This window comes from Cryobacterium sp. TMT1-19, from assembly GCF_004403055.1.
In the GTDB taxonomy this organism is placed as follows: domain Bacteria; phylum Actinomycetota; class Actinomycetes; order Actinomycetales; family Microbacteriaceae; genus Cryobacterium; species Cryobacterium sandaracinum.
The window spans coordinates 56,478-109,410 of the sequence record NZ_SOHB01000034.1; the positions used below are offsets into that span (position 1 = coordinate 56,478).

At 69.0% G+C, this 52,933-nt stretch carries 53 protein-coding genes and 3 pseudogenes (1 of these 56 running past the window's edge); 29 read left to right on the forward strand and 27 right to left on the reverse strand.

Annotated features, from left to right (window positions below; genetic code table 11):
- A protein-coding gene (locus tag E3T40_RS09485; RefSeq protein ID WP_233194206.1) for a fumarylacetoacetate hydrolase family protein crosses the window boundary here: on the reverse strand, positions 1-373 show its beginning. Its footprint begins 503 nt before the window's first position; 373 of the gene's 876 nt are visible here — the first part of the coding sequence; its start codon is at positions 371-373; the stop codon falls past the left edge of the window.
- The gene (locus E3T40_RS09490) at positions 370-2,046 is read right to left on the reverse strand and encodes a DNA-3-methyladenine glycosylase 2 family protein (RefSeq protein WP_255453815.1); all 1,677 of its coding nucleotides are present in this window, start codon (positions 2,044-2,046) and stop codon (positions 370-372) included. The genes E3T40_RS09485 and E3T40_RS09490 overlap by 4 nt, the downstream gene beginning before the upstream one ends.
- 135 nt (positions 2,047-2,181) lie before the next feature.
- Here E3T40_RS09490 and E3T40_RS09495 point away from each other — a divergent pair, with 135 nt between their 5' ends.
- The 3 genes from E3T40_RS09495 (at position 2,182) to E3T40_RS09505 (ending at position 5,361) form a co-directional block, all read left to right on the forward strand.
- Entirely contained in the window at positions 2,182-3,573 is a 1,392-nt protein-coding gene (locus E3T40_RS09495) for an FAD-binding oxidoreductase (RefSeq protein ID WP_104169948.1), read from the forward strand.
- Between the two features lie 22 nt (positions 3,574-3,595).
- Entirely contained in the window at positions 3,596-4,825 is a 1,230-nt protein-coding gene (locus tag E3T40_RS09500) for a PrsW family intramembrane metalloprotease (RefSeq protein WP_134543233.1), read from the forward strand.
- Between the two features lie 164 nt (positions 4,826-4,989).
- A complete protein-coding gene (locus tag E3T40_RS09505) occupies positions 4,990-5,361 on the forward strand; it encodes an FKBP-type peptidyl-prolyl cis-trans isomerase (protein ID WP_104101078.1) in 372 nt (123 codons plus the stop codon).
- Between the two features lie 51 nt (positions 5,362-5,412).
- On the opposite strand, the gene E3T40_RS09510 is transcribed toward E3T40_RS09505, so the two are convergent.
- Positions 5,413-5,721: a DUF167 domain-containing protein gene (locus E3T40_RS09510; protein ID WP_241981728.1), complete on the reverse strand. Its 309-nt coding sequence runs from the start codon at positions 5,719-5,721 to the stop codon at positions 5,413-5,415.
- A 56-nt stretch (positions 5,722-5,777) separates the two neighbouring features.
- Between E3T40_RS09510 and E3T40_RS09515 the strand changes: the two genes are divergently transcribed.
- From E3T40_RS09515 to E3T40_RS17080, 3 genes are all read left to right on the forward strand, one after another.
- Entirely contained in the window at positions 5,778-6,197 is a 420-nt protein-coding gene (locus E3T40_RS09515; RefSeq protein WP_104101079.1) for a hypothetical protein, read from the forward strand.
- 343 nt (positions 6,198-6,540) lie between these two features.
- Entirely contained in the window at positions 6,541-6,807 is a 267-nt protein-coding gene (locus E3T40_RS09520) for a hypothetical protein (protein ID WP_104169223.1), read from the forward strand.
- Complete coding sequence (locus tag E3T40_RS17080; protein ID WP_241981729.1) at positions 6,804-7,727, forward strand: DUF222 domain-containing protein; 924 nt, start codon at positions 6,804-6,806, stop codon at positions 7,725-7,727. The genes E3T40_RS09520 and E3T40_RS17080 overlap by 4 nt, the downstream gene beginning before the upstream one ends.
- Before the next feature lie 126 nt (positions 7,728-7,853).
- Here E3T40_RS17080 and E3T40_RS17330 read toward each other — a convergent pair.
- The 5 genes and pseudogenes from E3T40_RS17330 to E3T40_RS09540 all read right to left on the reverse strand — a co-directional run.
- Positions 7,854-7,967: pseudogene (locus E3T40_RS17330) on the reverse strand (short-chain dehydrogenase); the annotation flags it as partial.
- Positions 7,968-8,092: 125 nt separating this feature from the next.
- A pseudogene (locus E3T40_RS17605) lies at positions 8,093-8,227 on the reverse strand (SDR family NAD(P)-dependent oxidoreductase); the annotation flags it as partial.
- Positions 8,224-8,391: an SDR family NAD(P)-dependent oxidoreductase gene (locus E3T40_RS17340; protein WP_255453816.1), complete on the reverse strand. Its 168-nt coding sequence runs from the start codon at positions 8,389-8,391 to the stop codon at positions 8,224-8,226. The gene E3T40_RS17340 and the pseudogene E3T40_RS17605, both read right to left, overlap by 4 nt.
- A 4-nt stretch (positions 8,392-8,395) precedes the next feature.
- Positions 8,396-8,821, reverse strand: a complete 426-nt coding sequence (locus E3T40_RS09535; RefSeq protein WP_134543237.1) for a pyridoxamine 5'-phosphate oxidase family protein — start codon at positions 8,819-8,821, stop codon at positions 8,396-8,398.
- A gap of 112 nt (positions 8,822-8,933) precedes the next feature.
- Positions 8,934-9,461 carry a hypothetical protein gene (locus tag E3T40_RS09540; protein ID WP_104195329.1) on the reverse strand — a complete coding sequence of 176 codons (528 nt, stop codon included), beginning with the start codon at positions 9,459-9,461 and terminating at the stop codon, positions 8,934-8,936.
- On the opposite strand from E3T40_RS09540, the gene E3T40_RS09545 reads away from it, so the two are divergent.
- Positions 9,448-9,642, forward strand: coding sequence for a hypothetical protein (locus E3T40_RS09545; protein WP_134543239.1), 195 nt, complete (start codon positions 9,448-9,450; stop codon positions 9,640-9,642). The genes E3T40_RS09540 and E3T40_RS09545 overlap by 14 nt on opposite strands.
- A gap of 293 nt (positions 9,643-9,935) precedes the next feature.
- On the opposite strand, the gene E3T40_RS09550 is transcribed toward E3T40_RS09545, so the two are convergent.
- On the reverse strand, positions 9,936-10,205 hold the full coding sequence (locus E3T40_RS09550) for a protealysin inhibitor emfourin (protein WP_104169227.1): 270 nt from the start codon (positions 10,203-10,205) through the stop codon (positions 9,936-9,938).
- Positions 10,206-10,215: 10 nt separating this feature from the next.
- Positions 10,216-11,397, reverse strand: coding sequence for a M4 family metallopeptidase (locus tag E3T40_RS09555; protein WP_134543241.1), 1,182 nt, complete (start codon positions 11,395-11,397; stop codon positions 10,216-10,218).
- Between the two features lie 253 nt (positions 11,398-11,650).
- Between E3T40_RS09555 and E3T40_RS09560 the strand changes: the two genes are divergently transcribed.
- Both E3T40_RS09560 and E3T40_RS09565 read left to right on the forward strand, forming a co-directional pair.
- Positions 11,651-12,553, forward strand: a complete 903-nt coding sequence (locus E3T40_RS09560) for an LLM class flavin-dependent oxidoreductase (RefSeq protein ID WP_134543243.1) — start codon at positions 11,651-11,653, stop codon at positions 12,551-12,553.
- Between the two features lie 172 nt (positions 12,554-12,725).
- Positions 12,726-14,613, forward strand: a pseudogene (locus E3T40_RS09565) (BCCT family transporter).
- A 3-nt stretch (positions 14,614-14,616) separates the two neighbouring features.
- Here the strand turns inward: E3T40_RS09565 and E3T40_RS09570 are convergent.
- Complete coding sequence (locus E3T40_RS09570; RefSeq protein WP_134543245.1) at positions 14,617-15,039, reverse strand: winged helix-turn-helix domain-containing protein; 423 nt, start codon at positions 15,037-15,039, stop codon at positions 14,617-14,619.
- A 15-nt stretch (positions 15,040-15,054) separates the two neighbouring features.
- Here E3T40_RS09570 and E3T40_RS09575 point away from each other — a divergent pair, with 15 nt between their 5' ends.
- The 6 genes from E3T40_RS09575 (at position 15,055) to E3T40_RS09605 (ending at position 19,805) form a co-directional block, all read left to right on the forward strand.
- A complete protein-coding gene (locus E3T40_RS09575; protein WP_241981734.1) occupies positions 15,055-15,399 on the forward strand; it encodes a (2Fe-2S)-binding protein in 345 nt (114 codons plus the stop codon).
- A gap of 116 nt (positions 15,400-15,515) precedes the next feature.
- Positions 15,516-16,643: an AI-2E family transporter gene (locus E3T40_RS09580; protein WP_134543249.1), complete on the forward strand. Its 1,128-nt coding sequence runs from the start codon at positions 15,516-15,518 to the stop codon at positions 16,641-16,643.
- Between the two features lie 141 nt (positions 16,644-16,784).
- Complete coding sequence (locus tag E3T40_RS09585; RefSeq protein ID WP_104169523.1) at positions 16,785-17,591, forward strand: HAD-IA family hydrolase; 807 nt, start codon at positions 16,785-16,787, stop codon at positions 17,589-17,591.
- On the forward strand, positions 17,588-18,007 hold the full coding sequence (locus tag E3T40_RS09590) for a dihydroxyacetone kinase subunit L (RefSeq protein WP_104101099.1): 420 nt from the start codon (positions 17,588-17,590) through the stop codon (positions 18,005-18,007). Before E3T40_RS09585 ends, E3T40_RS09590 begins: the two co-directional genes overlap by 4 nt.
- 314 nt (positions 18,008-18,321) lie before the next feature.
- Positions 18,322-18,591 (forward strand): 30S ribosomal protein S15, encoded by a 270-nt coding sequence (rpsO, locus tag E3T40_RS09600; protein WP_104101100.1) that lies wholly within the window; start codon positions 18,322-18,324, stop codon positions 18,589-18,591.
- Positions 18,592-18,716: 125 nt separating this feature from the next.
- A complete protein-coding gene (locus E3T40_RS09605) occupies positions 18,717-19,805 on the forward strand; it encodes an LLM class flavin-dependent oxidoreductase (RefSeq protein WP_134543251.1) in 1,089 nt (362 codons plus the stop codon).
- Positions 19,806-20,091: 286 nt separating this feature from the next.
- On the opposite strand, the gene E3T40_RS09610 is transcribed toward E3T40_RS09605, so the two are convergent.
- The 3 genes from E3T40_RS09610 to E3T40_RS09620 all read right to left on the reverse strand — a co-directional run bounded on the left by E3T40_RS09610 (position 20,092) and on the right by E3T40_RS09620 (position 21,438).
- On the reverse strand, positions 20,092-20,280 hold the full coding sequence (locus E3T40_RS09610) for a DUF1508 domain-containing protein (protein WP_104101102.1): 189 nt from the start codon (positions 20,278-20,280) through the stop codon (positions 20,092-20,094).
- Positions 20,281-20,368: 88 nt separating this feature from the next.
- Complete coding sequence (locus E3T40_RS09615; protein ID WP_104169526.1) at positions 20,369-20,680, reverse strand: AzlD domain-containing protein; 312 nt, start codon at positions 20,678-20,680, stop codon at positions 20,369-20,371.
- On the reverse strand, positions 20,677-21,438 hold the full coding sequence (locus E3T40_RS09620; RefSeq protein ID WP_104195310.1) for an AzlC family ABC transporter permease: 762 nt from the start codon (positions 21,436-21,438) through the stop codon (positions 20,677-20,679). Before E3T40_RS09620 ends, E3T40_RS09615 begins: the two co-directional genes overlap by 4 nt.
- A 108-nt stretch (positions 21,439-21,546) precedes the next feature.
- Here E3T40_RS09620 and E3T40_RS09625 point away from each other — a divergent pair, with 108 nt between their 5' ends.
- Together E3T40_RS09625 and E3T40_RS09630 are read left to right on the forward strand one after the other, a co-directional pair.
- Positions 21,547-23,082, forward strand: coding sequence for an amino acid permease (locus E3T40_RS09625; protein ID WP_104195309.1), 1,536 nt, complete (start codon positions 21,547-21,549; stop codon positions 23,080-23,082).
- Between the two features lie 65 nt (positions 23,083-23,147).
- Positions 23,148-23,609, forward strand: a complete 462-nt coding sequence (locus tag E3T40_RS09630; RefSeq protein WP_104101106.1) for a VanZ family protein — start codon at positions 23,148-23,150, stop codon at positions 23,607-23,609.
- Here E3T40_RS09630 and E3T40_RS09635 read toward each other — a convergent pair.
- The 4 genes from E3T40_RS09635 to E3T40_RS09650 form a co-directional block, all read right to left on the reverse strand.
- Positions 23,597-25,318, reverse strand: a complete 1,722-nt coding sequence (locus E3T40_RS09635) for an alpha-glucosidase (protein WP_166786617.1) — start codon at positions 25,316-25,318, stop codon at positions 23,597-23,599. The genes E3T40_RS09630 and E3T40_RS09635 overlap by 13 nt on opposite strands.
- Entirely contained in the window at positions 25,315-25,656 is a 342-nt protein-coding gene (locus E3T40_RS17610) for a carbohydrate ABC transporter permease (RefSeq protein ID WP_370287910.1), read from the reverse strand. Before E3T40_RS17610 ends, E3T40_RS09635 begins: the two co-directional genes overlap by 4 nt.
- Positions 25,657-26,282: 626 nt before the next feature.
- Positions 26,283-26,846 carry a carbohydrate ABC transporter permease gene (locus E3T40_RS09645; protein ID WP_174843660.1) on the reverse strand — a complete coding sequence of 188 codons (564 nt, stop codon included), beginning with the start codon at positions 26,844-26,846 and terminating at the stop codon, positions 26,283-26,285.
- A gap of 3 nt (positions 26,847-26,849) precedes the next feature.
- Entirely contained in the window at positions 26,850-28,109 is a 1,260-nt protein-coding gene (locus E3T40_RS09650; RefSeq protein ID WP_241981730.1) for an ABC transporter substrate-binding protein, read from the reverse strand.
- Between the two features lie 207 nt (positions 28,110-28,316).
- Here E3T40_RS09650 and E3T40_RS09655 point away from each other — a divergent pair, with 207 nt between their 5' ends.
- From E3T40_RS09655 to E3T40_RS09680, 6 genes are all read left to right on the forward strand, one after another.
- Positions 28,317-29,489, forward strand: a complete 1,173-nt coding sequence (locus tag E3T40_RS09655; RefSeq protein WP_241981731.1) for an ROK family transcriptional regulator — start codon at positions 28,317-28,319, stop codon at positions 29,487-29,489.
- Between the two features lie 44 nt (positions 29,490-29,533).
- Positions 29,534-30,640 (forward strand): LLM class flavin-dependent oxidoreductase, encoded by a 1,107-nt coding sequence (locus E3T40_RS09660; protein ID WP_134543285.1) that lies wholly within the window; start codon positions 29,534-29,536, stop codon positions 30,638-30,640.
- A gap of 23 nt (positions 30,641-30,663) precedes the next feature.
- Positions 30,664-31,638 (forward strand): dihydroorotate dehydrogenase, encoded by a 975-nt coding sequence (locus E3T40_RS09665; protein WP_134543255.1) that lies wholly within the window; start codon positions 30,664-30,666, stop codon positions 31,636-31,638.
- On the forward strand, positions 31,638-32,615 hold the full coding sequence (locus E3T40_RS09670; RefSeq protein ID WP_198411974.1) for a dihydroorotate oxidase electron transfer subunit: 978 nt from the start codon (positions 31,638-31,640) through the stop codon (positions 32,613-32,615). The genes E3T40_RS09665 and E3T40_RS09670 overlap by 1 nt, the downstream gene beginning before the upstream one ends.
- A 257-nt stretch (positions 32,616-32,872) precedes the next feature.
- Entirely contained in the window at positions 32,873-35,146 is a 2,274-nt protein-coding gene (locus tag E3T40_RS09675) for a polyribonucleotide nucleotidyltransferase (protein ID WP_134543257.1), read from the forward strand.
- Between the two features lie 216 nt (positions 35,147-35,362).
- A complete protein-coding gene (locus E3T40_RS09680) occupies positions 35,363-35,698 on the forward strand; it encodes a helix-turn-helix transcriptional regulator (protein ID WP_134543259.1) in 336 nt (111 codons plus the stop codon).
- Between the two features lie 67 nt (positions 35,699-35,765).
- On the opposite strand, the gene E3T40_RS09685 is transcribed toward E3T40_RS09680, so the two are convergent.
- The 8 genes from E3T40_RS09685 to E3T40_RS09720 all read right to left on the reverse strand — a co-directional run bounded on the left by E3T40_RS09685 (position 35,766) and on the right by E3T40_RS09720 (position 44,156).
- Complete coding sequence (locus E3T40_RS09685; protein ID WP_104195300.1) at positions 35,766-37,301, reverse strand: NADH-quinone oxidoreductase subunit C; 1,536 nt, start codon at positions 37,299-37,301, stop codon at positions 35,766-35,768.
- A complete protein-coding gene (locus E3T40_RS09690) occupies positions 37,298-38,872 on the reverse strand; it encodes a proton-conducting transporter membrane subunit (RefSeq protein ID WP_134543261.1) in 1,575 nt (524 codons plus the stop codon). Before E3T40_RS09690 ends, E3T40_RS09685 begins: the two co-directional genes overlap by 4 nt.
- On the reverse strand, positions 38,872-39,528 hold the full coding sequence (locus tag E3T40_RS09695) for a hypothetical protein (protein ID WP_104101117.1): 657 nt from the start codon (positions 39,526-39,528) through the stop codon (positions 38,872-38,874). The genes E3T40_RS09690 and E3T40_RS09695 overlap by 1 nt, the downstream gene beginning before the upstream one ends.
- 8 nt (positions 39,529-39,536) lie before the next feature.
- Complete coding sequence (locus E3T40_RS09700) at positions 39,537-40,487, reverse strand: respiratory chain complex I subunit 1 family protein (RefSeq protein WP_134543263.1); 951 nt, start codon at positions 40,485-40,487, stop codon at positions 39,537-39,539.
- Positions 40,484-42,502, reverse strand: coding sequence for a proton-conducting transporter membrane subunit (locus E3T40_RS09705; RefSeq protein WP_104169538.1), 2,019 nt, complete (start codon positions 42,500-42,502; stop codon positions 40,484-40,486). Before E3T40_RS09705 ends, E3T40_RS09700 begins: the two co-directional genes overlap by 4 nt.
- A complete protein-coding gene (locus tag E3T40_RS09710; protein ID WP_104101120.1) occupies positions 42,499-42,984 on the reverse strand; it encodes an NADH-quinone oxidoreductase subunit B family protein in 486 nt (161 codons plus the stop codon). Before E3T40_RS09710 ends, E3T40_RS09705 begins: the two co-directional genes overlap by 4 nt.
- A 75-nt stretch (positions 42,985-43,059) precedes the next feature.
- Positions 43,060-43,692 carry an LON peptidase substrate-binding domain-containing protein gene (locus tag E3T40_RS09715; protein ID WP_233191416.1) on the reverse strand — a complete coding sequence of 211 codons (633 nt, stop codon included), beginning with the start codon at positions 43,690-43,692 and terminating at the stop codon, positions 43,060-43,062.
- Positions 43,689-44,156, reverse strand: coding sequence for an Lrp/AsnC family transcriptional regulator (locus E3T40_RS09720; RefSeq protein ID WP_104169540.1), 468 nt, complete (start codon positions 44,154-44,156; stop codon positions 43,689-43,691). The genes E3T40_RS09715 and E3T40_RS09720 overlap by 4 nt, the downstream gene beginning before the upstream one ends.
- A gap of 133 nt (positions 44,157-44,289) precedes the next feature.
- Here E3T40_RS09720 and pdhA point away from each other — a divergent pair, with 133 nt between their 5' ends.
- The 4 genes from pdhA to E3T40_RS09740 all read left to right on the forward strand — a co-directional run bounded on the left by pdhA (position 44,290) and on the right by E3T40_RS09740 (position 48,861).
- Entirely contained in the window at positions 44,290-45,399 is a 1,110-nt protein-coding gene (pdhA, locus tag E3T40_RS09725; RefSeq protein ID WP_104169541.1) for a pyruvate dehydrogenase (acetyl-transferring) E1 component subunit alpha, read from the forward strand.
- Complete coding sequence (locus E3T40_RS09730; protein ID WP_134543265.1) at positions 45,399-46,490, forward strand: alpha-ketoacid dehydrogenase subunit beta; 1,092 nt, start codon at positions 45,399-45,401, stop codon at positions 46,488-46,490. The genes pdhA and E3T40_RS09730 overlap by 1 nt, the downstream gene beginning before the upstream one ends.
- Positions 46,487-48,013: a dihydrolipoamide acetyltransferase family protein gene (locus E3T40_RS09735; protein ID WP_134543267.1), complete on the forward strand. Its 1,527-nt coding sequence runs from the start codon at positions 46,487-46,489 to the stop codon at positions 48,011-48,013. Before E3T40_RS09730 ends, E3T40_RS09735 begins: the two co-directional genes overlap by 4 nt.
- A 185-nt stretch (positions 48,014-48,198) precedes the next feature.
- Positions 48,199-48,861 carry a VOC family protein gene (locus E3T40_RS09740; RefSeq protein ID WP_166786618.1) on the forward strand — a complete coding sequence of 221 codons (663 nt, stop codon included), beginning with the start codon at positions 48,199-48,201 and terminating at the stop codon, positions 48,859-48,861.
- Positions 48,862-49,037: 176 nt separating this feature from the next.
- Here E3T40_RS09740 and E3T40_RS09745 read toward each other — a convergent pair whose 3' ends face one another.
- Complete coding sequence (locus E3T40_RS09745) at positions 49,038-49,679, reverse strand: TetR/AcrR family transcriptional regulator (protein WP_104169545.1); 642 nt, start codon at positions 49,677-49,679, stop codon at positions 49,038-49,040.
- Between the two features lie 121 nt (positions 49,680-49,800).
- Between E3T40_RS09745 and E3T40_RS09750 the strand changes: the two genes are divergently transcribed.
- Together E3T40_RS09750 and E3T40_RS09755 are read left to right on the forward strand one after the other, a co-directional pair.
- On the forward strand, positions 49,801-51,408 hold the full coding sequence (locus tag E3T40_RS09750) for a carboxyl transferase domain-containing protein (protein WP_134543271.1): 1,608 nt from the start codon (positions 49,801-49,803) through the stop codon (positions 51,406-51,408).
- Positions 51,409-51,416: 8 nt separating this feature from the next.
- On the forward strand, positions 51,417-52,933 hold a 1,517-nt coding region (locus tag E3T40_RS09755; RefSeq protein WP_134543273.1), incomplete at its 3' end, for an acetyl/propionyl/methylcrotonyl-CoA carboxylase subunit alpha.

Genomic DNA, 52,933 nt, shown 5'->3' on the forward strand with positions numbered 1-52,933 from the left:
AGGTGATCGTGGACTCGTGCCCGGTGAGCGAGTTGGGCCAGAGCGAGAACACGGTCGCGGCCGTTTCGACGCGCAGTTCGAGCTCGGAGGAGTGGGCGGCGTAGTTGGCGCCGATCGCGATGATCTGAGGCGGACGCAGCACGGCCGACGAGTAGCGCAGCTCGCCCAGCGGGGTGAGCGTTGCTCCCTGCGCGGCGGCGTTCTGGCTCAGGGCGCGCACCCGGTCGTACTCGTCAGAGTCCTTCTCGATCAGGTCCTGCAGATCGCGGGGGGCGTCGTCCATGATCTCGTCGAGGAACAACGCTGCGTCGTCGAAGACGGCGGCGAGCCGCGGAGTGGATTGACCTTCAACTCTCAGGTGGGCGAATTTCACCTGTTCAGGCTATCTGGCCCGGGAGGGGTCGCGGTGCGCGGGGTAGCCGCGGCGCCTGCCGCGCGCCACAGGTGCATGCCGGCGTAGCTGCGCCACGGCGCCCAGGCGGCGCCGTGGCGGGCGAGTTGCCGGGCCTCCGCGGGCAGGCCGAGCCGCTCGGCGCCCTGCAACAGGGCCAGGTCGCTGGTCAGCAGGATGTCCGGGCTGCCCAGCACGCGCAGGGCCACGTATCCGGCCGTCCACGGTCCGATCCCGGCCAGGGCGGTCAGACGGGACTCAAGATCCTCCCGGGTCTGCCCGTAGGAGAGCACCAGATCGCCGGAGCAGAGCGCCTCCGCCACGCCGATGATCGCGTCGATGCGCGCGGCCGGGCCGCGCAGCACGCCGCGGCCCTCGGTCACGATCCGCTGGGCGGTGGGAAACAGCCGGGTCAGGGGAGCGGCGGTGGGGTCGTGGATGAAGGGGCTTTGGCTGGTGCCGGTGGTGGCGCTGGTGGCGCTGGTGCCGGTGGTGGTGTCGCTGCCGCTGTCCCCTGCACCCGGGTACACGTCGTCGCCGAGCGCAGCGGCCAGCCGGGTGAGTGCCGTTCGGGCGGAGGCCACCGAGACCTGCTGGCCGATGAGCGCGCGGAACAGGGTCTCCTCGGGGTCCACGCTGCCCGGCACGCGCATGCCAGGGGTGGCCGCGATTCCGGCCACGAGTTGCGGGTCCCGCCCGAGCGCCAGGTCGATCGCCCGGGAGTCCGCGTCCAGGTCGAGCAGGCGCCGCACCCGGCTGACGAGCGGCGCGAGGTCGGCGAGGCTGGCCAGTCGGGCGCGGCAGGCGACGGCTGGTGCGGCCGCCGTTCCCGACAGGGTCAGTTCCATCGTCGCGGGTCCGTGTGGCAGGCGCAGCGTGCGCGCGTAACGGGCATCCGTCGCCTGTTCCAACCCCGCGAGGCCTCGCGCGGCGAGGAACCGCAGCACCCCCACCCCGTCGAACGGCGCGCGCGCCGGCAGCAGCAGGTCGAGGCCCGTCCCGTCACCGACCCCGAAGCCGGCCTCACCGACCCCGCCGACGCCGAGGGGCTGGGCGCGGGGCTGGGCGCGGGCGGGACGGGCGCGGCGCAGCTCGGTGGGGGTGCGCTCGTAGACGACGGCGATGGTGTCGTTGAACTGGCGCACGCTGCCGAAACCGGCGGCGAATGCGACCTCGGTGATCGGGACATCCGTGCTCGCCAGCAGCACGCGGGCGGTCTGTGCGCGGTGCGCCCGGGCGAGCGCGAGCGGGCCGGCGCCCAGCTCGTTCACGAGCACGCGGGTCAGGTGCCGTTCGCTGTAGCCGAGGCGGCGGGCGAGGCCGGGCACGCCCTCCCGCTCAACCGTGCCGTCGCTGATCAGGCGCATGGCGCGGGCGGCGAGGTCGTCACGGATGTCCCAGTCCGGCGACCCGGGGACGGCATCAGGAAGGCAGCGTTTGCACGCCCGCAGGCCGGCCTCGTGCGCGGCCGCGCTGGTGAGATAGAACGACACATTGGCCGGCTTCGGTGTGGCCGCCGGGCAGCTGGGGCGGCAGTAGATTCCGGTGGAGTGCACGCCCGTGATGAACTGACCGTCGAAGCGTGAGTCTCGGGAGGACATGGCCCGGTAGCGCTCGAAGAAGACCGGATCGAGCCCGGCAGGAGGGATGGTCACCCGGCCAGCCTGCCACCGCGAGCCCGGGCGCACCAGCGGGAATCGGCCATCGCCGGTGCCGGCCGCAGCGGCCGCGGGCCATGCCGGCCTGCGTCCGGGCCTGCCCTCCGGCACCCGGCCCGGTACTCTGGGCGCATGACCGCACTGGAGCGTCTGCAGGCCGAACTCGGCACCCACGTCAGCGTCGATCCGCGCCGGCTCGCGCCCGTTCGGGCCGACAAATCGGGCTGGGTTGCCCCGGGGATGCCGCTGGCGGTCGTCTACGCCGCATCCGTCGACCAGGTGCAGGCGACTCTGCGCATCGCGACCGAGTTTCGCGTGCCGGTGATCACCCGCGGAGCCGGAACGGGCCTGGCCGGGGGAGCGTGCGGCACGGGCGGCGCCATCGTGCTGAGCGTCGAGCGGATGAACCGTATCCTCGAGATCCGCCCGGAGGATGAACTGGCCGTGGTCGAGCCGGGCGTGCTCAACGGCGACCTCAACACGGCCCTCTCCGCGCACGGGCTGTGGTTCGCGCCGGACCCGGCAAGCCGGGCGATCTCCTCGGTCGGCGGCAACATCGCCACCAACGCGGGCGGGCTGCTCTGCGCGAAGTACGGCGTCACCCGGGAGGCGGTGCTGGCGTTGACGGTGGTGCTCGCCGACGGGAGCCTGCTGGAGACCGGGCACCGCACAGTCAAGGGCGTCACCGGCTACGATTTGACCGCCCTGCTCACCGGCTCGGAGGGCACCCTCGGCGTGATCGTCGAGGCCACCGTGCGGGCGCGCGCCATCACCCTGGGCGAGACCGTCACGATCGGCGCGACGTTCCCCGACGTGGCCCAGGCGGCCGCGGCATCCGGTCTCGTCACGGCGGCCCGGCTGCGCCCGGCCGTGATGGAACTCATCGACCCGGTGGCCCTGGCCCTGATCGCGGCGTACCTCGGGCCGAACCTGTTCGAGGGAGTTCCGGCTAGGGGAGCGTTCCTGCTGGTGCAGACGGATGGGCCGGCGAGCCAGGCGGAGGCGGACCAGGCGGTGGCCGTGCTGCGGGCCGCGGGCGGGGAGGTGCGCGTCTCCACCGACGCCGAATCCGCCGATCGACTGCTGGCCGTGCGGCGGGCCGCGCATCCGGCGCTGGCCGCTCACGGCGAGGTCCTGATCGAGGATGTCTGCGTGCCCCGCTCCCGGCTGGCCGAGATGTTCGCGCGGATCGCTGAGATCAGCGCCCGCACGGGCCTGCCCATCCCCACGGTGGCCCACGCCGGAGACGGCAATCTGCACCCCAATTTCCTGATCCCGTTCGATCCGGCCCGGGGCGGCGCGGAGCCGGTCGTGCCGGAGGCGGTCTGGCTGGCGGCCGACGAGCTCTTCCGTGCCGCGCTCGAACTCGGCGGCACGCTCACCGGCGAGCACGGGGTCGGCGTGCTCAAGCGGCGCTGGCTGGCCGAGGAGCTCGGCGACACGGGCTTCGCCCTGCAGCGCCGGATCAAGGCGGCGTTCGACCCGTTGGGCATCCTCAACCCGGGCACCATGTTCGAGGCGTGAGCGCGCCGCTAGTCTGTTGGGCATGACCCACGAGCCGACCCCGGAGCACTCCGCCGCCGCCCCACACTCTCATCCGGCCGGAACCCAGACCGCGGCCCAGCCTGCCCCGGTGCAGCCCGCGGCCCAGCCGGTGCAGCCCGTCTGGACCGCCCCCGTTCGTCGCACCCGGGCGGGCATCGTCACGCTCACGGTCGCCGGCCTCGTCATCGGCGGCGCCGCGCTGCTGCTGGTGTTCGTCTACCTGGCCACCTTCCTCGATGCCGGCACGCTGCTGGTCGGCCTCATCCTGGCACTCATCCCGCTGATCGGGATTTCGCTCGCCGTGGGCTGGATCGATCGGTGGGAGCCCGAACCCCGCCCGGCCCTCTGGTTCGCGTTCCTCTGGGGCGCCGGCGTCTCCATCGTGACCGCGCTGCTCTTCGACCTGGGCGTGCAGCTGGCCCGGGCCGGCGCCGGAGCCATCGAAACGGATGACGGTTTCGCCGCCGCCGTCTTCCAGGCGCCCCTCGTCGAGGAGGCCGCCAAGGGCGCCGGGGTGCTGCTGCTCTTCTGGGTGCTGCGTCGGAGATTCGACGGCCCGGTCGATGGCGTGGTCTATGCCGCGACGATCGCCGCCGGATTCGCCTTCACCGAGAACATCCAATACTTCGGTGTGGCGATGATGGAGGGTGGCTCCGAGAACCTGGGCTTCACGTTCCTGGTGCGGGGGGTGTTGTCGCCCTTCGCCCATGTCATGTTCACTGCCTGCATCGGCATTGCGTGCGGGCTGGCGGTCCGGTTCCGGCCGTTCCCGGCCTTCGCCACGATTCTGCTCGGATTCGTCTCGGCGATCTTCCTGCACTTCGTCTGGAACGGGGCGTTCTACCTGGTCGAGAGTGGCTCGCTGGTGGCGTACTACCTCGCCGTGCAGGTGCCTCTGTTCCTCGGCGCGATCATGGTTGTCGTGCTGCTGCGGCGCCAGGAAGAACGCGTCACCGTGCTCCGGCTGAGCGAGTATGCCGCGGCCGGCTGGTTCAGTCCGGCCGAGGTGGGTATGCTCGCCACCCGCGATGGCCGTCGGCAGGCTCGATCCTGGGCCGCGCGGCAGCCCCAAACCCGGAAGCGGGCCATGCACCATTTCATCCACAACTCCACCCGCCTGGCTTTCGCCCGACAGCGCATGGTGAACGGTACGGCTGCGAACGTCGACCGGGCCGACGAATCGGAGCTGCTGGGGCTGATCCAGCGCGACCGTGCCGGCGTGATCAACTGACTCTGGTGCCCTGACGAACAAGGACTCGCCGCCCCGGTGGTGTGGCAGTGCCGACAACTTTCCCGGAGCGGCGAGTTCTGTTCCATGGTGCGCCCGACGGCCACGTTCGCGCAAGGGGGAATTTTTGGTGTGCGGGCGAGCGCGCAATCCGATTGGATAGAGGAATGACTGATCAAAACACCAAGCCCGAACTCGACGCTCCGGAGGGCCCCGCGCCTACCGAACTGACCATCACCGACATCGTGGTCGGCGAGGGAGCCGAAGCAACCCCCGGCGCCACCGTCAACGTGCACTACCTCGGCGTCGCCTATGACACCGGAGATGAATTCGACTCCTCCTGGAGCCGCGGGCAGTCGATCAACTTCCCGCTTGCTCAGCTCATCGCGGGCTGGCAGCAGGGCATCCCCGGCATGAAGGTCGGCGGACGCCGCAAGCTGGTCGTCCCTCCGCACCTGGCCTACGGACCGGCCGGCGGAGGACACCAGCTCTCCGGCCAGACCCTGATCTTCGTGATCGACCTGCTCGGAACCCGCTAGAAACCCGCAGTGCCGGAAGCACGTGCGAGTCGCCACGCGAGTCGCGCATTGCTACGAGTCGTGTTCGATTCGCACGTGCTTGATCCGGGAGGCGTGGCCGCGCACGATGGTCACCGCGCTCTTGGACACGCCGAAGTGCTTGGCCAGCAGCTTCACCAGCGCATCGTTGGCGGCCCCCTCAACGGCCCGCTGCTGCAAGAATACGGTGAGCGCAGCATCCGTCGGAGCATGGGGCGCGTCGTCGCCCGGCTCTCGGCCCGGCTCTCGGCCCGGCTCCCGGCCCGGCTCTCCCCCGGAGACCAGCGGTCCCTTCCGACTACCGGGCTTCACATGCACCGTCAGGTTCACCGTTCGCGTCACGTCGGACCTCCGGGAATATAGTTCTCTTCACAACGCTAGTGGGCGGAGTCGTCTTCATGATCTCAATCGATAGTGCGCGGGCACTGGCCGAAGCCGGTCTGCAGTGGCGTCCCGTCTCCGGTGACGCCTTCCGCATCGAGCGCTCCGGCTTCGAAAGCGACGTGTTCACGGTCAGTGACATGACGATCGAGCCGCACGAGTTCGACACGGGAACGATCCTCGGCTTCAACGGCACCACCGAGTGGGCCCTCGATTCACTGGCCCTCGAGGATGCCCTGTGGATGCCGCGTGAGGACCAGCTGCGCGACCTGTTGCGGAGCACCTTCCGTTCGCTCACCCGTCAGGGGGAGGACAGCTACCGGGTGACGGTGGCGCTGAACGGGGCGCCGGAATTCTTCGACGCCGCCGACCCCGCGGATGCCTACGGCAACGCGCTCCTGCGTCTGATCAGCCTGTCCGCCGATTCCCTCGCCTGACACCCACCCTCTCGCCGGCTCCGCCGGTGGTCGAGCCTGTCGAGACCCGGTACGTCGACCTCCAGAGATTCGCCCGGGGCATCCGTTGCGGTCGAAGTCGCTAACCTCGGAGATTTTCGCGACACGCCGGGCAACCGGCCACCACAACCGGCGTTTCCCGAAAATATCCGAGTTTACGTGACACGGATGTGTGCTGCGCGCCCATTGACGGATGCCCGCTGCGGGCCCTGCGACGGCTGCTTCTACTCCTCCACAATACGGGTTTGATCAGGTTATCCACAGGGCGCTGACGGGTGCCGATCTGGAGCATGGAATGTCAGTGGTCAGCCGTAACGTGTGTCTCATGAAGCCCTCCGACAGTGGGCAGCGAGAACGCCTGGGTCGTCACTTCGACGCCATCCGGGAGATGCAGGCGGACGCCGCCCGGGTTGACGCCCGCCTGGCCGAACAGGTCGATCGGGCCCGCCGGTTCGCCGAAGCCCTGGCCCGAGACGCGGCCCAGGCAGCCAAGGACAAGGCCAGGGAGGGACCCCGGCAGTGGCCGGGGTCGCGGCCGGGATACCCCGCGCCCGGTGGGACGCTGCACAGGTCGCCGAGCGGGAGTTCGTGACCGAACTGGCCTGCACCCTGCGGCTGCCGGTGCGCTCGACCGAAACCCTGATCGCCGAGAGCCAGACCCTCCTGCACGAACTGCCCGCGACCCGGGCGGCCCTGCAGGACGGGTCGATCACTTACCGGCACGCGCAGGTACTGATCAACCAGTCCTGGTCGCTGCCGGCCGAGGCGCTAGCCGGGTTCGAACAGACGCTGCTGCAGTCCGCCCCGCACCTGACCGTGGCCAACCTGAAGAACAAGGCCCGGATCATGCGGGAACGGCTGCACCCGGAGTCGATCACGGCCCGGCACCAGAAATCGCTGGCCGACCGCACGGTGATCTTCGAGCCCGAGGCCGACGGGATGGCATCCCTGTCCTGGTACGACTCGGCGGAGAAAGTGAAGGCCGCGCACGACCGCCTCACCGTGATGGGGATGAGCCTGCAGGGCCCGAACGAGACCCGCACGCTGACCCAGCTGCGGGCGGACGTGTTCGAAGACCTCATCCTCGACGGGGTTACCGCATCGGGGGTCGGCCAGGGCATCCGCGGCTCGGTGCACGTCACCGTCCCGGTGATGACGCTCCTCGGCCACTCCGAGGAACCCGGCCACCTCGAGGGGTACGGGCCGATCGACCCCGATACCGCACGCGAGATTGCGGCCGGGGCGCCCGGCTTCATCCGAATCCTGACCCATCCGGAGACCGGGGTGGTGCTCTCGGTCGGGCGCACGTTCATCAGTCGGGGACCGACGTCAGGCCAGCCAGGTCGCCGTCATCCGCTGCACGACTCCGCCGTCGAGGTCGGCGATCTTGGCCGCCACGAACTGGCGCGCCGCCTCCGATGTCTGCACCCGAAACGGTGGGCGGTCGCCGTCGAGCAGGGCGGCGACGATCTCGCCGGCGCTCCGGGCCGACTGGGCCGAGCCGAAGGATGACGCCGCGCGGGCCAGGTACGCCTCCAGTGCCGCGGCGTACGGGTCGTTGGCCAGGCCGGATTGGTTGAGGTCCCGGCCGACGTTGGCGACGAACGAGGATGTCACGGCGCCGGGTTCGACTACCGTCACCGACACACCGGCCGTGGCGGCCACCGGGGCCAGGCTCTCCATGAATCCCTCCACCGCGAACTTCGCCGCACAATACGCCTCGTTGAAGGGCTGGCCGATGGCTCCACCCACGCTCGAGACGGTGATGAGCCGGCCCGTGCTGCCCCGGAGAAGGGGGAGCGCGGCCAGTGTGAGTCAACCACCCCGAAGAAGTTCATCTCCATCACGGCGCGAACGTCATCGACCGTTTCGTTCTCGATGGTGCCGAGCCTCCCCGACCCGGCGTTGTTGATGAGCGCGTCGAGCCGGCCGTGCCGGTCGATGGTCCCGGCCACGGCATCCGTGGCCGCCCGCGGTTCAGTCACGTCCAGGCGACGGATGTCGAGGCTCACTCCGCGTCGGCGGCCGCGTCCCGCAGAGCGCGGGCGCCCTCAAGGTTGCGCATGGTGGCTACCACCGTGTGGCCGGCGCGAGCCGCGGCGATGGCGGCGTGGAATCCGATACCGGAGGAAGTCCCCGTGATCAGAACGACGTTGGAGTCCGGTGCGTGAGTCACGCTTCTAGTACCGGTCGGGTTCCGGGCTGAGCTGGAACCGGCGGCCTGTGATCCTGGTCGGCGTTATCTCGACGTAGATGTACTTCAGGGTCGGGATGAGCGGGCGCAGCGGCAGTTGATCCGCGGCCTCGATCTCGGCCTGCTTGTCGAGAACTCGGGCCTCGCCTCGCACCACGACGCTCCACGCCTCGCTGCGGCCGATGCCGTCGATCTCGAAGGCGACCCGGTTGTTCACCGTGAGCTCGAGGAGCTTCGTACCTTCGGCCGTGCGGAAAACGAGCTGCCGGTCTGCGGAGACGAAGTTCACCGGGTAGATGTCCGGCTCACCGGAAATGCTCATCGCGAGTCTTCCGAAACTGGACGAGATCAGGAGATCCCAGCAGTCGTCCTCGCTGAGGTTCTGAACCGGGTACAGGTCGTTGGTTTCCATGACTCATAGTCCCACGCGGTCCGGCCCGACGCGAGCCGGTGCCGGCAACGAAAAACGCGCCCACCGTTCGCCGAGGGGCGGTGGGCGCGTTTCGGCCTGGCAGCGAGTCGGATCAGTCCCGACGGAGGCGTACGACGGTGCGTCGAAGCGCGAGGAGCGCGCCGAGTCCGAGGAGCAGGGCGCCTGCAGCCGCGGAGATCAGCAGGGGGGCCGAGTCGACGCCGGTCGCGGCCAGCTCGGGAGCGGCCGTGATCGTGTCGGCGGCGGCCGGGAGGGCCGTTTCGGTCGGTGTCGGTGTCTCGGTCGGTGTCGGTGTCTGCGTCGGCGTGACCTCGGCTGCAGGCACGATCGTGTTGAGCTCGGTCGCGCACTCCACGGTCGAGCCACCGCCGTTGCTGGAGTAGTTGCACTGGTTGACAGTGATGGGCACGTCGGTCGTCACCGTCGCCGAGGGATTCACCCGGCAGAGCACATCGGCGCCGCCGCCGTTCCCGGCGTTGTTGCACTGGGTGACGGTCGCGTCGGTGGTGTTCTCAAGGGGCACGCAGTCGAGTTCCGTGCTGGCTCCGGAGCCGACGCACTGGTTGACCGTGGCCGGGGATGCCGTGGTCGCACCGGTGATGTGGTTGTTCACGGTCACCGTGCAGATGGTGTTACCGCCGCCGACGTTGATCGAGCCGTTGCACTGGGTGATCGTGTGGATCAGCTTCGAAGAGTTCACGACCGTCGCTGCGGGGGGCTGCACCTCGGTGTTCGCCGCGTGGATGCTGACGACGGTGCTGGTGGTCGATCTGGTCGCGCCGGTCGCCAGATTGAGATAATTGTCGACCGTGACGCTGCATTCGACGGCGCCGGTGCCGCCGCCGACTCCGGCGACATCGTTGCACTGTTCGACGGTGCCGTCGACCGGAGCAGCCGAAGCGGAAACCGCCGGCGAAGCGGTCAGGACGAAGACCGCGAGGAAAAGGCCGAGGGCCAGAACAATCGAACGGTTCAGTGCAGAAGCACTGAGGAAAGAACGTGAAGTTTTAACAGCCAGTAGATTTGCGATGGGGGCCCCCTTATTAGGACCACCCTAACAGGGCATTCGCAGGTGCCAACGACGAGGACCGGGTCAGTGCCCTTCGTTCACGCCTCTGACCCGGTCAATAAGATCTTTCCACGGCCCAGAGACCTGCTGCTCGCCGAGCACGACCTCGTGGGGCGCGCAACGGATGCGGTAGACGTAGCGGTCCGGCTGCGGAGCCGCCGCGGACACCTCGTCCCAGGGCAGCCCACGGAGAAGTTCCGCCCAGGCGGACCGGTCGGGTTGTTCCTCCACCTGGACTTCCCAGGTGGTGCGGATGCCGGCGAAGCCACCGCTGCGCGAAACGACGACCTTCATGGGCCCGATATTACTCCGGCCGGGGGGCAGGATCGACGGGCGCGCGACCGACGCCGGTTCCTGGCCCAGTGCCGGACCGGGGCCGGGATCCGGTGCCGAGCCCGCCGCCGAGGCCGACGGCGGTCCAGCCGGCGATCACGGCCTCGTGTTCTCGGGACCCGGCGCCGTGGCGCGTGACCGCTGCCCGCGAGGTCGCCCGCGCGAACCCGGCGAAGTCCACGGTGCGGCCCAGCGTGCCGGAGGTGAGGGTGTCGAACCAGATCTGGCCGGCCGTCTCCCAGGCGTTTCCGCCGAGAGCTGTGGCCACGAGGTAGAACGCCCGGTTCGGAATGCCCGAGTTCAGGTGCACCCCGCCGTTGTCGTCCTCGGTTTCGATGTAGCCGGTCATGTCCGCGGGCTGGGGGTCCTTGCCGAGAGCATCGTCGTTGTAGGCGGTGCCGGGAGCCTTCAGCGAGCGCAGTGCGACCCCCTGCACCTGGTCGGTGAAGAGACCTTCGCCGATCAGCCAGCCGGCCTCGGCGGCTGACTGGCCCAGGGAGCGCTGCTCCACCAGCGAGCCGAACACGTCCGACAGGGACTCGTTTATCGCACCTGATTGACCCTCGTAGGCGAGGTTGGCCGTGAATTGGGTCACCCCGTGCGTGAGCTCATGCCCGATCACCGTCAGCGACGAGGTGAAACGGTTGAAGACCAGGCCGTCGCCATCGCCGAACACCATGCGCTCGCCGTCCCAGAATGCGTTGTCGTAGTTGCGGCCGTAGTGCACGGTCGCCTCCAGCGACACACCGCGGTCATCGATCGAGTCGCGCTCGAACACGTTCCAGAACAGGGAATGCGTGTCTCCGAGCCCCGCCCAGGCCTCATTGACCGCGAGATCGGCCCCGGCGGGCTGGCCTTCGCGGCGGACCAGCCGGCCCGGCAGTCGTTCCAGGCCGCCGGCATCCGACACGGCCCGGTCCACGTGCCCGCGCACCCGAGCGGCCGCTCCGCCGCGCACACCGGAGTGGACCGACGACGACGGCGTCGGATGCGCCGCCGCGCGCAGTTCCCGGATCGGCACGTCCCGCATCAGAGACCGTCTGGCTGCCTCGGCCGCGGCCGCGAGCCGGGGATCGTCGACCCGCGCCAGCCGCACCAGCAGATACGGCGGCACGATAGTGCACCGGGAGAAGCCGTGCGATGAGCCTGTCATGGGTCGAGTGTGGCACTCGGCGGTGACGCGCACCACAGAAATTCCTGATTGGCCCGTGTGCCGCGACCCTGAGACCCGAGCGAAGGCCCGCGGCGGCATCCGGAACGTGGGCCGGGTGCCGCCACGGGGGTCTGGTATCATCAGCGGCCGACCCGCTGCCTGAGAAATAAGGAACGCCGGTCGAGAGCCATTAATAGCACCGTGCGCGCCGGGCGAGAAGGTGCCGGTGAAAGGCCTTCCGTAGACTCTCAGCATGCGCTTCGGAATCGTCATTCTCCCGCAGGATTCGTGGCCGGAGGCCCGCCGTCGCTGGCAGGGCGCTGAGCAGCTCGGCTTCGACCACGCCTGGACCTACGACCACCTGTCCTGGCGGTCGTTGGCCGACCAGCCCTGGCATGCGACCGTCCCGACGCTGACTGCCGCGGCGGTCGTCACCTCGCGGATCCGGCTGGGTACCTTCGTCTCATCACCGAACTTCCGGCATCCGGTGACCTTCGCCAAGGAGATCGCCACCCTCGACGACATTGCCGGCGGGCGATTCCTGCTCGGGGTGGGCTCAGGCGGAACCGGGTTCGACGCCACCGTGCTCGGGCAGCCCGAGTACACCCCGAAGCAGCGGTCCGAGCGCTTCGCCGCGTTCGTCACGGCCCTCGACCGGCTGCTGCGCCACGAGGAACCGGGCAGCGGCGGCATCAGCTTCGAGGGGGAGTGGGCGAGGGCGGTCGGCGCGCGAATGGTCGGTGTGCCGGCCCAGGAGCCGCGGGTTCCGTTCGTCATCGCCGCGAACGGGCCCAAAGGGCTGCGCCTCGTCACGACGTTCGGTTCCGGCTGGGTGACGACGGGAGCGGACGGCGTCGTGGGCGAGGACTGGTGGGCGGCGGTAGCCGGCCTCATGCACCGGCTGGAGGACACGGCAGTCGTCGCGGGCAGGAACCCGGCCACCATCGACCGTTACCTGTCTCTCGACAGCGGCGGCTGCTACTCCCTGCAGAGCATCGGAGCGTTCGAGGATGCCGTAGGTCGGGCCGGCGAACTCGGCTTCACCGACGTGATCAGCCACTGGCCGCGAGCGGCCGGCATCTACGCCGGAACGGAGGCCGTTCTGCACCGGGCTGCGGCCGTGATCAGCCGGCAGCGCGCCCGCGCCGGAAAATAGTCTGAGAAGAACCGACCCCGCAGAGCCGGCGCAGAAAAGCTATCATGGTCGATCTCCACCGGGCTTCCCCCTTCCATTCTGGAACCGGGTCCCGGTCTCGCTTCAGGCCTCGTCGACGAGGTGCTGACACAATCTCCGTTCCGCGCCTGCCGAATCACGATGGCGGCGGTCCATGCTCCCGATTCAGAAAGCACTACGTGACCGCACCACTCTCCTCACCGGGCCGCCCCGACGCTCGAGTCCCGTACCATTCCCGCCACCGCATCGGCGGCAAGATCGTTCCGGCACCGCGGGTCTTCTTCCGGCCCTGATCATCATCCTGGCCATCGTCGTGATCGCCATCGTCTTCCCCACCCGCACGGGCGACACCCTCGCCCTGCTGCAGGGCTGGGTCGTGGCCGGCCTGGGCCCGTATTACATCATCATCGTCGCCGCGTTCGTGGTCTTCGCCACATGGATGGGCATGAGCCGGTTCGGTGACATCAAGCTCGGCCAGGACGACGACGTGCCCGAGTTCGGGCTGATGTCCTGGTTCTCGATGCTCTTCGCCGCCGGCACGGGCATCGGTCTCGTATTCTGGGGCACCGCCGAGCCGCTCACCCACTTCACCAGCCCGAAGCCCGGCGTCACGGGCAGCAGCCAGGACCTGGCCGCGGCGGCCATGTCGCAGACGTTATGCCGTGGTCGGACTGTCGCTGGCCTACGCCATCCACCGCAAGGGACGCCCCGTCTCGATCCGCTGGGCCCTGGAACCGCTCCTGGGCGACCGGGTGCGCGGCCGCCTCGGCGACGCCATCGACGTGATCGCGATCGTCGATACCCTCTTCGGTGTCGCCACCTCCCTCGGGCTGGGCATCAAGCAGATCGCCGCCGGCCTCCGCCACCTGGGCGTCGTAAAAGAGGTCGACAACACCCTGCTCGTGGTGCTCATCGTCCTGATCACCCTGATCGCAACGGCCTCCGTCGTCAGCGGCGTGGGCAAGGGCATCAAGTGGCTGTCGAATATCAACCTCGGCATGGCCGGGCTGTTGCTCGTGGCCGTGCTGCTTCTCGGCCCCACGCTCTACCTGTTGCGCGTCTTCGTCGAATCGATCGGCGGCTACCTGCAGGGCGTCGTCGGGCTCACGTTCGATGCGGGCTCCTTCACCGGCCAGGCCGGCCTCGACTGGCAGGGTGCGTGGACCGTCTTCTACTGGGGCTGGTGGATCTCGTGGGCGCCGTTCGTCGGCGTCTTCATCGCCCGGATCTCCCGCGGCCGCACGGTGCGTGAGTTCGTGGCCGGCGTGCTGCTGGTGCCGACCCTGGTGACCTTCGCCTGGTTCGCGGTCATGGGCGGCAGTGCCATCAAGCAGGCCTTCGGCGGCGATGGTGGCGGACTGTTCGACCCGGAGGTCGGCATCATTCCCGAGAATGTGCTCTTCGACTTCCTCTCCGGCCTGCCGTTCGGCGGCATTCTGTCGGTGATCGCCGTGATCGTGGTGGCCATCTTCTTCATCACCTCGGCCGACTCCGGTTCGCTCGTCATCGACATGCTCGCCTCCGGCGGCGACACCAACCCGCCCAAGTGGAGCCGCATCCTCTGGGCCGGTCTCGGCGGACTCGTCGCGATCGCACTCCTGCTGGCCGGTGGGCTCGCGGCCCTGCAGACCGGAGCCATCCTGACTGCCATCCCGGTCAGCGTGGTGATGATCGGCATGTGTGTGGCCACCTACAAGGCGTTCCAGGAGGAGCATCAGGTGCTGGTGCGCCTCGAACGCCGCCAGCGCCGGGAAGAGCGGTCCCGGCGGATCAAGAAGAACGTCACCGACCACCTGGAAGAGAACTTCGACGATCACTTCGGCGACCAGATGGACGAGCGGATCACCGCCGCCCTCTCCGAGGGAGAGCAGCGCCGGTGGAAGCTTTGGCGTCGCAAGCATCCGGTGGAGCACGCCCGCGCGGAGTCGGACGACGCCGCGCAGGCGGAGCGGCCCGAGCCGACGCCGGTCGGGCTGGCCGATCCGGCGGCTGCCGATCCGGCCGCTGCCGACCCGATCGGTACCGACCCGACGGCGCTATAGACCTTAGACGTCGATGCGGTAGCCGTGCTTGATGACGGTGGCGACCAGGCCCGGGGTGGGCAGGGCCCGGCGCAACCGGCTGATCGCGACGGCCACGGAATGGTCGTCCGCCATCTTCGGCAGGCTCTGCGCTGGGTGCGCGAGGGAGATCACCGTGCCGCCGGCCGCGAGCAGCAGGCGCAGCAGGGTGAGCGAGGAGGGGGGGGCCAGGCTGGCCTGGTCGCCCGGCACCGTCACGATCCGGTCGCGCAGTTCCACCGGTGCTTCGTGTCCAGGCGCGCCAACCCGCTGCTGCTCCAGGTGGTCGCAGACCAGACGGATGAGCGCGCCCATCCGGTAGCGCTCCGGCGTGAGCGGATGGATGCCGGCGGCCACGAGCGGGGCAGCCGTCACCGGGCCCACCGCCGCGGCGACGGCCCCGAGCATGGCCGCTACGTGCAGATGGTGACGCGGGACGGCATCCTCGACGGGTTCGTGAGCGTCGGGATGCCGCGCACGGCCGCCGAGCTGACCCTGCTCTACCAGCGCGGCAGCGAACTGCGCATGAACCGCTCCCTGCTGCTGCGCTTCGACGGACCCGACTTTGAACCGGCCGCCGGCGCCAACGCCCTCGCCCCGGATGCCACGGTCTGTTGGTGCAACGGCATCACCGTGGGCGCCATCGCCGACTCGATCGGCGGAGGCCAGACCACGGTCGCCTGCATCGAAACCGCCACCAGGGCCGGAACCGGCTGCGGCGGCTGCAAGGGCCGGATCCTGGAGGTGCTCGAGCGGTTCGCTTCGTAACCGCGTGACCGCCCCGAACGAATTCGACGCCGGGCCAGGGTTCCGCCCGAATCGGTTAGGAGGCACTCGGCCGGGCAGCCGTTTACCGATGCTGCACAGGTGCCTATGGTGTCAGCATGCGCGTCGACGACCCCTCATCCCCGTCCCTGCAGACCCTACTGACCAGCCGGCTCGGCCGGTGGGCCATCCGCTCCACCCAGATCATCGTCGTGGTCGTGCTGACCGCCGGCGCCGTCTACGCTCTGGTGCAGGTGCAACTCGTGGTGATCCCCGTTCTCGTGGCGCTCATCCTGGCATCGGCGCTGGCACCGCTGGTCGGCTGGCTGCGCACGCGCGGCCTCCCGGTCATTCTCGCGACCTGGATCACCCTGTTGGCAGGGGCACTCATCCTCGGCGGCATCGTCACGCTCATCGTCTTCGCGGTGCGCAACCAGTGGGGTGCGCTGGTGGTGGCGGCCGGCGACGGGCTCGACGAACTACAGGGGCTGCTGGTCGAGGGCCCGATCGCGCTCGACTCGGAGCAGTTCAACGCGGTGCGTGATGCGATCGTGGGCTTCGTCACGAGCGCACAGTTCGGCACGGGGGCGCTCGCCGGGGTGTCCGCCGCGGTGGAGCTGGTCACCGGAGCCCTGCTCGTGCTGGTGATCCTGTTCTTTTTCCTCCAGGACGGCGGCCAGATCTGGAACTTCTTCCTACGTTTCCTGCACGGCGAGAGCCTCGAGCGCGCCCACCGGATCGGCGACGTCACCCCGACGGTTCTCGGCCAGTACGTGCGGGGAACGGCGATCATCGCCCTCTTCGACGCCGTTCTGATCGGCGTCGGGCTGGCCATCCTGCAAGTTCCGCTGGCCCTGCCGCTGGCTGTGATCGTGTTCCTCACGGCGTTCATCCCACTGATCGGGGCGACCATCGCGGGCATCCTGGCTGCCCTCGTGGCGTTGGTGGCCAATGGGCCGCTCGTGGCGCTGATCGTTGTGGCCATCGTGATCCTGGTCAACCAGATCGAGGGTGACCTTCTCAACCCGGTGGTGATGGCGGGGGCGTTGAAACTGCATCCGCTGGTGATCCTCGTCGCTTTGACCGTGGGCACCATCCTCGGCGGTATCGCCGGGGCCGTTCTGGCGGTCCCGCTCGTCGCCGTGGGCTGGGCGATGATCAAGGTTTGGGACAGGCCGGATCAGTCGATCACCCAGCGGGCGAAGTTCTCCATCCGGCACCGGCCTCAGCCGGCGAAGCCCGCCTAGGCCGCCCCATTGTCGGCTCGGGGTGGCGAGCCTACGATGGGCGGCATCTGACCGGGGAGGCACAGGTGGCGATTTCACCGCTGAAAGCAGCCGTCGACCGAGCCTTCGCCGCCATCGGCAACGCGAGGAAGGCCTGAGGCGATGCCCGCTCTCATCTTCGACTGCGACGGCGTGCTGGCCGACACCGAACGCGACGGCCACCTGCCGGCCTTTAACCAGACCTTCGAGGAATTCTCGGTGCCCGTGCAGTGGAGCGACTCCGATTACGTCCAGAAGGTGACGATCGGGGGAGGAAAAGAACGGATGCGCAGCATCCTCACCCCGGAGGTGGCCGGAGTGCTCGGTCTGCCGGCGGACGACCCCGCGGCCCTCGACTCGGCCGTCGCCGGCTGGCACCGGCGCAAGAGCGCGATCTACACCGAGCGGGTGGCGAGCGGCGCGTTGACGGCCCGCCCGGGCATCCGTCGACTCGTCGCACAAGCCGCGGGCGCCGGCTGGATCCTCGCCGTGGCCTCCACCTCGGCCGAGGAATCCGTGCGCGCCGTGCTCACGCAAACACTCGGGCCCGAGCTGGCCGCGCAGTTCCGGGTCTTCGCCGGCGACATCGTGGACCGGAAGAAGCCGGCCCCGGACATCTACCTGCATGCCCTACGGGAACTCGGGATCGACGCCGCCGACGCCGTGGTCGTCGAGGACAGTGCGAACGGCCTCCGGTCGGCGCTCGCCGCGGGCCTCCGCACCGTGATCACGATCAGCGGTTACACCGCGGACGAAGATTTCACCGGGGCGGCCCTGGTGGTGTCGTCGCTCGGGGACCCCGGCGGCCCCACCACCGTGACGCTGCGCGACCCGCTGGGTCTGGAGCCGGAATTCTTCGTCGACCTGTCCAATTTCGCCACCATCCTCAGCGCCCCCGACCGCTCGGCCCCCGATCTGGAGAGCCGATGACCCGCTCAGCCCTGTTCGACACCGAATTCGTGGCGATGCTCCGGGCCGCCACCGAGGGGATCAAGGCCCGCGGCAAGTCCGACCTGGGAGACAAGACCCTGCTCGACGCCCTCGTGCCGGCCACGGATACGCTCGAAGCCGAGGTGGCCGCCGGCCGTGACCCGGAAACCCTCCTCGCCCGGATGTCCCTGGTTGCGCGGGCGAGTGCGGACGCCACGAGCATGCTGCAGGCCCGTCGCGGCCGGGCCAGCTACACCGGAGAACGTAGCATCGGTTCGCCCGATCCCGGAGCCCGAAGCAGTTCGTGCCGGACATGCACCAGGGGATCGCCGCCGCGAACCTCGACACGCGTGGATGGGCGTGGGCATCCATGGCGAACCGGGCCGACGCCGCGCGAAGCTGACCACCGCGAATGAGATGACCGACGAGATGCGCGACGCGGTCGTCGGGGACCTGCCGGACGTGTCGGGGACCGGGTGGCCCTGATGATCAACGGCCTCGGCGGCACCCGATCAGTGAGCTCTACATCCGGTTCGGGAGGGCGCACGAGCAGCTGGTCAGCGCCCCGGCCGAGATCGCAGCCCGCATCTTCTGGCCGTTGCTCCTGCTGCTCCAGCCGACCTCTCGGACTCTGCTAAACTCGGACGGTTGCCGTTTGACGGCCGCGGATCAAGAGAGCCCAGGCATTCGGCCCCGGGCACCGCGCAGTGAGAGAAAGGGGATCCCATCTATGGCACTCGAAGCTAATGCAAAGAAGGCGATCATCGAAAAGTACGCTACCCACCCAGGCGACACCGGGTCCCCCGAAGTTCAGATTGCAATGCTCACGCAGCGCATCCTGGACCTCACGGAGCACCTGAAAGAGCACAAGCACGACCACCACTCGCGTCGTGGTCTGCTCCTCATGGTTGGTCAGCGCCGTCGTCTGCTCGGTTACCTGTCGGATGTCGACATCACTCGGTACCGCACACTGATCGGCAGCCTCGGACTGCGCCGCTAAGGCACTTTTCGAAGACACCGCGATCTTCTTACAAGCGGGCCGTCACCTTCCGGGTGGCGGCCCGTTTGTGTGTCCGGGGCGGGGAACCGGGAATATCTCCGGGCCCGGCGCGGTTTCCCCCACCGATGTCTACCTCCGCGCTGAGCCTCTCCGTGCTCGATCTGATCCCCGTCCGCACCTCGCAAAGCTCCGCTGAGGCGATCGCGGCAGCCGTGCACCTCGCCCAGAGCGCGGACCGGCTCGGCTACACCCGATACTGGGTCGCGGAGCACCACAACATGCAGGCGGTCGCGTCGACGAACCCGCCCGTGCTGATCGGTATCCTCGCGGCGCAGACCGAACGCATCCGGGTCGGCTCCGGGGGCGTCATGCTGCCCAACCACTCTCCGCTCGTGATCGCCGAGCAGTTCGGCATCCTCGAGGCGGCCTTCCCCGGGCGCATTGACCTCGGGCTGGGCCGTGCGCCCGGCAGCGACCCGATGATCACCGCACTACTGCGCTCGAGTGGAGCAGTGAGCGAGGTCGACGCGTTTCCGCGCAACATCGCTGACATCGCGGCGCTGCTGCACCCCGACGGGGCCTCGCTCAGCCTCACCTCCGGTCAGGACTACACCCTGCACGCGACTCCCGCCGCCACCAAGATGCCCGAAATCTGGCTGCTTGGCTCCAGCGACTACTCGGCCCGGCTCGCCGCCCGGCAGGGCATGCCCTACGTGTTCGCCAACCACTTCGCCGGCGACGGCACCACAGCGGCCCTCGAGCTGTACCGACGCGGGTTCACCCCCAGCGAGACCCTCGACGCCCCCCGCACCATCCTCACCCTGAACGTGTCGGTCGCCGAGACCCGGGTCGAGGCCCTCGCCCTCGCCCTGCCGCAGATGCAGCAGATGGCGCGCCTGAGATCGGGCCTGCCGCTCGGCCCGCTCGCGACGGTCGAAGAGGCCGCCGCCGCACCGATGGCGCCGGCGCTGCTCCAGATGATCGAACGGATGGCCGCGGCCTGGATCATCGACGAGCCCGGCGCCGCGGCCGCGCGCATCCGTGCCCTCGCGGCGAAGTTCGGGGTCGACGAGGTCATGCTGCAGCCGATCGCCTCCGCTCACACGGGCGCCGACGCGGCGACCTCACCCGGGCGTGCGCGCACGCTGGAACTGCTCGCCGCCGAGCTTTTCACCGGAGAGCAACTCGCGGCCGAGGAACTCGCGGCGGTCTAGACGAGTGAACCCCCACAGCCGTGGGCGGGATGGCGTCGAGGGCTGGGGTTCGGGGGCGGTTGCCGCGGTGCAGTGACTCCGTCCAGAACGAATTCGACGGAGATTGTGGCCGTATCGGCCCCGAATACTTCGATAAAGCCGTTTTACGGCAGAATCTCCGTCGAATTGGTTCGACGCCGCACACGGTGCGCCGGATGACCAGCGTCCACACGGTGCAGTCAGCTTCGACTCTCCGGGAGCCACAGGACCAATCGACGGTGACTCACTCGGCAGAACCGAGATCCGTTCAGGCGTCCGGTTCCGTCATGTCGACCACGTGCGACTTGACGTGGGCCTTCAGTGCCTCGATGCCCTTGAGGGCCTCCGCCTTGGAGTGATAGCTTTCGGAGGTCGCGATCACTTCGCCGTTGTTGGCCTTCAGCCGAAACTGGTATCCGCCGGATCGTTCCGCGTAGAGCTCATATTTCCCGGACATCACACACTCTTTTCTTCATCATCGAAAAACGTCGACGGACGCATTGCCGTTGGAAAAACCCTACCGCCCCCGTTGGCGCGCGAGACCCTCAACCCAGACCGAGCAGCCGGAGCCCGGCGGCCGCTGCCGCGCCCGCGATGACCACCGCCAGGAACGGGGCCTTGAACCAGAGCGCAATCGCCGCGACGACGAGCGCCCCGAGCCGGGCGTCGACGACGAGGTCCTGGCCGGTGGCCACGGTGTTCGCGACCGTCAGGGAAGCCAGCAGGCCGATCGTGAGGCCGCCGGCGACGCGGGCGATGCGCGCGTTGGTGACCCACTTCTGCGGCACGAGATAGCCGAGCAGCTTCGTGAGGAACGCCGCCGCGCAGGCCACGAGGATCCAGAACCAGACGCTCATCGGGGAGCCTGCGCATCCGTCGAACCGGGTGCATCGGGTGGACCGGGATAGGGGTCGACGTCGGGCTCGAGACCCTCGCCCGCCGGCCCGTGCCGAAAACCGAACCAGCCGATGGCACCGGCGACGACAGCCGCCACGAGGATGGGCACGCCCGGCGAAACGAGCGGCACGGTCAGTACGGTGGCCAGCGCGCAGACCGCGGCGATCGCCCCGGCCTCCTTCGACCGCAGCCGCGGCCAGAGCAGCCCGAGGAACGCCGCGACCGCCGCGCCGTCGAGGCCCCACTGTTTCGGGTCGCCCACGGCGTCGCCCGCGAGAGCCCCGATCAGGGTGAATACGTTCCACAACACGAAGATGCCGAGACCGGCGACCCAGAACCCCCGCTTCTGCTCGACGAGCACGGTCTGCCCGGTGCTCGTGGCAAGCGATTCGTCGATGGTGACCTGGGCGGCGGCGAAGCGGCGCCAGCCACGAGGGTGCAGCAGGGCGTTCAACTGCATCCCGTAGACCGCGTTACGGATGCCGAGGAGCGCCGCCGCGCCGGCGGCTGCCGCACCGCTGCCGCCGCCGGCGATCACCCCGATGAACGCGAACTGGGAGCCCCCGGAGAACAGGAGCAGGCTCAGCGCCGAGGTCTGCCAGATGTCGAGCCCCGACGACACCGACAGGGCGCCGAACGAGATGCCGTAGAGGCCGGTGGCCACCGCGATCGACAGGCCGACCCTGGCCCCGGGGGAGTGGCAGAGGGTGGTGGGCACCGCTCAATGCTAGGGGGTGCGGCCCCCGGGTCTGCGGGGTCCGGGGTCGGGGAAGCCCGGCGGGGGCCTAGCATTGACCGATACCCAACGGAACGGAAGCACCCAGTTATGAGCGTCTGGCGCACCAAGAGCATTGAGGCCTCCATGGCCGACTCCCTCGAGAAGGGGCACAGCCTCAAGCGCACGCTGGGCACCTGGGACCTCATGATCATGGGCGTCGCGGTTGCCGTCGGTGCCGGGATCTTCTCGGTCGGTGCGAAGGCGGCCGGCAGCTACGCCGGGCCATCCGTCACCCTGGCGTTCCTCCTCGCCGCGGTCACCTGCGCGCTCGCCATCATGTGTTACGCGGAGTTCGCCTCGGCGGTTCCCGTGGCCGGCTCGGCGTACACCTTCACCTATGCGACCCTCGGCGAGCTGCTCGCCTGGATCATCGGCTGGGACCTGATCCTCGAGATGCTGACCGCCGCGGCCGTGATCGCCAAGTATTGGGGAATCTACCTGAGTGAGGTCTTCGAACTCTGGAACTGGGATGTCCCGGCCACGATCGCGGTCTTCGGACTGCAGGTCAGCTGGGGCGCGTTCGTGATCGTCGCAATCTTCACCACCCTCCTGGTGCTGGGCACCAAGCTGTCGGCGCGCGTCGCCAGCATCTTCACCATCCTCAAGGTGGCGATAGTGGTGTTCGTGATCGTCGTGGGTGCCTTCTTCATCAACCCGAAGAACTACACGCCGTTCATCCCCGAGGCCGTGCCCTCCGCGGGCGGCGACGGCGACGTCTGGATGCAGTCCCTTTTCTCGTTCATGACCGGCGCCCAGCCGGCCCAGTACGGACTGTTCGGTCTGCTCGCCGGCGCCTCGTTGGTCTTCTTCGCGTTCATCGGCTTCGACGTGGTCGCCACCAGCGCCGAAGAGGTCAAGAACCCGCAGACGACCCTGCCGCGCGGCATCTTCGCCGGTCTGGCCATCGTCACGGTGCTGTACCTCGGCGTCAGCCTCGTGCTCACCGGCATGGTGCCGTACACCGTTCTCGCCGACGACCCCAATGCCTCACTCGCGACGGCGTTCATCTCGGTCGGCGCCGGCTGGGCTGCCCAGGTCATCTCGGTCGGCATTCTGGTGGGGCTCACCACCGTGATCATGGTGCTGCTCCTCGGCCTCTCCCGCGTGCTCTTCGCCATGAGCCGCGACGGCCTGCTGCCGCGCGGCCTGAGTGTCACCTCGTCCAAGCGCGGCACCCCCGCCCGGGTGCAGATCATCTCCGGCGCCGCGGTCGCCCTGATCGCCGGGTTCACCGACGTGGGCGTGCTCGAGGAAATGATCAACATCGGCACGCTATCGGCCTTCGTGCTGGTCAGCATCGCCGTGGTCGTTCTGCGCAAGAAGCGCCCCGACCTGCCCCGGGCCTTCAAGGTGCCCTTCTCGCCCTTCCTGCCGATCCTGTCGGCCGCGCTCTGCTTCTGGCTGATGCTCAACCTCACGACGCTCACCTGGGTGCGCTTCGCGGTCTGGCTCGCGATCGGCATCGCGGTGTATTTCCTCTACGGCCGCCGTCACTCCGTCGTCGGTATCGAGGCCAAGCGCGTCTTCGACGAAACCCTCCGCGACGAGGTCCTCGCCGAGGAGAAGGCAGCGCTGGGCAAGTAGCGCGCTTTCGCGGTCGGGGGCCGTCACTGGGGTGACCCCCAGCATCCATCGGGAAGGATGGAGCCATGCTGCACCGCCATCCCGTCCTGTCCCTGGTCACGCTCGCCTATCTGGCGTTCGTGGGCTGGGTGACGCTCGGGCCGCAGCCGCTCGACAGTGGGAACAACGAGCTGCTGCTCCGGGCGCTCCGATTCTTCAACCGGCACGACTCCACCGACTGGATCACCTACGGGCGGGTCGAATTCGCGGCCAACATCGCCATGTTCATCCCGATCGGCGTGTTTCTGCTGCTCCTGCTCGGACGCCGGTTCTGGTGGCTGGCGATCGTCGTGGCCGTCCTACTCACCGGCTCAATCGAGTTCACGCAGCAGTTCCTGCCGACCCGGGTCCCGGATGTGCGCGATCTGGTCGCGAACGGGAGCGGCGCCGTGCTCGGTGTCATCGTCGGCCTCGTCCTTACAGCGTTCAAACTGGTGCGCCGTGAGGAGCCCCGGTCGAGGCGGGTTGCGCCGACCTACAGCCGGTAGAGGCGCGCCTCCCAGGGGCGCAGCACCGGGTTCGAGGACGGTGCGGCGGCATCCGTTGTGGCCGGATAGTTGGCCAGAATCAGATCGGCGCCGGAGACGTCCATCGGAAGCAGGTCGGTGAATGGGGCATCGGATGCGTTCGCGACGACGAGCAGCGTCTCGTCACCCCGGCTGCGAGTGAAGGCGTAGAGCGCGTCGTGGTCGGGTTCGAGCAGGGTGAAATCGCCGAGGGCGACCACCTCGCTCTCATGCCGCAGCGCAATCAGGCGCTGGTAGAAGCGGAACACACTCCGCTCGCTCGCGAGGTCGGCGGCCACGTTCACCGTGACGCTGTTCGGGTTCACGGCCAGCCACGGCGTGCCGGCGCTGAAACCGGCCTGCGGCGAGGCATCCCACTGCATGGGCGTGCGCGCGTTGTCGCGGCCCATGGTCTGCACTCCGGCGAGCACGGTGCCGGGGTCCAGGTCGAACTCTTCCACCGCCTCGCGGTAGTGATTGAGGGATTCGAGGTCACGGTAGTCGTCGATGGAGTCGAACCGCACGTTGGTCATGCCGATCTCCTCGCCCTGGTAGATGTAGGGCGTTCCGCGGTGCAGGTGCAACACCAGGGCCCACAGAGTCGCCGACTCGTAGCGCAAGGAGGTGTCGTTGCCGAAGCGCGACACCAATCGGGGCTGGTCGTGGTTGTTCAGGTAGAGGCTGTTCCAGCCGGTCTCGGCCAGACCCTCCTGCCAGCGTGACAGGCTCTTCTTCAGCGCCGTCAGGCTGCGAGGCAGCACCTCGAACTTGTGCTCGCCCTGGTCGAGGCCCACATGCTCGAACTGGAAGATCATGTCAACCTCGCGCCGGGCCGGGTCGGTGAACAGCAGGGCGTCGTCGGTGCTCACGCCCGGCATCTCGCCGACGGTGAGGTGCCGCCCTCCGCGGCCGTCGAAGACCTCGCGGTGCATCTCCTGCAGAAACTCATGGATCTGCGCCCCCATCGGCGAGCCGCCGCCGGTGGCCGGGGCCGGTCCGTCGATCAGCTCGACCTGCTTGGCGATGAAGTTGATCACGTCCATCCGGAAGCCGTCGACGCCGCGGTCCAGCCACCAGTTCATCATCGCGTAGACGGCCTCGCGCACCTCGGGGTTCTCCCAGTTGAGGTCGGGCTGCTGCTTGGCGAACAGGTGCAGGTAGTACTCATCGGTGGCGGGATCGAGCGTCCAGGCCGGGCCGCTGAAGGCGCTGCCCCAGCCGTTCGGCGGGCCGCCGTCGGCCTGGGGCTTGCGCCACCAGTACCAGTCGCGCTTAGGGTTCGTCAGCGACGAGCGTGATTCCTGGAACCAGGCGTGCTCGTCGCTGGTGTGGTTCACCACCAGGTCCATCACGATCTTGATGCCGCGCTCGTGGGCCTCGACCAGCAGCAGGTCGAACTCCGCCAGGCTGCCGAAGACCGGTTCGATGTCCTGGTAGTCGCTGATGTCGTAGCCGTTGTCATGTTGCGGCGACGGGTAGACCGGAGAGAGCCAGACCGCGTCAACGCCGAGCTCGGCGAGGTAGTCGAGCTTCGAACGGATGCCGCCGAGGTCACCGATCCCGTCGCCGTCCGAGTCCGCGAAGCTGCGCGGATACACCTGGTAGACGACGGCGCTGGTCCACCAGGAGGCGCAGGTCGCGGGGGTGGTCGCGGGGGCGGTCATCCCGGACGTTGGTGCGGGTGTCGTCATTTGATCGATCCTCTCATCACGCCGGAGATAACCCAGCGCTGGGCAAAAATGTACACAATCAGCAGCGGGGCCATGGCCATCAGGTACGAGGCGAACGCGGCCGAGTAGTTGGTGTTGAACTGGCCCTGGAACACGAATTGGGAGAGTTGCAGGGTGCGTGCCGCCGGGTCGGAGAGCACGACGAGAGGCAGGATGAAGTCATTCCACGCCCAGACACAGGTGAGGATGCCGACGGTCGCGTTCATCGGGGTCAACAAGGGCAAGATGATCTGCCAGTAAACCCGCCAGGTGGTCGCCCCGTCGGTGTAGGCCGCCTCCTCCAGCTCGATCGGGATCAATTTGATGAACGCGACGTAAATGAAGACTGTTGAGCGAGAGCCCGAACACCGCGTAGAGCAAGATCAACCCGACCTGGTTGTCCAGACCGAACAGGGCCGTCTCTTTCACGACTGGGAGCATGATGATCGGGAACGGGATGAAAATGGCGGACAGCAGGTAGAAGTAGACGCCCGTGAAGAACTGCTTGTGCAGGTTGCGGGCGATCGCGTACGCCACGAGCGAGTTCGTCAGCAGGGTGAGGATGACGGCGCCGACGGTGATCAGGGCCGTGTTCATCAGCGCCTGCGGGAATTTGGTCAGCGTCCAGGCGTCGGCGAAGTTCTCCCAGTGGACGCTGGTGGGGAGCGCGAACCCGGTGCCGCCGAGCTGGTCGGGGGTCTTCAGCGCGGTGATCACGGCGAAGTAGAGCGGCACCAGCACGGTGATCGCGCAGACCGCAATCAGCACGGTGGCTCACCAGTTGATCCGGGTGCGGTTGTTGTTGATGCGCCGGACACCGCGCGAGTCACGAGCCGCCCGGGGGGATGCGGGTTCGACCGTGGCGGGGGAGTCGATGGTGATAGCCATTAGAAGTCGGCCTCCGTGCGCTTGAGAACTCGGAACTGCAGGAACGAGACGAGCATGATCACGATGACGAACAGCACCGCGTTGGCGGGATGGCCGTCCACGCCCAGTCCGGGTTGGTGAGGATGTTGTCACGGAACACCGGGACGTTCGACAGGATCCGGGGGAGCGAATTGGCGAAGAAATACTGGAAGACGTACCCGACGACCAGGATCGCCAGCACGTAGGGGATGAAGAAGATGCCGCGAAAGGTGGACTGGAACGCGATCTTCGCGTTGAGTCCGACCGCGATGGCCAGCGAGATCACGTTGGTGAGGATGGTGGCGACGATGGCGAAGCCGAAGGTGAAGCCATAGGCCTTCAGTACCCGGTCGTCCTGGAACAGGGCGATGAAGTTGCCGAACCCGACGAAGTCCCACGAGCCGAAGCCTGCGTAGTTGGTGAAGGAGAAGAAGATGCCGATGAGTACCGGGACGGTGTGCAGCAGCGCGAAGACGGCGACCGCGGGGACGACCATCCAGTAGAAGGCGCGCGGGGTGGCGCCGACGCGTCGCCGCGCCGTGCTCGGCCGCGACGCTCGGGGCGTCTGCTCCGGCCGGGGCCGGGTCAGGACGGAAGTAGCCATCAGTTAGTCTCCGCTTCGTGTCGAGGTGGTGCGTGACGCGACCTTGCGCCATTCGTTGTCGAGGGTGGCCAGCGCTTTTGCGCTGTTCTCGTCGGTCAGGAACTGCTGAACGATGGGCCCGAGCGGGATGCTCGCCGGGATCTGGTGATCGACGAAACCGGTGATCCGGCCGGCCTGGAAGTACGGTTGCAGTTCCGCCAGGGCCGGGTTGGTGTTCTCGGCCGCGTCCCGGGCCGTCGAGAACATGTTCTGTGAGGCTGCGAAGGAGTTCTGCACCTCCTCCTGGAAGAGGAAGTCCACGAAAAGTCGGGCTTCGGCGAGGCGCGGTGTGTCGCGGCCGATGGCAATGGCCACGTCGACACCGGAAACGAGCTCGATGTCGGCCGGGTCATCCGTCACAGGGTAGGGGAAACCGCCGACGCTGATGTCGGGGTTGTTGGCCAGGATCGGGCTGAGGGCCCAGATCCCCTGCATCAGCATGGCCGATTCGCCGTTCGCGAAAGCCAGGTTGCCGTCTTCGTACGTGCGGCCGAGGTAGCCGTCCTGCGCGTAGGAATACAGCGTCTGCAGCTTCTCGAACGTCTCGTCGTAGTTCTTCGCGAACGAGACGGCCGAGTCGGGACCCACCTCCTCACCCTCCGCGCGGAGATCGGGGAAGAAATCGTCGCCGCCGAGTTGGGCGCCGATACCGTTCAGGGAGGATTGCACCGTCCATGCGTCGGCCGCGGTGCCGGAGAACGGGGCGATACCGGCCGCCTGGAGCGTGTCGCAGGCGGCGATCAGCTCGTCCCAGGTGGTGGGGATCTCGATGCCCTGCGCGGCAAAGATGTCACGGTTGTAGAGAACGCCGTTGCCGTTGTTCGCGAAGCCGAGGGCATTCACCTCGTTCTCGTAGGAGCCGAGGGCCCCGACGATGTCCTGAACGGCCGGGTTGATCCGGTCGAGAACGGGGTCGCCACTGAAGTCGTGGAAGACACCGGCCCGCGCCAGCTGGCCGAAGTTCCCCGATCCGTTCAGACTGATCACATCGGGCACCTTGTTCTTGACCAGCAGGGTGCGGATGGCGGTGTCCGCATCGGGGACGGCGTTCTGGGTCACCCGGATGCCGGGGTTCTCTGCATCGAAATCGGCGATGATGCCGTCGAAGTCCGCGATGGCCTCGGACTTGAACTGGAAGAAATCGAGGGTGACGACGTCGCTCTGACCCGGGGCGCAGCCGCTGAGGGCGCCGAGCCCGAGCGTACCGGCCAGGAGGAGTGCCACGGATCGCCGGAGCGTCCGCAACCTCCTCGACCGGTGGCGTCGCCGGGCGGGTGTCTGGTACGTCGTCGTATCCGTCATTGCGGGACTCCTTAGGCCGTCATGTCGCTGCATGAATCTTTCTACGGCAAAAAGAATAGGACGTCAATTGCCGCTCTCGCGGGATGAAAAGTCCGCTAGGGCCAGAGCATTCATGCCACTATGGAATAAATGGCACCTCAGGGAGCGGATATGACCACGGATGCGGCGTCGACAGTGAGCGAGACCTCCCGGGAACTCGCGCGAGCCGTGCTCATCCACGGCCCGATCTCCCGCAGCGACCTCGGCCGTCGCCTGGGACTGTCACCGGCCAGCCTGACGCGGTTGAGCAAGCCGTTCCTCGATTGTGGCCTGTTCGTCGAGGGCAGCGAAGACCGCGACGGAACCGTCGGGCGCCCGGCCCGGCCCTTGGACGTCCGGGTGGATGCCAGTCGGTTCGTCGGGGTGAAACTCACCGGCGACGACGTCTTCGCGGTGCTCACCGACCTGCGGGCCAACGAGGTGGGCTCGGCCCGGCGGGTGCTCGCCGATCACACTGTCGAGCACGTTGTGGCCCGGATCGACGAGGTCGTGCGCGAGCTCGGCGGCCAGGACGGGCTGTCGGCGCTCGGCGTCTGCGTGGGTGGGCATGTCACCGACGCCCGGGTCGTGACCCGGGCGCCGTTCCTGGGCTGGCACGACGTGGACCTGGCCACGCGGCTCGAGCGACTGCTCGGAATTCCGGTCACGATCGAGAACGATGTCGTCGCGCTCACCTCCGCCGAGCAGTGGTTCGGAGCGGTCCGGGGTGCCCCGACCTTCGCGGTTCTGACCATCGGCGTCGGCGTCGGCTACGGACTGGTCGTCAACGACCAGGTGATCGTGACGGCCGACAGCGGCCTGGGCCTCGGTGGGCACATCCCGCTCGACCCGAACGGGCCGCTCTGCCCGGAAGGACACCGCGGCTGCTCGCAGGCAATGCTCACGAGCCAGAGCGTTTCTGCCCAGGTCAGCGTGGCCCTCGGCCGCGAGGTCGACTACGACGAGGTGCTCCGGCTCGCGGTGGAGGGGAACCGGGCTGCGGCATCCGTCGTCACCGCCACCGGTCGCGGACTGGGCCGATTGATCGCGCTGATCGCCAATATCGGGATGCTCGACACGATCGTGCTCTCCGGCGAGGGGATGCCACTGTGGGCGCTGGCATCCGAGGAGGTCATCGCCGCTGCCCGAGCCGACCGCGACCCGGATGCGACACCGCTGACAATCGTCGTTGACGACAGCGGGGTCTCCTCCTGGGCCCGCGGGGCCGCGGCTGTTGCCATCCAGCGCTCGCTCGGCCGATTCGCCGCTGCCGCCAGCGAATAGAATCGTCCATGCGCGCTGCGCGCCGCGCGAGTGGGAGGCTGCACATGCAATTCGGGATCTTCACCGTCGGTGACCTCACGGTCAACCCGACGACGGGCCACACCCCCACCGAGCATGAGCGCATCACGGCCATGGTCGCCATCGCCGAGAAGGCCGAAGAGGTCGGCCTCGACGTCTTCGCCGCCGGCGAGCACCACAACCCGCCCTTCGTGCCCTCGTCGCCGACGACGCTGCTCGGCTACATCGCCGCGAAGACCGAGCGCATCATCCTCTCCACGGCCACGACATTGATCACGACGAACGACCCGGTCAAGATCGCCGAAGACTTCGCCATGCTCCAGCACCTCTCCGGTGGGCGGGTCGACCTGATGCTCGGTCGCGGCAACACCGGCCCGGTCTACCCGTGGTTCGGCCAGGACGTGCGCCAGGGCATCCCGCTGGCGCTGGAGAACTACGCGCTGCTGCGCCGGTTGTGGCGCGAGGACGTCGTGGACTGGGAGGGCCAGTTCCGCACCCCGCTGCAGGGGTTCCAGTCGACGCCGCGCCCGCTCGACGGGGTGCCACCGTTCGTCTGGCACGCCAGCATCCGCAGCCCGGAGATCGCCGAGCAGGCCGCGTTCTACGGTGACGGCTTCTTCGCCAACAACATCTTTTGGCCCAGGGAGCACTACCTCAAGCTGATCGGGCTCTACCGGGCCCGGTTCGAGCACTACGGCCACGGTCGAGCCGACCAGGCCATCGTGGGCCTCGGCGGGCAGGTCTTCATGCGCACGAACTCGCAGGACGCCGTCGACGAATTCCGGCCCTACTTCGACAAAGCCCCGGTCTACGGCCACGGCCCGAGCCTCGAGGAGTTCACCGAGCAGACGCCGCTGACCGTCGGCAGCCCGCAGCAGATCATCGACCGCTACGCCGGCATGCGCGACTACTTCGGCGACTACCAGCGTCAGCTCTTCCTGATCGACCACGCCGGACTGCCGTTGAAAACCGTGCTCGATCAGCTCGACATCCTCGGCGGCGAGGTGGTGCCCGTGCTCCGCACGGAGCTGGCCGTGAACCGGCCCGCCCACGTTCCCGACGCACCCACGCACGCCTCGCTGAAGGCCGACGCCGCGATAAGTCGGCTCGCGGCATCCGTCGCCCGCCCGTGACCTCTCCCGCGGAAGCAGACACCATGACCATCGCGCCGCCTCAGCCATCAATGGATGCGCGCCGCGCCTTCTTCGACGCCCGTCCCGCCGCCTCCGTGGCGGTCGACCTCTCCGTGCGAATCGGCAGCCTCACCCTCGCCAACCCGGTCATGCCGGCCTCGGGCTGCTTCGGGCCTTCGCTCGGACGCTTGATCCCGGTCGCCGAGCTTGGCGCCGTGGTCACCAAGACCGTGTTCGGCACCCCGCGCGGCGGCAACGCGGCGCACCGGCTGACCGAGCTCCGGGCCGGGATGGTCAACAGTGTCGGCATCCCGAGCCGCGGGGCCGCCGGCTACCTGGCGTCGCAACACCCGCTCTACCTGGCGCTCGGCGTGCCCGTGATCGTCAGCGTCGGCGGGCACCGTTCGGGCGAGTACGCCCCCGTCGTGCGGGGCCTGCGGGGCGCGGGCGACGCCTACGAGCTCAACGTGTCCTGTCCGAACCTCGACCGCCACGGCACCGACATCGGCTCCGATCCCGACGCCATCGGGAAGGTCGTGCATGCTGTGCGCCTGGAGACCGACAAGCCCCTGATCGTCAAGCTGCCGGTGCTCGTCTCTTCGATCGCGGACTGTGCCCAGGCCGCTGAGGCGGCCGGCGCCGACGCCGTCTGCGTGGCCAACTCGATCCCAGCGCTGCCGCTCACGGCTGCTACGCGGAGCCCCATTCTCGGCAACGTGATTGGCGGTCTGTCCGGCCCGAATATCCGCCCGATCGTGCTGCGGTTGGTCTGGCTGGCCTCCCGAGCGGTCGACATCCCGGTGATCGCCTGCGGCGGGATCGAAATCGCCGACGACGCCCTCGACTACTTCTCGGTCGGCGCCCGCGCCGTGCAGGTCGGCACGGCCAGCTTCGGACGCCCGTTCGCCATGGTCGAAATCGTTCGCGCCCTGCAGGAGCGCTGCGAGGGCGTCGCCGCGGCCGACATCACCGAACTGACCGAATTGTGGAGGGCCTGATGACCGTTACGACCGCCCTCGGGGCCCTCGCCGCCCTGCGCCGCCAGCAGGCGTTCGCCGCGGCCGACGAGGCCGCGCTGGACGGCCTCATCGCGGTGCGCCCGCCCGAACGGATGCCTCGGCCCGACCCGGTCTGGGACGACGCCCGCGTTCTCGTGCACGAGGTCGTGGGAGAGCGGTACCGCCGGCTCGTACTGGCCACCGACACCATTGCGACGACCGCCCTCGCCGGACAGTTCCTGATGATCACCGTGCCCCCCACAGGCGGGGAGCGCATCCTGCTCCCACGCCCGATGGCCATCCACCGCCGCCACCCCGACCAGGGCACCGTGGAGGTCATCTACGGCTCGGCCGGCCGCGGCACCACCGCGCTCACCGACGTACTCGTGGGCGAGAGCCTCCTGGTCACCGGCCCGCTGGGCCGCGGCTTCGAGTTCCCGGATGCCGCCCTCCCGACTGAGACTGGTCCAGAGGCGCCCCGCACGGCCCTGATGATCGGCCGCGGTGTCGGCGTCTGCGCCATCATGGGCTCGGTCGAAGACGCCGCCCAGCTCGGCATCGCCGCCACGGTCGTGCTCAGCGGGAGGTCGCCGGCCAACCTGATCGGCCTGGCCGACTGCGCCGAGCTGGGCGCCACGGTCATCCCCGTCACCGACGACGACGGCTCGAGCGCGCTGCCGGCGCTCGGCGAACGGCTGCGCGGGCTTTTCGCCTGGGCCCCGCCCGACGTCATCCTGGCCTGCGGCGCCGGAGTTCTCGCCCGCCTCGCCGCCGATCTCGGCGCCGAGTGGGGCGCGCCGGTGCAGGTCTCGCTGGAGGCTCACATGGCCTGCGGCCTCGGCTACTGCCACGGATGCGCCGCGCCCGTCGCCACGGATCCCGCCGTCGAGGGGCCGCTGGTCTGCGTCGACGGCCCGGTGTTCGACGCCGTGCTGCCGGACCGGGCCGCGGCCGGGCGCGGGAAACCAGCAGGCTGAACGTCTTCTGTTAGGCTTGAGGAGGTTAATCCTCGGATTGGCCACGCAGAATCACGCTCAGTACGGAGCAGACCGGCAGCGCGCTGGTCCTCGGTGGTGGTTTCCCAACTTGCCGGCAACATCCGCAGTTGGTGAATTTCTACTGGTGGCCAGCTCTCGCACCCTTCTTCTCCGCGTCCAGCTCGCGCGCCATACGGGCAACCGAGTCTTCATCGCCAGAATGGCGAGAAGCAAAAACCAAAGGAGAGAACCCCCATATGGAGGGTCCAGAAATCACGTTCGCCGAAACCGTTATCGATAACGGCAAGTACGGCACACGCACCATCCGTTTCGAAGCCGGGCGTCTCGCCCAGCAGGCGCAGGGCTCTGCCGCCGCCTACATCGACGAAGAGACCATGCTTCTCTCCGCCACGAGCGCCAGCAAGCAGCCGAAGGAGAACTTCGACTTCTTCCCCCTCACCATTGACGTCGAAGAGCGCATGTACGCCGCCGGACGCATCCCGGGCAGCTTCTTCCGTCGCGAAGGTCGCCCGTCGACCGAGGCCATCCTCACCTGCCGTCTGATCGACCGGCCGCTGCGTCCGTCCTTCGTCGACGGACTCCGCAACGAGATCCAGGTTGTCGTCACCGTTCTGGCCATCGCGCCGGACGAGTACTACGACGTGCTCGCGATCAACGCGGCCTCGATGTCGACCCAGCTTGCCGGCCTCCCCTTCTCGGGCCCGATCGGTGGCGTTCGCGTCGCCCTCATCCCCGACGAGAACGGCTCCGGCCAGTGGGTTGCCTTCCCGAAGCACTCGCAGATCGTCGACGCCGTGTTCAGCATGGTCGTCGCCGGTCGCGTGGTGACCGACGCCAACGGCGCGCAGGACGTCGCGATCATGATGATCGAGGCCGAAGCCACCGACAACGCCTGGGACCTCATCAAGGGCGGCGCCATCAAGCCGAACGAAGAGGTCATCGCCGAGGGCATCGAAGCCTCGAAGCCCTTCATCAAGCAGCTCATCGAGGCGCAGCAGAAGGTTGCCGCCTCGGCAGCCAAGCCGACCGGCGCCTACCCGGTGTTCCCGTCCTACCAGCCGGCCACCTACGACGCCGTCGCCGCTCTCGCGTACGACCAGTTGAAGGCCGTCTACCAGATCGCCGACAAGATCGAGCGCCAGAATGCGGATGACGCGCTCAAGGCATCCGTCAAGGAGGCCATCGCGGCCAAGGTCGCCGCCGGCGAACTCGACGCCAGCGCGAACAACCAGGTTTCCGCCGCGTACAAGTCGGTCACCAAGCTCGTCGTGCGCTCGCGCGTTCTCAACGAGGGCATCCGCATCGACGGCCGTGGGCTCGCGGACATCCGCCCGCTCGACGCCGAGGTGGCCATCATCCCGCGCGTGCACGGTTCCGCGATCTTCCAGCGCGGCGAGACCCAGATTCTGGGTGTCACCACGCTGAACATGCTCAAGCTCGAGCAGACGATCGACTCCTTGAGCCCGGTCACCAAGAAGCGCTACATGCACAACTACAATTTCCCGCCCTACTCGACCGGTGAGACCGGCCGCGTCGGAACGCCGAAGCGCCGCGAGATCGGCCACGGAGCGCTCGCTGAGCGTGCCCTGGTCCCCGTGCTGCCGACGCGCGAGGAATTCCCCTACGCCATCCGTCAGGTCTCCGAGGCGCTCAGCTCCAACGGATCCACCTCGATGGGTTCCGTCTGTGCCTCGACCCTGTCACTGCTCAACGCCGGTGTGCCGCTGCGCGCACCTGTCGCCGGCATCGCCATGGGCCTCATCTCCGACACCGTTGACGGCAAGACCCGCTACGCGGCTCTCACCGACATCCTCGGCGCCGAAGATGCCCTCGGCGACATGGACTTCAAGGTCGCCGGTACGAGCGAGTTCGTCACCGCGATCCAGCTCGACACGAAGCTCGACGGCATCCCGGCATCCGTTCTCGCCGGCGCGCTCACCCAGGCCAAGGATGCTCGCGCGACCATCCTGGCCGTGCTGAACGCCGCCATCGACCGTCCCGACGAGATGGCACCGACCGCGCCCCGCGTGATCAGCGTCCAGATCCCGGTCGACAAGATCGGCGAGCTGATCGGCCCGAAGGGCAAGATGATCAACTCGATCCAGGACCAGACCGGTGCCGACATCTCCATCGAGGAAGACGGCACGGTGTACATCGGCGCCGTTGACGGACCGTCGGCCGAGGCCGCTCGCGCCATGGTCAACGCCGTCGCGAACCCGACCAACCCGGAGATCGGCGAGCAGTTCCTCGGAACCGTCGTCAAGATCGCCGCGTTCGGCGCATTCGTCTCCCTACTCCCCGGCAAGGACGGCCTGCTGCACATCAGTGAGGTGCGCAAGCTCGCCGGTGGCAAGCGGGTTGAGAACGTCGAAGACGTGCTCGGCGTGGGCCAGAAGGTCCTCGTGGAGATCACCAAGATTGACGACCGTGGCAAGCTCTCGCTCGCCCCGGTCCTCGACGAGTCGGCTGAGGCCGGCACCGAGGACGCACCGGTTTCGACCGAGGCGTAGTCCGCTAGGTCTACCGACAACCTCTCGCCAGGTTAGTCGGCTAGACGGAAAGCCCGTCCTGCTCCGGCAGGGCGGGCTTTTTGCATCCCGCGGTGGTCGAGCGCCCGCCCGATGTCTCGCGTGTTCCCGATCCGGCGGCCGATCCCGTCCCCCGCGGCTCAAGATCAGCACCTATTTGAAAGTATTACAGGTTAGCGATATGATCAGACTGTGTCGATGACCGGACTACCCATGGCCCAATTGAAGTCTGACCTCTTCAAGGCTCTCGGGCATCCGTTGCGGGTGCAGGTTCTGGAACAGCTGGTCGGCGGGGAACGCTCGGTCGGCAGCCTCGCCGAGGTGCTCGGCGCCGAACTGTCGAACCTGTCCCAGCAGCTGGGGGTCCTGCGCCGCGCCGGCGTTGTCGCCACCCGACGAGAGGGCAACACCATCTTTTACGGTCTGCGGGACCCGGGTGTCGCCGAGCTCCTGGCCATCTCCAAACGGATGCTGGTGTCCAGCCTTGAAGACTCCCACGCCCTGCTCCGCACCATCGAGCAGGACTCGCAGTAGCCCGAGCCCTAGGCCCTGCTCCGTCCCGGACGAATTGGTTCGACACCGGGCTATAGCGGACGCGCCGCTAGAGGTCGTTGCCGGCGTAGGACTGGTTGAAGCTCTTGTTCACGAGGGGGAAGTCCGGCACGATCGTCTCGGACAGGGCCACCGGCAGCGCAGGCCAGTTGAAGTAGGACGGGTCGACGACCTTCAGCCGCGTGATGGCGCCGTCTGGCCCCAGTTCGACCCGGTGGCAGATGGTTCCGCGCCAGCCCTCGACGAGGGCAAGGCCGCTCGCCGCACCCGTCGTCGCCGCATCCGTCGTCGCCGCCACCGGAGACGACGCCGCGGCCGCACCACCATGGTGCGCGCCGAGCCGGGCGATGAGGTCGATCGCCACCGCAATGGACACCTCGAACTCGCCCGCGCGCACCCGGTAGCGGCTGAGCACGTCGCCGCCGGTGTCGGTGACCACGTGGAAGTGCTCACCCAGATCGACGAAGGGATGGTCGCGGCGGGCGTCGGCGTCGACACCGGATGCCCGCGCCACATAGCCCAGCGTGCCCATGGCCTCGGCCTGGCTGGTGGGCAGCGGGGCCGTGCCGGTGAACCGGTCCCGCACGATCGCGTGCCCGAGGGTGATCGCGATGATCTCCTGAACGTCGGCGGCGACGCCGCGGAGGGCGGCGGAATCCGGCAGGGCGAGAACGCGTACCCCGCCCACCGACAGCGCCCCGCGCAGGAAGCGGTGGCCGGTGACGGTCTTGTTGATGCGCAGTAGTGTTTCGCGAAGCCGCTGAGTGTGCGAGTTCACGACACCGAACCCCACGTCGTTGGCCAGCGAACCGAGGTCGGAGACGTGGTTGTAGAGGCGTTCGAGTTCGAGCAGCAGGGCGCGCAGCAGACGGTCGGGCTCGGAGATCTCGATGCCGGAGGCCGCCTCGATCGCCATCGTGTAGGCCAGCGTGTGGCCGATGACGGTGTCGCCGGCGATCTGCTCGGCCATATCGATGCCGTCCGCAGGCAGACGACCCTCGAAGAGCCGCTCGACGCCGCGGTGCATGTACCACTGGCGGGCTTCCATCCGCACGATGGTCTCGCCGACCACGGAGAAGCGGAAGTGGCCGGGGTCGATGATGCCGGCGTGGATGGGGCCGACGGCGATCTCGTAGACCCCGGGGCCCTCGACCTCCACGAACGGGAACGACTCGACGTCGGGTTCGAATTCGGGGGTGGCCGTGGCGTCCTTCCGCATCGGGTACCAGCCGCGGGGCCAGTGGCCGTGGCGCACCAACCGGTGGGGCTGAGGGTGGTTCGCCGGCCGCACGCCGAACAGGTCGCGGATGCCGCGCTCGAAGTTGCCGGCCGGGAACGAGAGGTCGGCCAGACTCGGAATCCAGGCGTCGTCATAGGGGACGGGCACGACGAGGTCGATCTGGCGCCGGGGGAAGACGGCGACGAAGGAGTAGACCACGCGCAGCCGGTCGCCGTCGTCGTGGCACGCGACCAGCGCGAGCCGGTTTCCATCGGTCAGCAAGGCGGCGGCTTCGCCCCGGAGTTCGTCGCGCGTGAGCGTGCGCACCTCGGCGGTGGCGGCTCGCACCGGATTCGGGGTCGTCATTGGATTCCTCCCAGAACCTCGGCCGCACGCGTCAGGAGTGTGCCGACCGGCTCCGCTATGAAGGCCACCACCGCGGTGGTGCCCAGGGCGAGGATGAGCGGAAGCATCGGCCCGTGCCCCGACCGGTCCGGCACGAGGGGGTCGTCCGGGTGCGGCTCGGCGTCCGCCAGGGTGACGGTTGCGCTCGGAACGGAGACCGGGACGGCTCCGGTGACGGATGCCGCGGCCCCCGCAGCCGGGACGGCCGCAGCCGGGACGACCGGGACGGCCGTGGCCGCAGGCGCCCCGATCGTCATGGCCACCGTCAACCGGGTGAGGCTGGCGAAGATGACGAGCAGCAGTACCAGGGCGATGCCGACCACCACGCCCAGGCCGGTGGAAAAGCCGGCCACGATGATGCCGACCTCGGAAAAGAAGATGCTGAACGGGGGGAACCCGATCAGAGCGGCCATGGCGATCAGCCAGGGCACGGCCAGCCCCGGCCGCCGCACGAGCAGGGCGCGCACGTCGTCGATCTTCGGAGTGCCCTCGACCTCGAGGATGCGGCCCGAGATCACGAACAGGGTGGCCTTGGTCAGCCCGTGGCCGAGCACGTACAGCAGCACGGCCGGCAGGGCCGCCGGGCCGATGGCCGCGCCGACGGCCATCATGCCCATGTGCTCGATACTGGAGTAGGCCAGCATCCGTTTGAAGTCGCGCTGGCGGATCAGAAGCGCCGCCGCCACGAAGAGGGAGAGCAGCCCGCCGACGCTGAGCATGATGCGCAGGAAGTCCGGCCCGATCACGGCGTCGGTGATGGTCTGGATACGCAGGATGGCGTAGAGGGCGACCGCGAGCAGGACGCCGGACATGAGCCCGGAGACGGGTGCGGGCGCCTGGCTGTGCGCGTCGGGCAGCCAGCTGTGCATGGGGGCGAGCCCGGCCTTGGTGGCGAAGCCGAGCACGGCGAGGGCGCCGCCGGCTCGGATCAGCGCGGGGTCGAGTGGCAGGCCGGCCTGGCTGAGCACGAGCCAGGACAGGGTTGCCTCGCCCGTGCCGCGCGAGGCGGCGTAGATGAGCACGATGCCGAGCAGGGCGATGGCCACGCCGACGGAGCCGAGGATGACGTACTTCCAGGCGGCTTCCAGCGATCGGGGGGTGCGGTGGTGGCCGACCAGGAAGGCCGTGGCGATGGTGGTGGCCTCGACCGCGGCCCACATCAGGCCGATGTTGTCGGCGAGCACCGCGAGGCTCATTGCGGCCAGGAAGATCGAGATCAGGGCGTCGTAGGAGCCGGCGAACCGCGCGGGCTCGGCCGTGGCGTGGCCGAGCCCGCCCCAGGTGGAGACAAGCCCGACGGCGCCGACCACGGTGAGCATGTAGGCGCTGAGCGCGTCGGCGCGGAGCAGCCCGCCGCCCAGTGTGGGAACTTCGTCCGCGAGCACGACGCTCACCAGGAGCAGGCCCGAGATGAGCACGGCGACGCTGGAGGCGACGGGGCTGAGCCGGCGTAGTGCGGGGGAGGGCACGCCGAGGCTCAGTACGGCGAGGAGGGCCGGAATGGCCAGAGGGGTCCAGAGGGCGAATGACATCAGTCGTGCAACTTTCTGAGCTGATCGATCTCGGTGTTGCCGAACTTGGTGCGCATACGGCCGGCGAAGACGTAGAGGATGACGACGACCAGCAGCACGTCGAGGGAGATGCCGAGCTCGAGGAACAGCGGCACACCGCCCGAGGTCAGGAACGCGACGGTGGCGATGCCGTTGTCGAGCACGAGGAAGCCGATCAGCTGTGATCCGGCCTGCCGGCGGGTGACCAGCAGCAGGAAACCGATCAGCACCATGGCCAGGCCGATCGGAGCCGCGTGGGCCGAGATGCTGATGTCGCCGGCGAGCACCCGACTGGCCACGACGTAGCTGAGGATGGTCAGAAGCGCCACGGTCAGCAGGGCCGCCGTCGGGTTGAGGCGCGGCGCCTCATCCGTTCGCGTGGTGGCGTGGGTCTCGCGGGCGAGCACCCACGGCAGGCCCATACCCTTGACCAGAAGCACGAGCAGCGAGACGAGGATCACCTCGACCTCGCCCTCCTCCAGGCCGATCACAGCGACCAGCGCGGCCAGCGCGAAGCCCTGCACGCTGAGCAGCCGGATCGACGCCAGCAGCGAGTGCCGCCAGACCATCAGGGCGCTGGTGAGCAGCAGGGTGCCGGTGCAGAGACCGATCAGCTGCGGGTAAATGGTGGTGAACACGGATGCTCCTAAGCGACCAGGTAGGAAGCGGTGACAGCCAGCAGGCCGAGGGCGAACGACCCCGCCAGCAGCTCGGGCACGCGGAACAGCCGCGCCTTGGCCAGGAAGACCTCACCCACGCTGAGCACAACGCCCAGCAGCAGGATTTTCACGGTGACGGTGCCCACGCCGACTATCACGCCGAGCACCGAGAAGTCGGTCATGATTCCCCATGGCACGATCAGGTTGCTGAGCAGGCCGAGCAGGGCGGCCAGCTTGAGCCAGGAGCCGAGTTCGAGCCAGACCAGGTCGCGGCCGGAGGCCTCGAGCACCATGGCCTCGTGCAGCATGGTCACTTCGAGGTGGGTCGACGGGTTGTCGACCGGCAGACGGCTGGTCTCGGCCATGATGGCGATGGCCAGGGCGACCATGGCCAGCAGGCTGACCGGGGAGATGATCACGGCCGGATTCAGGAGCCGGGTCTCCACGATCAGCGAGAGGGTGGAGGTGCCGGCCGGGATGGAGAGCGCGTAGACCGCGAGCAGCAGGGTCGGCTCGACCAGAGCGGCGACGGTCATGTGACGGCTGGAACCCATTCCGCCGAACGCGGTGCCGGCGTCGAGGCCGACCAGGGCCAGGGCCACCACGCCGACCAGCATGATGGAGACGATCACGAACAGGTCGCTGGGGATGAGCGGCAGCGGCAGGGTGCCGACCAGCGGCAGCAGTGCGCAGAGCAGCAGGCTGGAGACCAGGAGGGTGACCGGACCGGCCGCGAGCATCCAGCTGCTGTCGGCGGCGCGCACCGGGTTCTTCGCCAGGAGCTTGCGCACATCGCGCCACGGCTGCCAGATGCCGGAACCGGCCCGGCCTTCGAGGAGGGCCCGCACCTGGCGGATCACGCCGATCAGGAGGGGGGCGAGGAACACGAACAGCACCAGCTGAACCAGGGCGATGATGATCGCCGCGGCGCCGGTCACAGGGACACCACGATCAGAACGGAAAGCAGGGCGACGAAGGAATAGGACAGGTAGCGATGGATACTGCCGTTCTGCGCGCGCCGGGCCAGAATGCCGAACCGTTGCATGAGGTTCAGCACCGGGCGGTAGAGCCGGGTCTCGACCACGTCGGACACGGTCTGTTCCACGTGGACGCGTTCCACCAGGTAGCGGGATTCACCCACGTGGGTGACCTCCACGTCGCGGGTGGGCCGGAGCACGTCGTCGAAGACGCGCACCAGCGGCTCGGCATACGAGGTGGCCGTGTACTGCATCCGCGGCCGCAGCCGTGACCCGCCGCCGGCCCAGGGGAGCGGCGAGGTGCGGGTGGGGTGGCGCCGGGCGGAAATGAACAGCGTGATCAGCACGGGCGCGAGCAGCAGGCCGGCCAGCACGATGAAGGTGGTGGGGTCGAGTACGGCGTCGATGCCGCGGGCGTCCAGGCCGGCGAGGCCGATGGTGCGCACGTCGGGGGTGAACGCCGGGCCCACGGCCGAGCCGATGGCCACGGCGAGCGGGCCCGGTAGCAGGCCGAGCCCGACCACGAGGAGGGCGCCGAGCACGAGCGGGATGCGCATGATGACGGGCACCTCGTCGGCCAGTGCGGCCTTCCGGGAGCGCGGGCGGGCCAGGAAGGCGATCCCGTAGGCCTTGACGAAGGTGAGCAGGGCCAGCCCGGCGGTCAGGGCGATCACGGCGACCGCGAGTGGCATGGCCACGGATGCCGCGACGGAGACGACCTCCCCGTCGACCCGTGAACCGTGGATCAGAGCCTGCAGCAGCATCCACTCGGCGACGAACCCGCTCGTGACGGGCAGGGCCGCGGCGCCCATGGCGGCCCCGCCGAACGCGGCGGCGGTCCAGGGCATCCGGCTGCCGAGGCCGCCGAGCCGGTCGAGATTCATCTCGCCGGCCGCGCGGGCCACGGCGCCGGCCCCGAGGAACAGGGTGGACTTGAACGCGGCGTGGCTGAGCATCAGCAGCAGGGCGGCGACAAGGGCCGCGTCGGCCGCGGCAGCTGCGTTGTCGGCGCGCAGCAAAACGGATGCCCCGAGCCCCAGGAACACCAGCCCCATGTTCTCGGTCGTGGAGTAGGCCAGCAGCACCTTGAGGTTGCTCGCCACGGAGGCCTGCAGAATCCCGTAGAGCGCGGACACCCCGCCGAGCACCATGATCAGCACTCCCCACCAGGCCGGGCCGTTCGGCAGCAGCCGTACGACGACGAGGAGTGCGCCGTAGACGCCGATGTTGACCATCGCGCCGCTCATCGCTGCGGCGACGTGGCCGGGGGCCTCGGGCAGCACCCGCGGAACCCAGACGTGCAGGGGCACGAGCTCAGCCTTGCCGCCGAAGCCGAGCAGCAGCAGCAGGAAGCCCACGCTCGCCTGCCAGGTGAAGGGATCGATGGTGGCGAGGTCGGCGAACCCGGTGCCGCCGGCCAGGCCGGCGAGCATGGCGAAGCCGGCCAGCACGAAGAAGAAGCTCAGCTGCGACATCGCCGAGTACCAGACCAGGGCGGAGGCGACCGTGCCGCGGGTGGCGTGGTGGGCCAGCAGTAGCGCCGTGGAGCCGAGCGTCATGATCTCTAAGAACAGCAGGAACGACACCACGTCGGTTGCGGCCGGCACCAGCTGCATGCCGGAGAGGAACACGGCCATCGACAGCCACGAGGTGCGCGAGGCCGAGGCCACGCGGGCCGAGCCGATCCCGAACAGGGAGGCGAGCACGCCGACGACGGAGACGACCACCATGACCAGTCCGCCGAGGCGGTCGGGGGAGAGCACGAGCGGGTCCATCGGCAGGGCGGTGGGGATGCTCAGCGACCCGGTGCCGCCGGAGAGCGCGATCGCACCGGTGACGACGCCGGCCACGGCGAGCAGGGTGCAGAAAAATCCGCTGACCCGCGAGCGCCATGAAGTGGGTGTGAGCAGGGCCGCGGCGACGGCGACCACGAGCAGCAGGGTCTGGCCGAGCATGCCGGCTTCGAGGGCGGTCATCGACCGGTCATCCGGCGCAGTGCTTCGACGATGACGGCCGGCTCGGGCGGGTTGCCCGGCACGGACAGGTCGACGTGCACGAAGTCCGACACCGGCCCGGCCACGCCGTAACCCTCGGCGAAGACGCCGCCGGTGATGGCGCAGTCGCCGACCGCGATCACGAAGCGGGGGGTCGGCGTGGCGTCAATGGTGCGGCGCATCGGCTCGATCAGGTTGCGGGTCACGGCACCCGTGATCACGAGCACGTCGGCGTGACGCGGCGACGCGACCAGACGGATGCCGTAGCGTTCGACGTCGTAGACCGGGCCGAACGCGCTCTGCACCTCCATCGCGCAGTCGTTGCAGCTGCCGGCGTTGATGAAGCGCACCTGCACGCTGCCGCCGAAGACCTCGGCGCCGGGGAACAGGGCCGGGGCCGGTGGGGCCGCTTCCGCGATGCGGCCACTGGTTCGGATGAGGTTCAGGAGTCGTTTGACGCTCAACTCAGGCTCCGTGTGGCACGATACATCATTACTTCTTTATATACCTATATGATGAATTTATCAAATAGATTGGGGTTATTCTTCGGGCCAGGGCGCGCTGAGGGAGTCCACGGCTTCCTGGGTGTACTCGATCACCGCCGTGAGGAGCTGCTCCATCGAGGTGGACCGCAGCAGTTCGATCTGGTCCAGCGGGCCCAGCGGGGCGATGCCGGCGATCTGCCAGGCGGCCGCCGTCGGATCCCGGGACAGCTCCACCGTCGAGGGCCAGAGCTGGTCGGCGAATTCGCTTGCGAGGGCCAGGGCGCGTCGCACGGCCTGCTCGGCCCGGTCCCGCAGTGGCAGCAGGTCGTCGTCCCAGTCCAGCTCGGCAAGGTCGCGCACCGTGGCCTGGGGGTGCGGGTCTTCGGTCAGCCAGTCGATGACCTCGACCCGGCGTTCGCCCTGGGCGGTCACCCCGACGAATCCCTCGGAGGCCTCGAGTTCGGTGATCTGGGCCACGGTCCCGTAGTGGAACCGCCGCTCGCCGCCGCCGACCTCCTGGCCGCGTTCGATCAGCACCACGCCGAACTCGGCCGGCTCCTCCTTGAGGATGCGCGACAGCATGACCAGGTAGCGGTCCTCGAACACCCGCAGCTGCAGCGGCATATAGGGGAACAGCACCGACCCGAGCGGGAACATCGGCAGGGACGTCACCGGCAGCGCGGTCATGGGCGGGTGCGCTCCAGCAGTGGGGTGATCCGGTAGGGGATCAGCTCGCCCATGGCCAGGGACGTCTCGGTGCGATCGACACCCTCGCAGGCGAGGATGGTGCCGTCGATGCGGAACAGGTCGTCGGCATCCGCACACACCACGCGCACCAGGATGTCGGTCGCCCCGCTCATGCCGTGCGCCTGCACGATTTCCGGAATGCGGGCGAGCTCGGCCACGATCTGGGCGAGGCGTTTCTGCTGCACGTGCACCTCGATGAAGGCCGTCAGCGGATAGCCCAGCGCGACCGGGTTGATGCGGCGGTCGAAGGAGAGGAACGCGTTCGACTCCTCAAGCCTGGCCATGCGCGCCTGCACCGTGTTGCGGGAGAGGCGCAGCTGCTGGGCAAGCGCCACGAACGTGCTGCGCGGTTCGGCGCACAGAGCGCGGAGCAACTGTAAGTCGACTTTGTCCAGACTGTGCATACTGCTCGACGGTAGCAGGCAGGGTGCCCCATGAATAGGGCAAATTGCTCAAAATTCATTGTCATGGTTGTGCTCCGTGTCGCGGAATCGTACGCTCTCAACAACTTCGGCAACGACGCTGGGAGCGCATCTGATGCACACTGTCCACACTGGGGAGACCCCCGACATTCTTCTGCAGCTGCTGAGCCCCGAGGGGAAGCGGCTGGCCGACGCCGATCTGGATCCCTGGGTCGCGGAGGTGACCGGGGCCGACCTCGCGGCGCTTTACCAGGACATGGTGGTGGTGCGCCGCATCGACGCCGAGGCCACGGCGCTGCAGCGTCAGGGAGAGCTGGGGCTCTGGCCGCCGTTGCTCGGCCAGGAGGCCGCGCAGATCGGCTCGGGCCGCGCGCTCCGCGCCGACGACTTCGTCTTCTCCAGCTACCGTGAGAACGCCGTCGCCTGGTGTCGAGGCGTAGCGCCCACCGACATCCTCCGGGTGTGGCGCGGCACCGCGCAATCCGGCTGGGACCCGCTGGTGTACCGAATGGCGACGCCCAGCATCATCATCGGGGCGCAGACCCTGCACGCCACGGGCTGGGCGATGGGAGCCGTGTTCGACGGCGCGGACTCGGTGGCCGTGGCCTACTTCGGCGACGGCGCGACCAGCGAGGGCGACGTCAGCGAGGCGCTCGTGTTCGCGGCGAGCTTTCAGGCGCCGGTGGTCTTCTTCTGCCAGAACAACCACTGGGCCATCTCCGAGCCGGTCGGACTGCAGACCCGCTTCGGCATCGCCGGCCGGGCCCCCGGGTTCGGCATTCCCAGCCTCCGAATCGACGGCAACGACATCCTGGCCGTGATGGCCGCGACCCGGCTGGCCCTGAACCGGGCCCGCACCGGGGGAGGCCCCACCTTCATCGAAGCCGTCACCTACCGGATGGGCCCGCACACGACCGCGGATGACCCCACTCGCTACCGGCCGGCAGCCGAACTCGAGGAGTGGGCGAAGAAAGACCCGATCCTGCGACTGCGACGGCTGCTCGACTCTCTCGGCCTGTTCACCCCCGAGCTGGAGTCCGAGACCCAGGCACTGGCCGACGCCACGGCCGCCGAGCTGCGCGCCGGCTGCATCGGCCTGCCTGACCCGGAGCCGTTGACCGTGCTCGCCAACGTCTACGCCACCCCGCACGCCGGGGTCGACCGCCAGCGTGCGGAGTACGCGGCCTACCTGGCGAGCTTCGAGCCGACCGGAGGGAAGGTCTGATGTCAATCGAAACCATCCGGAGTGCTCCGGCTACACGCGCGAACGGCTCGACGCCGGTGCCTGCGCCGGTGCCTGTGACGCCGGTGTCGCCGATCGAGGCGGCGCTGACGGACACGAAGACCCTGACCCTGGCCAAGGCGATCAACGCCGGGCTGCGCCAGTCCATGCTCGACGACCCGAAGGTGGTGCTCCTCGGCGAGGATATCGGCGCCCTCGGCGGCGTGTTCCGGGTGACCAGCGACCTGCTCGCCGAGTTCGGGCCGAACCGGGTCGTCGACACCCCACTGGCCGAGTCCGCCATCATCGGCACCGCGGTGGGGCTGGCGTACCGCGGCTACCGCCCGGTCTGCGAGATCCAGTTCGACGGCTTCATCTTCCCCGGATTCGACCAGATCGTCAGCCAGGTGGCCCGGTTCCACTACCGCACCCAGGGGGCCCTGCGCATGCCCATCACCATCCGGGTGCCGTTCGGCGGCGGCATCGGCGCCGCCGAGCACCACTCCGAATCGCCCGAGGCCTACTTCACGCACACCTCGGGCCTGCGCGTGATCGCGGTCTCGAACCCGCAGGACGCCTACAGCCTGATCCGCCAGGCGATCGCCTCCGACGACCCGGTCCTCTTCTTCGAGCCCAAACGCCGCTACCACGTTGCCGGCCCGGTGACCCCGCAACTCGGCGAGCCCTTCGAGAGTGCCCGGGTCGTGGCCGCCGGCACCGACGTCACGCTGATTGCCTACGGAGCGCTGGTGACCACGGCGACGGATGCCGCGCTCGCCGCCTCCGACGAGGGCATCTCGGTCGAGGTCATCGACCTGCGCTCGCTCTCGCCCATCGACTACGCCGTCGTCGAGGCATCCGTTCGCAAAACCGGCCGGCTCGTCGTCACTCACGAGGCCGCCCGCTCGGGCGGGCTGGGTGGCGAGATCATCGCCGAGGTCACCGAGCGCTGCTTCGACTACCTCGAGGCCGCACCGGTGCGGGTCACCGGCTTCGACATCCCGTACCCGGCGGCGAAGTTGGAGAGCCACCACCTGCCCGACCTCGACCGCATGCTCGATGGCGTCGACCGAGTGCTGGGACGACGACGATGATCAAGGTTTTCAGGTTGCCCGACCTTGGCGAGGGGTTGACCGAATCGGAGATCGTTGCCTGGCGGGTCGCGCCCGGCGACACGGTGACGCTCAACCAGCTCATCGCCGAGGTCGAGACGGCCAAGGCCGTCGTCGAGTTGCCGTCGCCCTTCGCGGGCGTGGTCGCCGAACTCCACCAGCAGCCCGGCACCACCGTGCACGTGGGTGACCCGATCGTCTCCTTCGAGGTCGCCGGCGCCGAGCCTCCCTCAGTTCCTTCAACCGCTTCTCCCGCCGATGCGGCTCCTGCGGCTCCTGCGGCTCCTGCGGCTCCTGCGGATCCTGCGGCTCCTGCGGATCCTGCGGATCCTGCGGCTCCTGCGGCTCCTGCGGATCCTGCGGCTCCTGCTGGTCCTGCGGCTCCTGCTGGCGAGCCCGAACGGCTGGCCGTGCTCGTGGGGTACGGCGCAGCGGTCGAGCGTGGCGGGCGGCCGCAACGACGGGCCCGCGGGGGGGTCTCTACTCCGACGCCGGCCTCAACGTCGGCCGCGGCCTCGACGTCGGCGCCGGCCTCAACGTCGGCCGCGTCACCCGCGGCTCGGGAGGTGCCGGCTACCGGGGAGCGCCCGCGGTCCACGCCGCCGGTGCGCGCGCTGGCTCGCACACTGGGCGTCGACCTGACCCAGGTGACCGGGACCGGTCCGACGGGCTTCATCATCCGGGAGGACGTGGCGGCGTACGCCGCCCCCGCAGCCCTCGGCGTCTGCCACACACCGAACGAACCGGGACTCGAGCTCGGGCGCGCCGAACCGGATGACCGGCCCCCGGCATCCGTGCCCCGTGCCCGGGAAACCCGCAGCCCGATCCGGAGTGTGCGCAAGCAGACCGCCGCCGCCATGGTGCAGAGCGCCTTCACCGCGCCGCACGCCACGGAGTTCCTGACCGTGGATGTGACGCCGACGATCGAGCTGATCGACGCGCTGAAACGCGACCGGGGGTTCGCCGACGCGCGCATCGGCGTCCTTGCCGTGGTCGCGAAGGCGCTCTGCCTCGCCGTCGCCCGCACGCCCGAGGTCAACACCCGCTGGGACGAGGCGGCCGGCGAGATCGTGCAGTTCCACTACGTGAACCTCGGCATCGCCGCCGCCACGCCGCGCGGGCTGATCGTGCCCAACATCCCGGATGCCGACCGGCTGGCTCTCGCCGACCTCGCCGCCGCGCTCGCCGCGCTGACCAGCGCCGCCCGGGCGGGAGCGACCAGCCCGGCCGCCCTGCACGGCGGCACGATCTCGATCACCAACATTGGCTCGTTCGGCATCGATGCGGGCACGCCGATCCTGCCTCCGGGGGAGGCCGTGATCCTCGCGCTGGGAGCGATTGCGCCGCGGCCGTGGGAGTATCGCGGCGAGGTCACGCTGCGGCAGGTGGTCACTCTCAGCGTCGCCTTCGACCACCGTCTCGTCGACGGAGAGCAGGCGGCCCGGTTCCTGACCGATGTCGCCGGCATCCTCGCCAACCCCGCGCGCGCCCTCGCCCTCCTCTAGGAGTCAGTGGTCAGCCCCTAACGAATTCGACGGAGATTTTGCTCCCACAGCCCGAAATGCGGGTAAATACGGGCATTTTTCCAAATATCTCCGTCGAATTGGTTCGCAGCCTGCGGGAGCCGGCCGGCAACGGATGCCCCCGAGCGCGCCTTGACGGGGCTCGGACCGCGCAGCAGAGTGGGGGGATGAAATCACCGGGCACCCTCCTCACCCCTCTCGACACCGAGTCCGTGCTCGCCGGCGGAGCCTTCGTCCACCTCGACGGCGCCCTGCACGGCTTGTTCACGACCCGGGACTTCGCCTCGGCTGTGCGCCTGGTCGACCAGGTTGCCGAGGCGGCGGATGCGATGAATCACCACCCCGACGTGCGGCTCGGCTACGGCCGTGTCGGCTTCCGCCTTTCGTCCCACGACGCCGGCGGCGTGACCGACCGCGACCTGCGGCTTGCGCTGCGCATCCAGGAACTCGCGGATGCGCAGGGCGCCGACCGTGCGCCGGTGCGGCCGGCCCGCTATGACGTGGCGATCGACTGTACCGACGCCGAAGCGATCCGGCCGTTCTGGCGGGTGGGTCTCGGCTACGTGGAGGTCGACAGCGAGGGCGAGATCGAACTCGTCGATCCACACGGCCAGGGCCCGCGGGTCTGGTTCCAGACGATGGATATCGCGCGCACCGAGCGCAACCGCATCCACCTCGACGTGTATCTGCCCACGATCGACGCCGAGTCCCGGGTGCAGGACGTCATCGCCGCCGGCGGCGATCTCCTCACCGACGAGCACGCCCCCGACTGGTGGGTCCTGGCCGACCCTGAGGGCAACGAGCTCTGCGTCTGCACCACCGTCTCCTGAGCCGTCTCCTGAGCCGGCGACTGAGCCCGCGACTAATTCGTCTGATGGCTCGTCGACGGGTCGTGGACTGAGCCGCTGAAGCCCCGGCTACCCGCCGAGATCGACACTTCCGGTCGAGGTCGACAGACACACCGGTTGATCTTGACCAGAACGGTCGACGTCGACGGATGCCCGGCTCACGCGGGCGCGAGCCCCTCGCCTGCGAGCCCCACGCCCGCGAGCCCCCCGGCCCCGAGCGCCGCGAGCGCCATCTCCTCGAGCAGCGGCCGCACCTTGCCGCTCGGCGACGCCGGCAGCGTGTGCGGGGTCGAGTTCAGTAGTCCGAACGTCGCCTGGGCACGGATGCGCAGCAGCTGCGCATCAACCTCGGGGTGCACTTGCCCGAGCACGCGCACCCACAGCTCCACGTAGGTGCGCTGCAGGGCGCGCACCTGGTGCCGGTCCGGGGCGGCGAGGCTGTCCAGGTCCCGGTCCTGCACGCGGATGACGTTCGGATGCGAGAGGGCGAAGTCCGTGTGGAAGCGCACCAGCGCGTGGAGTGCGCCCGCGGCATCCGGAGCGCCCGCGACCACGGCCTGCCCGCCCGCCACCAGCGTCTCGCTGACCTCCACCAGCAGCGCGGCCAGCACGGCCGGCTTGCCGCTGAAGTGCCGGTAGACGGCCGGTCCGCTCACGCCGACGGCCGCGCCGAGGTCCTCGATCGAGACCCCGTTGTAGCCCGACCGGGCGAACAGCGTGGCGGCGGCCCCGAGCAGTGCCTGCCGCCGGTCGGCCTTGGCCTGGCTCCGAGCCGTCGGCGAGGACGGGAGGACTCCCATTCGGTGCTCCGTTCACGCGGAAACTCTGGACAACTCAGTTATGAACCGCTAACCTGACTTTCGGTTAGTGCACGCTAACTGTACCGGCTGAACACTCAAGCGGGAAAGCGGGAAGTCGTCGATGGAGACACTCGCGAGTCTGATCGACTCGACCAGTCCGGCCTTCGACGCGAACGCCACCGCCCACCGCGAGCTCGTCGCCGACCTGCGCCGCCGCCTCGCCGTCGTCGCCCTCGGCGGTCCCGAGGCCTCCCGCCAGCGCCACCTCGCCCGTGGCAAACTGCTGCCGCGCGAACGCATCGACCGGCTGCTGGATGCCGGCAGCCCCTTCCTCGAGATCGCGCCCCTGGCCGCCACCGGACTCTACGGCGACGACAGCCCCGGTGCCGGCCTGATCGCCGGGATCGGGCTGATCCACGGCCTCCACGTGCTCGTCATCTCCAACGACGCCACCGTCAAGGGCGGAACCTACTACCCGATGACGGTCAAGAAGCACCTCCGGGCGCAGGAGATCGCATTCGAGAACCGGCTCCCGTGCGTCTACCTGGTCGATTCGGGCGGGGCCTTTCTGCCGCTGCAGGACGAGGTCTTCCCCGACCGTGACCACTTCGGCCGCATCTTCTACAACCAGGCCCGGATGTCGGCGGCCAAGATCCCGCAGATCGCCGCCGTGCTGGGATCCTGCACCGCGGGCGGCGCCTACGTGCCGGCGATGAGCGACGAAACCGTGATCGTGCGGAACCAGGGAACCATCTTCCTCGGCGGCCCGCCGCTGGTGAAGGCCGCGATCGGCGAAATCGTCACGGCCGAGGAGCTCGGCGGCGGTGACCTGCATGCCCGCACCTCCGGGGTGACCGACCACCTCGCCGAGGATGACGAGCACGCACTCCAGATCGTGCGCGACATCGTTCGTTACCTGCCCGCGCCTCCGCCGCCGGCCTGGCCGCGGCTGCCGGCCGTCGACCCCGTTGCCGACCCGGCCGAGCTCTACGGCGCGGTGCCGACCGACCCGCAGGGCCGCTACGACGTGCACGAGGTGATCATGCGTCTGGTTGACGGCAGCGAGTTCCATGAGTTCAAAAAGGAGTACGGTACGACCCTGGTCACCGGCTTCGCGCATCTGCATGGCCATCCGGTCGGCATCATCGCCAACAACGGTGTGCTGTTCTCCGAATCCGCCCTCAAAGGGGCACACTTCATCGAGCTGTGCGACCAGCGCGGCATCCCGCTGCTGTTCCTGCAGAACATCTCCGGTTTCATGGTCGGCCGCGACTATGAGGCCGGCGGCATCGCCAAGAACGGCGCGAAAATGGTCACCGCCGTCGCCACCGCGCGCGTGCCCAAGCTCACGGTCGTGATCGGCGGGTCGTTCGGCGCCGGCAACTATTCCATGTGCGGCCGCGCCTACTCGCCCCGCTTCCTCTGGATGTGGCCGAACAGCCGCATCTCCGTGATGGGCGGCCCGCAGGCCGCATCCGTTCTCGTCACCGTCAAACGCGAGCAGCGGGAGAAGGCCGGCCAGCCCTGGTCGACGGATGCCGCGGAGGAGGTCACCGCGCCCGTCACCGCCCAATACGAGCGGCAGGGCAGCCCCTACTATTCGACCGCCCGGCTCTGGGACGACGGGGTGATCGACCCGGCCGACACCCGCACCGTGCTGGGCCTGGCCCTCGACGTTGTTTCCGGGCCACCCCTGCCCGAGACCGCTTTCGGCCTCTTCCGGATGTGAGGCGCACCATGACACCGAACGCACCGACACCGCGCTTGACACCCTTCGAGACCGTGCTGGTCGCCAACCGCGGCGAGATCGCCTGCCGCATCATCCGCACCCTGCGCACGATGGGCATCCGTTCGGTGGCCGTCTACAGCGACGCCGACCGTGATGCGCTGCACGTGAGCCTCGCGGATGCCGCGGTGCGCCTCGGCCCGGCCGCGCCCCAGGCGAGCTACCTGAACATCGACGCGATCCTGGCGGCCGCGGCGGCCACCGGCGCCGACGCCGTGCATCCCGGCTACGGATTCCTCAGTGAGAACGAGGCCTTCGCCCGCGCCTGCGCCTTCGCCGGCCTCGTCTTCGTCGGACCGGGTCTGAACGCCCTTGTCGTGATGGGCGACAAGATCCGCGGCAAGAACCATGTCGCCGACAGCGGTGTGCCCGTCATTCCCGGGTTCTCCCGGCCCGGCCAGACCGACGACCAGCTCATCGCCGCCGCGGAGCAGGTGGGCTACCCGCTCCTGATCAAACCGTCCGCGGGCGGCGGCGGCAAGGGGATGCTGCGGGTCGACGCCGCGGGCGAGCTCGCCGCGGCGCTCGTAACGGCCCGGCGCGTGGCGCAGGGCGCGTTCGGCGACGACACGCTGCTGCTCGAGCGCTTCATCGACAGTCCCCGCCACATCGAGGTGCAGGTGCTCGCCGACGCTTCGGGCGCCGTGATCCATCTCGGTGAGCGCGAGTGCTCCCTGCAGCGCCGCCACCAGAAGGTGATCGAGGAGGCTCCGTCGCCGCTGCTCGACCCGGCCACGCGGGCACGCATCGGAGAGGCAGCCTGCCAGGCCGCCCGGAGCGTCGGCTACACCGGCGCCGGCACGGTGGAGTTCCTGGTCTCCGATGCGGCCCCGGACCAGTTCTTCTTCATGGAGATGAACACCCGGCTGCAGGTGGAGCACCCGGTGACCGAGCTGGTCACCGGCCTCGATCTGGTCGAGTGGCAGCTGCGCATCGCCGCGGGGGAACCGCTGCCGCTCACCCAGGCGGAGGTGGTGCTCACCGGGCACGCGATCGAGGCGCGCCTCTACGCCGAGAACCCGGCGCGCGGTTTTCTCCCCAGCCAGGGCACCGTGCGCAGCCTGTCCGAACCGGTCGGCGAGGGCATCCGGGTCGACAGCTCGCTGCGTCCGGGCCTGCCGATCTCGGGGGTCTACGACCCGATGCTCGCCAAGGTGATCGCGTGGGGTGCTGACCGCGCCGAGGCCCTCGCCCGCCTCGACCGGGCGCTCGCCGACACCGTGGTGCTCGGGGTGCACACCAACGTGGAGTTCCTCCGGTTGCTGCTGCACGACCCCGACGTGTGCGCCGGCCGCCTCGACACCGGCCTGATCGAGCGCAGCCTGCCCGGTCTCGGACTCCGGGGGATGCCCGGGCAACCGCTGCCCGACCACCTGCCGGCCGCCGCGGCCCTGTTCCTGCACGCGCGCGCCACCGCCACCGCCCGAACTGCCGCCGCGGGCGCCGACGCCGCGGGCACCGGCACGAC

Bases quoted from the DNA above. Each gene is read 5' to 3' on its own strand.
- E3T40_RS09680 (WP_134543259.1), top strand. From the start codon at position 35,363: ATGACCGGACTACCCATGGCCCAATTGAAGTCTGACCTCTTCAAGGCT.
- E3T40_RS09570 (WP_134543245.1), bottom strand. From the start codon at position 15,039: ATGCTCGGGGCCGTCGCCGCGGCGGTGGGCCCGGTGACGGCTGCCCCG.
- E3T40_RS09535 (WP_134543237.1), bottom strand. From the start codon at position 8,821: ATGGAAACCAACGACCTGTACCCGGTTCAGAACCTCAGCGAGGACGAC.
- E3T40_RS09550 (WP_104169227.1), bottom strand. From the start codon at position 10,205: ATGAAGGTCGTCGTTTCGCGCAGCGGTGGCTTCGCCGGCATCCGCACC.
- E3T40_RS09675 (WP_134543257.1), top strand. From the start codon at position 32,873: ATGGAGGGTCCAGAAATCACGTTCGCCGAAACCGTTATCGATAACGGC.
- E3T40_RS09520 (WP_104169223.1), top strand. From the start codon at position 6,541: ATGAAGCCCTCCGACAGTGGGCAGCGAGAACGCCTGGGTCGTCACTTC.
- E3T40_RS09730 (WP_134543265.1), top strand. From the start codon at position 45,399: ATGTCAATCGAAACCATCCGGAGTGCTCCGGCTACACGCGCGAACGGC.
- E3T40_RS09555 (WP_134543241.1), bottom strand. From the start codon at position 11,397: ATGACAGGCTCATCGCACGGCTTCTCCCGGTGCACTATCGTGCCGCCG.
- E3T40_RS09735 (WP_134543267.1), top strand. From the start codon at position 46,487: ATGATCAAGGTTTTCAGGTTGCCCGACCTTGGCGAGGGGTTGACCGAA.
- E3T40_RS09690 (WP_134543261.1), bottom strand. From the start codon at position 38,872: ATGTCATTCGCCCTCTGGACCCCTCTGGCCATTCCGGCCCTCCTCGCC.
- E3T40_RS09745 (WP_104169545.1), bottom strand. From the start codon at position 49,679: ATGGGAGTCCTCCCGTCCTCGCCGACGGCTCGGAGCCAGGCCAAGGCC.
- E3T40_RS09575 (WP_241981734.1), top strand. From the start codon at position 15,055: ATGGTGACGCGGGACGGCATCCTCGACGGGTTCGTGAGCGTCGGGATG.
- E3T40_RS09705 (WP_104169538.1), bottom strand. From the start codon at position 42,502: ATGACCGCCCTCGAAGCCGGCATGCTCGGCCAGACCCTGCTGCTCGTG.
- E3T40_RS09515 (WP_104101079.1), top strand. From the start codon at position 5,778: ATGATCTCAATCGATAGTGCGCGGGCACTGGCCGAAGCCGGTCTGCAG.
- E3T40_RS09645 (WP_174843660.1), bottom strand. From the start codon at position 26,846: ATGGCTACTTCCGTCCTGACCCGGCCCCGGCCGGAGCAGACGCCCCGA.
- rpsO (WP_104101100.1), top strand. From the start codon at position 18,322: ATGGCACTCGAAGCTAATGCAAAGAAGGCGATCATCGAAAAGTACGCT.
- E3T40_RS09670 (WP_198411974.1), top strand. From the start codon at position 31,638: ATGACCGTTACGACCGCCCTCGGGGCCCTCGCCGCCCTGCGCCGCCAG.
- E3T40_RS09685 (WP_104195300.1), bottom strand. From the start codon at position 37,301: ATGACGACCCCGAATCCGGTGCGAGCCGCCACCGCCGAGGTGCGCACG.
- E3T40_RS09560 (WP_134543243.1), top strand. From the start codon at position 11,651: ATGCGCTTCGGAATCGTCATTCTCCCGCAGGATTCGTGGCCGGAGGCC.
- E3T40_RS09740 (WP_166786618.1), top strand. From the start codon at position 48,199: ATGAAATCACCGGGCACCCTCCTCACCCCTCTCGACACCGAGTCCGTG.
- E3T40_RS09505 (WP_104101078.1), top strand. From the start codon at position 4,990: ATGACTGATCAAAACACCAAGCCCGAACTCGACGCTCCGGAGGGCCCC.
- E3T40_RS09585 (WP_104169523.1), top strand. From the start codon at position 16,785: ATGCCCGCTCTCATCTTCGACTGCGACGGCGTGCTGGCCGACACCGAA.
- E3T40_RS09625 (WP_104195309.1), top strand. From the start codon at position 21,547: ATGAGCGTCTGGCGCACCAAGAGCATTGAGGCCTCCATGGCCGACTCC.
- E3T40_RS09580 (WP_134543249.1), top strand. From the start codon at position 15,516: ATGCGCGTCGACGACCCCTCATCCCCGTCCCTGCAGACCCTACTGACC.
- E3T40_RS09610 (WP_104101102.1), bottom strand. From the start codon at position 20,280: ATGTCCGGGAAATATGAGCTCTACGCGGAACGATCCGGCGGATACCAG.
- E3T40_RS09630 (WP_104101106.1), top strand. From the start codon at position 23,148: ATGCTGCACCGCCATCCCGTCCTGTCCCTGGTCACGCTCGCCTATCTG.
- E3T40_RS09660 (WP_134543285.1), top strand. From the start codon at position 29,534: ATGCAATTCGGGATCTTCACCGTCGGTGACCTCACGGTCAACCCGACG.
- pdhA (WP_104169541.1), top strand. From the start codon at position 44,290: ATGCACACTGTCCACACTGGGGAGACCCCCGACATTCTTCTGCAGCTG.
- E3T40_RS09605 (WP_134543251.1), top strand. From the start codon at position 18,717: ATGTCTACCTCCGCGCTGAGCCTCTCCGTGCTCGATCTGATCCCCGTC.
- E3T40_RS09750 (WP_134543271.1), top strand. From the start codon at position 49,801: ATGGAGACACTCGCGAGTCTGATCGACTCGACCAGTCCGGCCTTCGAC.
- E3T40_RS09590 (WP_104101099.1), top strand. From the start codon at position 17,588: ATGACCCGCTCAGCCCTGTTCGACACCGAATTCGTGGCGATGCTCCGG.
- E3T40_RS09495 (WP_104169948.1), top strand. From the start codon at position 2,182: ATGACCGCACTGGAGCGTCTGCAGGCCGAACTCGGCACCCACGTCAGC.
- E3T40_RS09635 (WP_166786617.1), bottom strand. From the start codon at position 25,318: ATGACGACACCCGCACCAACGTCCGGGATGACCGCCCCCGCGACCACC.
- E3T40_RS09720 (WP_104169540.1), bottom strand. From the start codon at position 44,156: ATGCACAGTCTGGACAAAGTCGACTTACAGTTGCTCCGCGCTCTGTGC.
- E3T40_RS09715 (WP_233191416.1), bottom strand. From the start codon at position 43,692: ATGACCGCGCTGCCGGTGACGTCCCTGCCGATGTTCCCGCTCGGGTCG.
- E3T40_RS09500 (WP_134543233.1), top strand. From the start codon at position 3,596: ATGACCCACGAGCCGACCCCGGAGCACTCCGCCGCCGCCCCACACTCT.
- E3T40_RS09655 (WP_241981731.1), top strand. From the start codon at position 28,317: ATGGCACCTCAGGGAGCGGATATGACCACGGATGCGGCGTCGACAGTG.
- E3T40_RS09615 (WP_104169526.1), bottom strand. From the start codon at position 20,680: ATGAGCGTCTGGTTCTGGATCCTCGTGGCCTGCGCGGCGGCGTTCCTC.
- E3T40_RS09665 (WP_134543255.1), top strand. From the start codon at position 30,664: ATGACCATCGCGCCGCCTCAGCCATCAATGGATGCGCGCCGCGCCTTC.